Origin of the sequence: Stutzerimonas stutzeri (assembly GCF_024448955.1) — a bacterium.
GTDB classification, from domain to species: Bacteria; Pseudomonadota; Gammaproteobacteria; order Pseudomonadales; family Pseudomonadaceae; genus Stutzerimonas; species Stutzerimonas stutzeri_AQ.
Genome location: NZ_JAMOIH010000007.1, coordinates 1 through 57,671, shown reverse-complemented (window position 1 = coordinate 57,671; position 57,671 = coordinate 1). Strand labels below are relative to the sequence as shown.

Here is a 57,671-nt window from a genome sequence, read left to right as displayed (position 1 = left end):
CTCGGAAACCGTACCGGCGTCGACCATCTTCAGCTTGGTGTCGGTCAGGCCCTCGAACTTCAAGCCCTGCAGGTGCGAGTAGCTGCCCATCTCGGTGCCATAGGTCACGCTGCTTGGCTCGGCCTTGGATTTAGAGATCAGATCTTCCAGCGAGGTCAGGCCGGAGCTTTTCGAAGCGACGAAAATAGCCCCCTTGTCGACGCCTGCGATGCAACAGATGTCGAAGGCATCGAGGCTGTCTTCGCTCAATCCCGCCACTTCGTTGACGATCATCTGCCCGGTGTGGGTGAACAGAATAGTGTTGCCATCCGGATCGGCCTGCTTGACCTGTTCGGCGGCGAGGGTGCCGCCGCCACCGGCTACGTTGGTGATGACCATCGCTTCGCCGGTGATCTTGGTGAAGTACTTGGCCATGGTGCGGGCATTGAAGTCGGTATCACCGCCGGCATTGGCGATGACGACGACCTGAACCGGACGCGTGGGCCATTCGGCCTCGGCGGCGAACGCGCCGCTGACGGCAGTTGCCAGTACGGCGGACACAAGGGAGGCGCTAATTGCTTTTTTCATTGTCAAGTCTCTCCGGTCGGGGGTGCGGCGCTTCGTCTTATCGTTCTGCTTAGCTCGCGTTGGGGTCATGAACGGCCCAGGCTGGGGCGCTTGGGATCGTATTTCCAGCCTGGCGCCAGGTACTGCATGGCCATGGCGTCATCACGGGCGCCAGTGGCGACTTTGTTGTAAAGCGCGTGCGCGGCCATGATCCGGTCCATGTCCGGCTCGATACCAAGGCCCGGCTTGTCGGGCACCTGTACTTCGCCACCGATGATTTGCAGGGGCTCGCGAGTCAGGCGCTCCTGACCTTCCTGCCATATCCAGTGGGTGTCGATCGCGGTGATCTTGCCGGGCGCAGCCGCGGCGGCGTGAGTGAACATCGCCAGGGAAACATCGAAGTGATTGTTGGAGTGCGAACCCCAGGTCAGGCCGAACTGCTCGCATAGCTGAGCGAGTCGCACCGAGCCGCTCATGGTCCAGAAGTGCGGATCGGCCAGCGGAATATCGACGGCATCCAGGCGGAACGAATGCCCCATTTGCCGCCAGTCGGTGGCCACCATGTTGGTGGCGGTCGGGATACCGGTTGCGCGCTTGAATTCGGCCATGACTTCACGACCGGAGTAACCATTTTCCGGTCCGCAAGGATCTTCGGCATACGCGAGGATATGGCCCTGGCCCTTGCACAGTTCGATGGCCTCGGCCAGTGACCAGGCGCCATTAGGGTCCAGCGTGACGCGCGCGTCAGGGAAGCGCGCCTTGACGCCGGCGATCGCCTGCATTTCTTCGCTGCCGCGCATCACGCCGCCCTTGAGTTTGAAATCCTTGAAGCCGTAGCGCGCCGCAGCGGCCTCCGCCAGCCGAACGATTGATTCGGGTGTGACTGCCTCTTGATGACGGATGTGGTACCAGTCATCGGCCGAACCGGTACCGGCGAGATAGGGCAGGTCGGTGCGATCGCGATCCCCTATATAGAAGAGGTACGCCAGCATCGGCACGCTGTCACGTTGCTGTCCATTGCCGAGCAGCTCTGCCACGGGCACGTCGAGATGCTGGCCGAGCAGGTCGAGGAGGGCGGCTTCGACCGCAGTGATGACGTTGTCCAGCCGCAAATTGATCTCGTGCGGCTGCTTCAAAACGGCGGCTTCCGCCTCAGAGGTCACCTGATGCTGAGTGGTCTGCGGGCCACCCGCCGAGCCGCCGACGATGGCATGGCGCAACATATTCAGCACCCGGTTGTAGCGACCGATCTGCTGACCAATCACCAGCCCCTTGGTACGTTCGAGTGCCTGACGAATGCCTTCGCCTCCTGGCACCTCACCGATACCGGTGCGGCCGGCGCTGTCTTTGAGAATCACCAAATTGCGGGTGAAATACGGAGAATGCGCGCCGCAGAGGTTGAGTAGCATGCTGTCGTAACCGGCCACCGGAATCACCTGCATTTCAGTTACCGCCGGGGTCGCCGTCTTTGCGTCTAACATCTGCTGCATAGCTCCCTTGATTGTTGTTGTGAGCGAGGGTTGATCAGTTGTGTATCGCGAGGGTCGAGCGTCTCCGTGCCAGCTTTACAGCAGCGGGGCAGCCCGGACTGACGGTGAGGTCGATTTGATCTGTAACGTGAAAAGCGAACAGTGCAGAGCTCATCGATCCCGCAAACGGAACTCGAAGCGTAAGAGACAGCTTGATCGCTAGACGAGGGCGGGAGAGATTCATGACTCTTGAGCTCTGTTTTTTGTTATACGTTGTCGTATGACTTGATTGGTTTTTAGCAGCGCACTGGATGGATGTCAAACAATTGAAACATCCCAAACAGCATCTTTTCGGTTCATCGGTTAATCAACCTTTGTTGCGTTTGGTACTGCTTTGTCATCGAGGTATCCATCGGACATCTATCGCTCGCTCCATGTCGTTCAGAGGTGCCGCCAATGAGCCGCTCGAGAAACTTTCTATAAACGGCTAGCATTCATAATAGTTGTACGATAACGTATCTCCAAGGCTGCGGCCCCACTCATACCGATTAGTTTCATTAGGATGCTCGAACAATGAATCCACAAGAACTGAAGGCCATCCTCTCTTCTGGTCTGCTGTCCTTCCCGCTCACCGATTTCGACCAGCAGGGCGACTTCAACCGTGCCGGTTATATCAAGCGCCTGGAATGGCTGGCGCCTTATGGTGCGACGGCGCTTTTCGCTGCGGGTGGCACTGGCGAATTCTTCTCGCTGACACCTCAGGAATATCCGGACATCATCAAGACCGCTGTCGATACTTGCGCCGGGCAGGTGCCGATCCTCGCTGGTGTCGGCGGCCCGACTCGTCAGGCCATCGCCTATGCCCAGGAAGCGGAGCGTCTGGGGGCGAAAGGTCTGCTGTTGCTGCCTCACTACTTGACTGAAGCCAGCCAGGAAGGTGTCGCCAAACACGTCGAGGAGGTGTGCAAGTCGGTCAATATCGGTGTGGTGGTCTACAACCGCAACGTTTGCCGCCTGACTGCGCCGCTGCTCGAGCAACTGGCCGAACGCTGCCCCAACCTGATCGGTTACAAGGACGGCCTGGGTGATATCGAGCTGATGGTGTCCATCCGTCGTCGTCTCGGCGAGCGTCTGACCTATCTGGGTGGCCTGCCGACTGCCGAAGTCTATGCCGCGGCATACAAGGCACTCGGCGTTCCGGTCTATTCATCGGCGGTGTTCAACTTCGTTCCGAAGATGGCGATGGAGTTCTACCATGCCGTCGCCCGCGAGGATCACGAAACCGTCGGTAAGCTGATCGATGATTTCTTCCTGCCGTATCTCGACATCCGCAACCGTTGCAAGGGCTACGCGGTCAGCATCGTCAAGGCCGGCGCGCGTATATCTGGTTACGATGCCGGCCCGGTTCGCGCACCCTTGACCGAGCTGCGACCTGAAGAATACGAAGCGCTCGCCGCTTTGGTCGAAAAGCAGGGCGCTCAATAACGGTCCAGCCCGATCTATCACTCGCCCCACCCGCCGCCGGCGCCCGCCATCCATTGGCATGGCGCGGTCGGCGGACCTCACGCAGGAGAGAGCTCCGTGGCAGACGTAAAACGTTACGACAACTACATCGATGGCCAGTGGGTAACCGGCAAGAACTATCAGGCCAACATCAATCCATCCGATCTCTCGGACGTCATCGGCGAATACGCCCAGGCGGACGCTGCACAGGTCGAGGCCGCCGTCACAGCAGCACGCAAGGCGTTCCCGGCGTGGTCTACGTCGGGCATCCAGGCACGCGCTGATGCGCTTGAGAAAGTCGGTCTGGAAATCCTTGCCCGCCGCGAAGAGCTGGGCGCGCTCCTGGCCCGCGAAGAGGGCAAGACATTGCCCGAAGCCATCGGTGAAGTGGCTCGCGCCGGTAACATCTTCAAGTTCTTCGCTGGCGAATGCCTGCGTCAGGCCGGCGAAACCCTGCAGTCGGTTCGTCCGGGCGTGAGCGTCGAGGTGACCCGTGAGCCACTGGGCGTGATCGGCCTGATCACCCCCTGGAACTTCCCCATCGCCATTCCGGCCTGGAAGATCGCTCCGGCGCTGGCTTACGGCAACTGCGTGGTCATCAAGCCGGCTGATCTGGTCCCTGGCTGCGCCTGGGCCATCGCCGAAATCATTTCCCGCGCAGGCTTTCCGGCAGGCGTGTTCAATCTGGTGATGGGCAAGGGCCGTGAAGTCGGCGAAGCCATCGTCAACGACAAACGCGTCGATGGCGTCAGCTTCACCGGCTCGGTTGGTGTCGGACGTGGCATCGCCGCGACCTGTGTAGGCCGTCATGCCAAGGTTCAGCTGGAGATGGGCGGCAAGAATCCGCAGATCATCCTCGATGACGCCGACCTCAACACCGCCGTCGAGCTGGCCACCCAGAGCGCCTTCTATTCGACCGGCCAGCGCTGCACCGCGTCCAGCCGCATTATCGTCACCGAAGGCATCTACGACCGTTTCGTCGAAGCCATGATCGAGCGCATCAAGAAGATCAAGGTCGGCTCGGCCCTGGAGCAGGGCGTGGACGTCGGTCCGGTGGTTTCCGAGGCCCAGCTGGAACAAGACCTGCGGTACATCGAAATCGGCAAGGAAGAGGGCGCACGCCTGGCCTGTGGTGGAGAACGCGTCAAGTGCGGCACCGAAGGTTACTTCCTCGCGCCAACACTGTTCGTCGACAGCACCGCCGACATGCGCATCAGCCGTGAAGAGATCTTCGGACCGGTGGCCAACGTGGTCCGCGTGAAGGATTACGACGAAGCCCTGGCGATGGCCAACGACACCGAGTTCGGGCTGTCTGCCGGTATCTGCACCACCTCGCTGAAGTACGCCAATCACTTCAAGCGTCATTCCCAGGCCGGGATGGTGATGATCAACCTGCCGACTGCCGGCGTGGATTACCACGTGCCGTTCGGTGGCCGCAAAGGCTCGTCCTACGGACCGCGCGAGCAAGGGCGCTACGCCCAGGAGTTCTACACGACGGTGAAGACCACCTACATCGGCTGATCAGCCGTGCCGCTTCATGTGCTGCAACTCGCCGAGTCGTTCGAGTGACTCGCGGGCTGCGGTCCATGGCGGCAGATCGTTTCCGTACAGCGGACCATAAGAACAATAGAGAGACGCGTATGAACAATTCTGCGAATCGAGGCGCTCCGGTCGTCACCGAGCTTCAGGTGGTTCCGGTCGCCGGTCAGGACAGCATGCTGCTCAATCTGAGCGGCGCACATGGTCCGTATTTCACCCGCAACATCCTCATTCTCAAAGACAGCGCCGGCAACACCGGAGTCGGCGAAGTCCCTGGTGGCGAGGCGATTCGCCAGACCCTGGAAGATGCACGGTCCATCCTTGTGGGTCAGTCGGTCGGCAACTACAACGGCTTGCTGAACCAGGCACGCAAGGCCTTCGCCGACCGCGATGTTGGCGGTCGCGGTCTGCAGACCTTCGATCTGCGTATTGCCATCCATGCCATCACTGCTCTGGAGTCGGCACTGCTCGACTTGCTCGGCCAGCACCTCGGCGTGCCGGTCGCGGCGTTGCTCGGTGACGGCCAGCAGCGTGACGAAGTGGAGATGCTTGGCTATCTGTTCTACATCGCAGACCGCAACAAGACCGACCTCGGCTACCGCGACGAATCGGATGCCGACGACGCTTGGTTCCGCGTGCGCAACGAAGAAGCCTTGACGCCCGAAGCGGTGGTCCGGCAGGCCGAAGCCGCGTATGAGCGCTACGGTTTCAAGGATTTCAAACTCAAGGGCGGTGTGTTGTCAGGTCGCGAAGAAGTCAAGGCGATCCGTGCGCTGGCCGAGCGTTTCCCCGATGCGCGCATCACACTTGATCCAAACGGCGCCTGGTCGCTGGCCGAAGCCATCGAGCTGTGCAAGGACCTGCACGGCGTACTGGCCTACGCCGAAGACCCCTGCGGTGCCGAGAACGGCTACTCCGGTCGCGAAGTGATGGCTGAATTTCGCCGCGCCACCGGTTTGCCGACAGCCACCAACATGATCGCCACCGATTGGCGGCAGATGGGCCATACCGTGCAGCTGCAGTCAGTGGACATCCCGCTGGCCGACCCGCATTTCTGGACCATGGGTGGCTCGGTGCGCGTCGCGCAGATGTGCCATGACTGGGGCCTGACCTGGGGCTCGCATTCCAACAATCATTTCGACATTTCGTTGGCGATGTTCACCCACGTGGCCGCCGCAGCGCCGGGCAAAATCACCGCGATCGACACCCATTGGATTTGGCAGGACGGCCAATACCTGACCCGCGAGCCGTTGCAGATCGTTGGCGGCAAGGTCGCCGTGCCGGCCAAGGCGGGGCTGGGGATCGAGCTGGACATGGATGCGCTGCAGAAAGCCCATGAGCTGTATCTGGAGAAAGGACTTGGCGCACGCGACGATGCCATCGCCATGCAGTTCCTGATTCCGGATTGGACGTTCAACAACAAGCAGCCGTGCATGGTGCGTTGATTCGAGCCCATGCAGGCCGCTTCGCGAGCAAGCTCGCTCCTACAAGAACGGCACCGCAACCGTAGGAGCGAGCTTGCTCGCGAACGCCTCCGCAACGCGACCGAAAACAATAACCGGGGCCATACCGGAGACTTAAATGAACGAAACCGCCGAACTGATTCAGCATCAAGACTCGCCTCGTTATATCCGTCTGAACGAGGCGGATAACGTGGCCGTGGTGGTCAATGATGGTGGCGTACCGACCGGAGCTCGCTTCGAAGATGGGTTGGTCACGGTCGAATCGGTGCCGCAGAGTCACAAGGTCGCTTTGGTAGACATCGGCCCTGACCAGCCGGTACGTCGTTACGGCCAGATCATCGGTTACGCGCTCGAACCTATCGCCCGCGGTTCATGGGTCAAGGAAACCCAGCTGCGCATGCCCTCGGCGCCGCCGCTCGACAGCCTGCCCATGGCCGACGCCGTGCCACAGCGGCTCGAGCCGCTCGAAGGCTTCACCTTCGAGGGTTACCGTAACGCCGATGGCAGCGTCGGCACGCGCAACGTGCTCGGTATTACCACGACCGTGCAGTGCGTCACCGGCGTGCTCGATCATGCGGTCGCGCGCATTCGCAAGGAGCTGCTGCCCAAATACCCCAACGTCGACGACGTCGTCGCGCTGACGCACAGCTATGGTTGTGGCGTGGCGATCAACGCCAAGGACGCTACATCCCGATCCGCACGGTGCGCAATCTTGCACGCAATCCGAATCTTGGCGGCGAAGCCCTGGTCATCAGCCTCGGCTGCGAAAAGCTGCAGGCCGAGCAGGTGATGCACGAAGGCGACGCCTCGGTCGATCTCAGCGAGCCCTGGCTCTATCGTCTGCAGGAATCCGCCACCGGCTTTGGAGAAATGATCGAACAGATCATGGCCCTGGCCGAAACGCGGTTGCAAAAGCTGAATCGCCGCCAGCGCGAAACCGTACCGGCCTCCGAACTGATCCTCGGCATGCAGTGCGGTGGCAGCGACGCCTTTTCCGGTATCACCGCCAACCCAGCGCTGGGCTACGCCTCGGATCTGCTGATCCGCGCAGGCGCCACGGTGATGTTTTCCGAAGTGACCGAAGTGCGCGACGCCATCTACATGCTCACCTCACGCGCCGAAACGCCCGAAGTGGCCGAAGCGCTGGTGCGGGAGATGGACTGGTACGACCAGTATCTTGAGCGCGGCGCGGCGGATCGCAGCGCCAACACCACGCCTGGCAACAAGAAGGGTGGACTGTCCAACATCGTCGAGAAATCCTTGGGCTCCATCGTCAAATCTGGCAGCAGCGCCATCAACGGCGTGCTCGGCCCCGGTGAGCGCTTTAGCAGTAAAGGGCTGATCTATTGCGCGACACCGGCCAGCGATTTCGTCTGCGGAACCTTGCAGTTGGCGGCAGGCATGAACCTGCACGTGTTCACCACCGGGCGCGGTACGCCTTATGGCTTGGCCATGGCGCCGGTGGTCAAGGTCTCGACCCGCACCGAACTGGCCGAGCGCTGGCCGGACTTGATCGACGTGGACGCCGGTCGCATCGCCACCGGGCGTTCCAGCATCGAAGAGCTGGGCTGGGAGTTGTTCCATTACTACCTGGACGTCGCCAGCGGGCGGAAGAAGACCTGGGCCGAGCAGCACAGGATTCACAACGACATCACCTTGTTCAATCCGGCGCCGATCACCTGATTTCAGCGCCTGGCGCGCGGTGCCGTAGGGCCGAACTCGTTCGGCCAAGCGCTTCGCAGAGGGAGCGAGGCTCGCCGCTACAGGCAACGTTTGCACGGCCCATTTAGGGTTGAACTTGTTCAACCGACGCTTGGCGATGGATCCGGGCGAATGAATTCGCCCCTACGGAGCTGGTCTGTTGAATCCCGCATGGTGCGTTGAACTAAAGAGGTAGTCCCCTTGACCTGCATTCTCCAGCTCGGCCCCCTAACCGAACGTTTCAACCGTAGTCTGGCTGCCGAGCATGAGGTATTGCGCATCTGGGAGCAGGACGCTGATGCGTTACTCGATCGTCAGGCTCACCGTATCGAGGTCGTGGTGACCTCCGCGCGTTTCGGGTGCTCGGCGGTTCTGATCGAACGCTTGCCCAACCTGCGGGCGATCATCAGCTTCGGGGTTGGCTATGACTCCATCGACGTGGCGGCGGCGCAGGCGCGCGGCATTCCTGTGAGCAACACGCCGGACGTGCTCAACGATTGCGTGGCGGATCTGGCGTTCGGGCTGATCATCGACTGTGCACGGCAGATGTCGCGTGCCGACCGCTTTGTCCGCGCGGGCGAATGGCTTTCCGGCGGCTTACCGCTGGCGACCAGTGTCAGCGGCAAACGGCTCGGTATCGTCGGCCTTGGCCGCATCGGCGAGGCGGTAGCCAAGCGTTCGAGTGGTTTCGACATGCAGGTGCGTTACCACAACCGTCGACCGGTCGATAGCAGCGTTTACGGTTATGAGCCGAGCCTGATCGAGCTGGCGCGCTGGAGCGATTTTCTCGTGCTGACTTGCCCGGGCGGGGCGAGCAGCCGCAACCTGATCGATCGGGACGTATTGGACGCGCTTGGCCCGAACGGCATCCTGATCAACGTGTCGCGCGGTTCGGTCGTGGATGAACCTGCGCTGGTCGAGGCGCTAGTTGAGGGACGGCTCGGCGGCGCGGGGCTCGATGTTTACGCTGAAGAGCCAAAGGTGCCGCCGGCTTTGTTCGAGCTACCCAATGTCGTCCTGCTCCCGCATATCGGTAGTGCCACTGCGGAAACGCGACTGGCAATGGAAGAGCTGTTGTTCGCCAATCTACGCGCGTTTCTCGAGCGTGGAGAGGTGCTGACAGCAGTCTGAGCACACTCACAGGTACGCTGCAGACTGAGGCGACGCTAGTCGCCACGGCGCTTGGCCAAAAGCTCGGGGCCGACACCTTTAGAGTTATCCTCATGGCGCCGCCATGCCACGAGCCACAAGCGCGCTGGCGTGGAGCGCCGCTTACATTTCAACTCTCGCGGGCCTGCGCTCGCCAAGGAGAAGCACCTTAATGCCCGGCTTCCAAGCGGATCTGACGGAGATTGAACTGCGACATGACGCACTGCGACTGTCGGTCTGCCCGACATTGGGCGGAGCGATCACGCGACTGACTGTCGATGACATCGACCTGTTGCGACCATGGGACGGCTCCGATAGCGTGCGCCGCACCGGCTGCTTCGTACTGGCACCGTTTTCTAATCGGATCGGTGACGCTGCCTTCGAGCACGAAGGCCAACGTTATCCACTGCGCAGCCTGTCTGCCGAACACCCATTGCCGATTCATGGCGTTGCCTGGAAGCGGGCCTGGAGCGTGACCGAACAGGGCGCCGCCAACCTGAGCCTGCATTTCACCCATCGACCCGAGGGCGAAGCGGCGCTGGACTGGCCGTTCGCCTTCGAACTCGAACATGAGCTGCGCCTGGACGAGCAGGGCGTCGACCTACGCCTGAGCCTGCGCAACATCGATACGCGATCGATGCCCGCCGGCCTCGGCTGGCACCCGTATTTCGCCCGTCATGACGCGTGCATGCTGCAATTCTCCGCGCAGTCGGTTTGGCTGAGCGATGAGCGAAACTTGCCGGCTGAGTTAAAGGAAGTGCCGACCCAGTGGGATTTTCAGCAGCCACGGCGCCTGGAATCCCCGAACCTGGACAACTGCTTCGTCGGTTGGAATGGGCCGGCGCGGATCGGTTGGCCGGGCAAAGGTATCGAGCTGACAATGACGAGCGAGGTGAGGCATCTGGTGGTGTTTACGCCGCCCGCGGAGATGGGTTTTTTCGCGATGGAACCGGTTTCCCACGCCAACAACGCGCTCGGCATGAGCGATCCGATGGCGAACGGAATGCGCACCCTGGCACCCGGCGAAGTCATGCGAATCGGTTGCCGGATCAATATCGAGCGAGCGAACCGCATGGGGTCGTAGAAGCGCGCTGCTTATCGTCTCGGCGAAACGTAAGCCCTGCGCCATATGCAGGCCGCAAAGATTATCGGCGGGATTCAGCCGCCCGGCGCCACGCCTCAGCGAAAGGTGCAGCCGCTCCAACAAGACTTCCCACCCGTCTCTCCGTCCACCTGGACGAAAAAAGCCCGTCACAAGGACGGGCAAAGTTTCCGCAACAGGAGCGAGGAGTGTTGCGTCCAGCGTGGTGAATGATGCTTACAGGATCGAAATCGGATAGTTGAAGATCAGACGATTCTCGTCGAACTCGTTGTTGCTGAACGAGTTGTCCCGACGCATGCTGGAGTTACGCCACTTGATGTTCAGGTTCTTGAACGCACCACTTTGCACGGTGTAAGCCAGTTCGGACTCGCGGCCCCATTCCTTGCCTTCGTCACCGCTTGCGGTAGTGATGTTGTCGCCGCTGATGTAGCGGTTCATCAGGGTTAGCCCAGGAACGCCAACACCTGCGAAGTTGTAGTCATGGCGCAGCTGCCAGGAACGCTCATCGGCGGCGTCGTAGGCGGAGTTGAAGCTGTCGTTGGCCAGCGAAGCGCCACTGGTACCGTTGACGCGCATCCACTGATCACCGCTGACTTTCTGTAGGCCGACGTAGAACGTATGGGCACCGGTTTGCAGGCCGAACAGACCGGAATAGGTCTTGTTGTCCAGGTCGCCGGCCAGCGCGCTACCTTCATCCTTGCCGGTGAAGTAGCCGAGATTCGCCGTGAAGGCGAGGTTGTCACTGATAGGCTGGGTGTGCAGCAGTTGAACGTAGCTCTGCTGGTAGATGTCTTCGAGGCGGGCATGCCACAGGCCGACCTTGGTCTGGTCGGTGAAGGCGTATTCGCCACCGGCGAAGTTGAAGCGATCCGAACCGGCGCCGCCGAAGAACATGTCTTCCATGCTGGCGTCGTCACGGGTGCTGTTCTGGCGCATCTGGCCGCCGTACAGCGTCAGGTTGCTGATCTCCTTGGAAGTGATCATGCCGCCCTCGAAGGTCTGCGGCAGCGAACGCCCGTCATCCGCGCGCAGAACCGGTACGACTACCTGCCATTCACCGACACGGATTTCGGTTTCCGAGATTTTGGCTTTCGCAGCTACGGCGATGCGGCCGAAATCATCGGCGGGGTGACGATCATCGCCTGTGCCATGCGTCGGGAGCAGTGCAGTTCCGTAAGTGCCGCCACCGCCGTCCAGCTTCACCGACAGCATGGCCAGCGCATCGACGCCAAAGCCGATCGGACCGGGCGTATAACCGGATTGAACGTTGAGAATGAAGCTCTGCGTCCATTCTTCGGCCTTGTTCTGACCACCGTTATAGGCCGGATCGACGAAGTTGCGGTTGATGTAGAAATTACGTGCGTTCAAGGTGACTTTGCTGCCTTCGACAAAGCCTTCCGCTGCGTGAGCAGCAGCGGGAATGCCAAGCGCTAGTGACAGCGTGCCCGCGAAGACGGCGGCGGACAGTGGATTGCGTGGGGTCATTGTTGTTGTGCTCCCTTTTTTGATTTATCCGCCCCGCTTAGCCGTACGGCGATAGGCGAGACGGGGTGTAGCGCGACCGCACGCAGGCGGCGCATGTCTTGACGCATATCTGTTATCAGTCGTCATATGACATTTCGAATTATGGCGACAGCCGAATGCTTGTCAATGCAATCTGTAAAGAAATGTAAGGCGCGAGACTTTTGTCTAAGGGAGGTTTTTTAAGCTGCGGGGCAGGCGCAGTGCTGTCCTTGCGGTCCAGACGCGCTGTGAAGGGATCTATAATCTAAAGGGCATTAAGAAATAGCGTTCCACCAAACGGGCAGAAGTTGTCTGACGTTTGGACGTGCAAAGCGGTCATCAATTAGATGGATCACGCCCTGGTCGTCGGTAGTACGGATGACTCGGCCCGCAGCTTGTACGACCTTCTGCAAGCCGGGGTAGAGGTAGGTGTAGTCGTAGCCGGCGCCAAACAGCTCATTCATTCGAGCCTTCATCTGCTCATTCACCGGATTGATCTGCGGCAGACCTAGCGTCGCGATGAAGGCGCCAATCAACCTGTTCCCAGGCAGATCGATACCTTCGGAGAAGACGCCGCCCAGAACCGCAAAACCGATACCGCAACTCTCCTCGGTGAAGCGCCCGAGGAAGGCGCTGCGAGCCGTTTCGGGCATGCCGCGCGTCTGTTCCCAGAACGGCAGATCCGGATGCTGCGCCGCCAGCAGCCCAGTCACCTGTTGCAGGTAATCGAAACTGCTGAAGAACGCCAGGTAGTTGCCGGGGCGCTGGTGATACTGCTGCGCGAGCAGATCGACGATGGCCTGCAGCGAGGCGGCACGGTCCTGATAGCGGGTGGAGATATGGCGCGCCAGGCGCACTTCCAGCTGTTCGGCTCGAAAGGGCGATTCGACATCGATCCAGACATGATTCGGCGGCAGCCCCAGGGTGTCGGAATAGAACGGCCTCGGGTTGAGCGTGGCCGAAAACAGCACGCAGGAACGTGCCTCTCGAAAACGCGGGCCGAGAAAAGGCGCCGGTAATAGGTTGCGAATACAGAGAATCGAGCTACGACCGCCAGCGCTGCGTTGTGGCAGCAACGTGCAGTCGAAAAGCGAATGCGGCCCGAACGACTCGGCTAGACGACAGAAGTGCATCGCGTCGAAATACGCGCTTTGCAAGGCGGGATCGATGCCGGCCGGCTGTTCCCCGAGGTAATCCGTGATTGCACTGATAGCCTGTTGCAGCGCGCCGATGAGTTTTTGCGGCAGCTCCGGCTGAACCTCGTAAGTAGCGATTTGCGGGCGATGCAGGTCGCCCCAGCTGCGTAGGATTCGCTCGATCGGTTTCTTAAGCACGGCAGGCGCCGTTTTTTTCAAGCCCTTGAAGTGCCTGATATCGAGCTCTGCGGTGTACATGCTCCGGCCGCGCTCCAACAGATTGTGAGCCTCGTCCACCAGCACGCTGATGCGCCATTGATTGACCAGCGTCAGGCTGTGTAACAGGGCGCTCATGTCGAAGTAATAGTTGTAATCGCCCACCACCACATCGGCCCAGCGGGCCAGTTCCTGGCTCAGGTAATAAGGACAGACCTGATGGCGCAGCGCTGTCTCGCGCAGTGATTTCTGATCGAGCATCGGACGCGTCACCGCCTCCGCACGTGCCGCCGGGAGGCGATCATAGAATCCGCGAGCGAGCGGGCAGGATTCGCCATGACAAGCCTTGTCCGGGTGCTCGCAGGCCTTGTCGCGCGCGGTCAGTTCTAATATTCGCAAGGGCGCTGCGTCGGTCGTCAGGCTGTTCAGCGCATCCAACGCCAGTTGCCGTCCTGAAGTCTTCGCCGCAAGAAAGAACAACTTGTCCAACTGCTGACCGGGGAACGCCTTGAGTTGCGGGAACAGCGTGGCGAGGGTCTTGCCGATACCCGTCGGCGCCTGCGCCATGAGATGCGTTCCGGTGCACGCCGCCTTGTATACCGCTTCGGCCAGTTGTCGCTGGCCACGGCGAAACTCTACGTAGGGGAACTTCAGTTCGCTCAGTACCTGGTCCCGTTCATGCCGATGAGCCAGCTCCTGTTCGGCCCAAGCGATGAAGCTATGGCACTGGGCTTCGAAAAACGCCTGTAACTGTTCCGCGCTGTAGGTCTCGACCAGCAGCGTTTCCTTCTGGCTCACCACATCGAAGTACACCAGCGCTACATTCAGCGAGCTCAGCTTACGCGACGTACTCAAGAGCCAGCCGTAGATCCTGGCCTGTGCCCAGTGCAGCTGACGGTGGTTGGCTGGTTGGCGCGAGAGGTCTCCGCGGTAGGTCTTGATTTCCTCGAGCTGATTCTTCGCCGGGTCGTAACCATCGGCGCGACCCCGAACCAGCAAATCAAGAAATTGCCCTTCGAGCGCCACTTCGCGCTCATAGCCCTCTGCTCGGCGAGCGGTCACCGTGACGTGCCCGGCCATCCCTTCCAGCGCAGTGGGAGAGGGCGTGAAACGCAGGTCCAGATCGCCCGTCTTGGCGGTGAATTCACACAGCGCGCGGACTGCGATTCGATAGCTCAACGGTCGCCCTCGGCCCATTGGACATAGCAGACGGCAATCGGCATGGCGTGACGCAACGCAACGTCGATCCAGCGTTTCTGGTTGTCCTGCAGGCGATCGCCAGGGCCTTTTACTTCAATCAGCTGGTAGCGCCGCTCGCCGGGCCAGAACTGAACGAGATCCGGCAGCCCGCTGCGGTGGTTGGGCACGTCCTGCAGGATGCGCTGGAAAAAGGCGCGCAGATGCTCGGCGGGGATGCAGTCGAGCGCCACGTCCAGCAGCGTGTCGTCGAACAGCCCCCAGCTGACGAATTGCGACTGCAGGCCGAACTTCTGCTGATACATCCGGCGTATGCAGTCGCGGTATTCGTCCGTGCCGAGCTTGCTCAGGCATTCACTGAACAACTCGGCGCGGCGGGCATGAAAATCGGGCCGAGCGAGGTCTGCCGGCCCGGCGTGGAAGGGGTGAAAGAAAACCCCGGGCAAGGGCGCGAAAATCGCTTCCCAGCAGAGCAGGCCCAGCAGCGAATTGATCAGCGCGTTTTCCACGTAGTAGACGGGCGCATCGTCGTGTGTCAGGTGTTCGCGCACCGCGTGCTCGACACTCATTCCGTCTGGCCTGGGCAAGATCAGGTCTATTCGCTCCGGCTGGGCAATGCTGGCGCGGCGCGCAGCGGGTTCACCCAGGGTCCGCCGCAGGCGCGGCAGAATGCGTTGCAGTTGCTGGGCTTCGTGCTCGCTTTCAGGCGCGGCCTGAGCGGCCAGAGCCAGTTGCAACGCGGCTTCCGGCTGATCGCAGCGTTCCAGCACGCGGATCGTTCGCTCGCGTGCTCCGGGGTAACGGTTGGCGGCGTGCAGCTGTAACGCCAGGGACAAATCACCGTTGCGCTCGCATTGCCGGGCCAGGCTCAGCAGCAGCTTGCCGCGGCGGTTTTCCAGCCAGTCGTTGGCGTATGGCGTCGCCGGGATATCCAGCAGCACGGTTTCGACCGCTTCACCTGCATCGAAGCGTTCGCGGCAGCGATGCAGGTGCAAGTAGGCATCCACCTCGGCGCGCGCATGGAAGGCACGGGAAGCAGGGGAGAAGGCGACCTGCTCGTAACGGAAGATGCCCAGATCGGCAAGAACGAATTCGGACCAGTCCTGATGAATATTGCCGAAGAACATCAGCCGCAGCCGGTCGCACAGGTCGCCGATGGCCAGGCCGAACGCCGCATCACCAAGCATTTCGCACCAGCTGGCGAAGGGTTTTGCCTGCTCATGTTCAGCCAGCAAGGCCTGGAGCAGATCGCCCTTGCGCTGGCCGTTGAAGGAGCCGCCGAACACGCGAAGCAGCTCATCTTTCTTCAGCAAACCGAACAGCTGGACGAGATCCAGCACTGGGTCGACCTCGATCCAGCCGTGTTCGATCAAGACGGCCGAAGCCTGCAACGGACAACCGATCTCCTCATAGCGCAACTTGCTGGCACGAAACAGCGTGCCTTTACGCATCACCATGCGCACCAGCAGGGCCTGCGAGGCCTGAGGTATCTGTGGGAAACGATCGAGGAACGCGCGTTCGTCATCGTCCAGCAGGTCGCCGTGGCGCTCGCCGACCCAGGCGAGTACCTGGCAGAAGTTGTCGAGGTAATAGAAGGGGTTTTCCAGTGCCTGGCGCATCGAACGTCCGGTTCGGTAAGCGCGGGCAATATCGCCCGTCGAGCTGGGTATTTATACAGTTGTCGCTGGTTTTGGCAACGCCGGGACGATCAGTGGTTCGATCATGGCACGCATGGATAGCGTGGCGGTTTCGGGCGGAGCGCGCCTCCTGCGATCAGGAGGCGTCAGGTAGGACTTGTCAGACGGTACGCGAGAACCGCCCACGCTGCTCGCCACCCAGATAGGCATCGAAAGCCATGGCGACGTTGCGCATCATCAAATGGCCTTGGGGCAGCAGCACCACGGCGTCGTCACGGATTTCGACCAGGCCATCGGCGACGTGCTCGTCGAGTTTGGCCAACGAGTCGGCGAAATAGTCGCGGAAAACAATGCCGTAGCGCTTTTCCATTTCGGCGAAGTCGATGCGGCCGTGACACATCAGCGATATGATCACGTCGCGGCGCAGACGGTCGTCTTCGCTCAGTTTGTAGCCGCGATGCACCGGGAGCAGCCCCTCGTTCAAACGCGCGTAGTACTGCGACAGCTCCTTCACGTTCTGGCTGTAGCTGTCGCCGACCTTGCCAATGGAAGAAATGCCGAGGCCGATCAAATCGCAGTCGGCATGGGTCGAGTAGCCCTGGAAGTTGCGCTGCAGCGTGCCGTTGGCACGGGCGAGGGTCAGCTCGTCTTCTGGCAGAGAGAAATGATCCATGCCGATATAGACGTACCCGGCATCGGTCAGGCGCTTGATGGTGAGCTCCAGCAGCTCCAGCTTGCGTTCCGGCGGCGGCATGTCTTCGGGGCGAATCAGCTTCTGCGCGCGAACCAGATCAGGCAAATGCGCGTAGCTGTAAGCGGCAATCCGGTCGGGGCGGATGTCGATGATCTTGTTCAGGGTGATGTTGAAGCTATCCACGGTCTGCAATGGCAACCCGTAGATCAGATCCACGCTGATCGATTTGAAGTTCGCGTCTCGGGCGGCCTGGACCAGCTCGCGGGTCTGCTCTTCGGTCTGGATGCGGTTGACGGCGATCTGCACCTGTTCGTCGAAGTCCTGCACGCCGAAGCTCAGTCGATTGAAGCCCAGCGCACGTAATTGATGGATTTGCGCGGGGGTGACGGTGCGTGGATCGACTTCCAGCGAAAACTCGTGATCGTCGCTGTCGTCCATGTTGAAAGCGTCGTGCAATGTGGCCATTAGGTCCGCCAGCTGTTCGCTGGTGAGGTAAGTCGGCGTGCCACCGCCCAGATGCAGCTGGGTGAGCTTGCGCGAGCGATCGAACAGCGCGGCCTGCATCTTTATTTCACGCTTGAGGTAATCCAGATACTCGACGGCCCGATCGGTCTTGTGAGTGATGATTTTGTTGCAGGCGCAGTAGTAGCAAAGGCTCTTGCAGAACGGGATATGGATATACACCGACAGCGGCTTGCGCGTCGCAGCCTCGTTGGTTTCCGTCGCTGCGCTGCGGTAGTCGTCCATGGCGAAAGCCTGATGGAACTGCGGCGCGGTGGGGTAGGAGGTATAGCGAGGACCCGGACGGTCATACTTCTCGACCAGGGCGCGGTTAAAGCTCGGCGTTTGGTCCATATCTGGTTCACCTTGCGGTTGATAGGGGGGAAGGGCCGGATGGGGTGTCGTCGACGGCCTGCGACCTCGTGGCGGCGATTATCTCGATTCTAGTTCACGAGTCGGCTGTCCCAGATCAAGAAGGAGCTTGAATGCGGCTTCAATAAGGTGCGCGATATGGCGGCGTCGCATTCATGTCATCGAGCTGTGCGACAACTTGAACGCGAAAAGGCCGCCGTTCACCTACTTGGCAAGCGGCTCAGCACCGATCAAGCTATGTCGGTGCGCAAGTCAATAACCGCTGGTCGTTTGGTTGCAGACCTTGGGCTCGAACTGGCCCAGTAAAAACGTGCGAACCCCTCGCCGTTTCGGTGGTCGTAGCCTCTAGTCAGCCGCTGGCGGCAGGACGTGCAGGGTATGGCTGTTGACCGATCCAGGCGCAGTGCATCAACCGGAACAATCTTCTCAAGGACTCACATGATCAAGAAATGCCTTTTTCCTGCGGCCGGATATGGCACGCGCTTCCTTCCTGCGACCAAAGCCATGCCCAAGGAGATGTTGCCGGTAGTGAACAAACCCCTGATTCAGTACGGGGTAGAAGAGGCACTGGCAGCCGGGCTTAGCCAGATCGCGATCGTTACCGGCCGTGGCAAACGCTCCCTGGAAGACCACTTCGATATCAGCTACGAACTCGAGCATCAGATCCGCAACACCGACAAGGAAAAATACCTGGTCGGCATTCGTAAACTGATCGACGAATGCAGCTTCTCTTACACCCGTCAGGTGGAAATGAAGGGGCTTGGCCACGCCATTCTCAGCGGCCGCCCGCTGATCGGCGACGAGCCCTTCGCAGTGGTCCTCGCGGACGACCTGTGCATCAACCTCGATGGCGATCCGGTGCTGGCGCAGATGGTTAAGCTGTACAACCAGTTCCGCTGCTCGATCGTTGCCATTCAGGAAGTGCCGCCGGAAGAAACCAGCAAGTACGGCGTGATCGCCGGCGAGATGATCCGCGACGACATCTACCGTGTCAGCCACATGGTCGAGAAACCCAAGCCGGAAGACGCGCCGTCTAATCTGGCGATCATCGGCCGTTACATTCTGACGCCGGACATCTTCAACCTGATCGAGCAGACCGAGCCGGGCAAGGGCGGCGAAATCCAGATCACCGACGCCTTGATGCGTCAGGCTCAGGATGGCTGCGTGCTGGCATACAAGTTCAAGGGTCAGCGTTTCGATTGCGGTAGCGCCGAAGGCTATATTGCCGCGACCAACTTCTGTTACGAGAACTTCTACCTCACTGGCAAGGCGTTCTGATCTACGCCATGCCAAAAGGCCACCTTCGGGTGGCCTTTGCGTTTTACGGTGCTGGCATATCCTCGGCGCCCGGACCCAACGGCTGGCCGTAGCTGAATTCGACGTAGTTGCCAGCCGGATCACGAACACCGCAGTAATAACCGACCGGATAGGGCTCGTCACGTGGCTCCCAGATCAGGCAGCCGGCCTGCCTGGCGCATGCCGCAATCGCATCGACGTCGGCGCGACTCGCCAGTGCAAAGCCAAAATGGTTGTAATCATTTTCAGCCAGCTTACGGTTCTGGCCTCCCGGCATGATTACGAAGATGAATTCGCGCTCCTTTCCAGGCTCAGCCATCCAGACGATGCGCGACCCTTTTCCGGCGCGCTCGTGAAACACATGCATTCCGCAGAACTGCTCATAAAAAGCGATGCAGGCATCCAGATCGGGAACGTGCAGTGCGAGATGGGTCAGGGTAGGGCGCATGCGGCAGTCCTCCGGTGAATCAGGCCAACGGCCTGGGTTATGCTGTCCGATCTACAAGGGAGACAACAGTTCATGGCTTACGACTTCGATCTTTTCGTCATCGGCGCAGGGTCCGGTGGCGTCCGCGCGGCACGTTTCGCTGCCAGCTACGGTGCCCGCGTCGCGGTCGCCGAAAGCCGTTATCTGGGCGGCACCTGCGTAAATGTCGGCTGTGTACCGAAGAAATTGCTGGTCTACGGAGCCCACTATGCCGAAGACATCGGCCAGGCCCAAGGCTATGGCTGGACGATCGATGGTGCGACCTTCGACTGGAAAACCCTGATCGCCAACAAGGACCATGAAATCCAGCGACTCAATGGCATTTACAAGAACCTGCTGACCGACAGTGGCGTCACCTTGCTGCAAGCGCACGCACGCTTGATCGACGCCCATACGGTTGAAGTCGAAGGCCAGCACTACAGCGCCGAACATATCCTCGTCGCGACTGGCGGCTGGCCCTTCGTGCCGGAGATTCCAGGTCGCGAGCACGCCATCACCTCCAACGAAGCCTTCTACCTCGACGAACTGCCGCGCCGCGTGCTGGTGGTAGGCGGCGGCTACATTGCCGTCGAGTTCGCATCGATCTTCCATGGCTGTGGTGCCGATACCAAGTTGCTGTACCGGGGCGAGCTGTTCCTGCGTGGTTTCGATGGCTCGCTGCGTGATCACCTGAAGGACGAGATGATCAAGAAGGACATCGACCTGCAGTTCAACGCCGACATCGCGCGCATCGACAAACAGGCTGATGGCAGCCTGCTCGCCACGCTGAAAGATGGGCGCACTCTTGAGGCGGACTGCATCCTGTACGCCACGGGACGGCGGCCGATGCTCGAAGGACTGGGGTTGGAGAACGTCGACGTCGCCCTCGATAGTCGGGGTTTCATCGCGGTTGACGAGCAGTTCCGAACGTCCACGCCTTCGATCCTAGCGATCGGCGATGTGATCGGGCGAATCCAACTGACCCCCGTCGCGCTGGCCGAAGGCATGGCGGTGGCGCGCCAACTGTTCAAGCCCGATGAATACCGGCCAGTCGACTACAACACCATCGCCACGGCGGTCTTCAGCCTGCCGAACATGGCAACGGTCGGGCTGACAGAAGAAGAGGCCCGCGAACAGGGCCATAAGGTCGTGTTATTCGAAAGTCGCTTCCGTCCAATGAAGCTGACGATGACCGGCAGCCTCGAGCGCAGCTTGATGAAGCTGGTGGTCGATGCCAACACCGACAAGGTACTGGGCTGCCACATGGCCGGGCCGGACGCGGGCGAAATCATGCAAGGCATGGCTGTAGCGCTGAAGGCGGGCGCCACCAAGCGCATCTTTGACGATACCGTCGGCATTCACCCGACGGCAGCCGAAGAGTTCGTCACCATGCGTACGCCAACGGGTTTCTGATCGGGATGCTGCGTCGTCCGCAATCAACTTCAGCCGATTTCTAACGGACAAAGAGAAGAGGGTGGTTCTATCGACGGACGCGGCAGGACCGAAACCCGCCGCGCCGATTCGCCAAGGCTTTTTCGCCAAGGCTTTAGTGATGCATGTGCCCGTTGTCGTTCGACTCCGGGGCCTGGTGCTGAATGCTAACCTCGACGGCCACCTCACCAGCGTTTTCGAATATCAGCGTAAGAGGAAACTGCTCGCCAGCTACCAGCGGTTCGCTCAGCTTGAACAGCATGACGTGATTGCCGCCCGGCTTGAACTCAACTTCGCCGCCGGCAGGTACGTCTACCGCGTCGATACGCTCCATACGCATGACCTCGCCTTCATGGACATGGGTATGCAATTCGGCTTTCTCCGCACGGGGGGTCTGCACGCCGATGAGCCGATCCGGCTTATCGCCCGGATTGCGCAACGTGAAATACACGGCGCCAGTTGGCGCGCTCGGCGGCATGGCGCGGGACCATGCTTGCGTAACGGCAGGCGCACCGGTCATTGCATGGTGGGTGTGGGCATGGTCGTTTGCCATGGCGGGCAGGGCGGCGGTGCCGAGTACGAAAGCGGTGACCAGACGAAGCAGCATGAATCTCTCCAAGGCGGTTTTCGATGGCGCACAGTAGCATGAGAACTCGCGCCTTCGCTGTGACTGGATGTGGCTGGCACGTTGTTCAAATCACCACAATTGAACCTGCAGGGCGGTAACGTTTCTGTTTGAATGAGCCTGGTCCAAATCCCATCGGAGACACATCACTTGACGGAACGAAGTCGCTGGAGCCACCGGTTGCTATCTGGCGGAAGGGAGCCCGATCCCCGGTTCACCCTGGCAAACGAGCGAACCTTTCTCGCCTGGATCCGCACATCGCTGGCGCTACTGGCTGGCGGTGTGGCAGTCGAGGCCTTTACCGGCGACGTCTTTTCCCTTGAGATACGCAAGCTCCTGTCGATCTCGCTGTTGCTGCTGGCCATGTTCATCAGCTCAACGGCTTGTATCCGCTGGCTGAGCATCGAGCGTGCCATGCGCCACAACAGGCCGCTGCCGTTTCCGCTGCTGATTCCGATACTGTCGATTGGCGGCACGCTCGTCACGTTGACGCTGATCAGTTTCATCGCGCTTCGCGGCTGAACATGCACATATCCGTTCGTCGACGCCGGAAGCCCAAACTGCCAGGTCCGCCGCTGCACGAAGATCCCGGACTGCAGCCGGAACGCACATCGCTGGCATGGGGGCGGACCTTGCTCACCATGATCGCCGTCAGCGCGCTTTTCCTGCGCTGGATGCCCTATCACGGGGCTTTCGTCGGCATGCTGTTAGCGGTTTCGCTGATCACGGCGCTGTACATCTGGGCTACTCAGCAACGTCGCTATGCACGTAGCGCTAGCGGATTGAAGAGCGGGCGTATTCATGCCGATGCATGCTCGATCCTGTGGCTGGGCGCTTCGGTTTTTATGCTTGGCGTTCTGGGGCTTTACACCATTATCTTCTTGCCGATCACTCGCTGAGGCAGCAACCAAAAGAGGCTTAAATGACCACCGCTAATCAGCAATTCGCCAGCGACAATTATTCAGGCATTTGCCCTGAAGCCTGGGAGGCCATGGCCAGAGCGAATCAGGGACACGACCGTGCCTACGGTGATGATCAGTGGACGGCGCGTGCCGCTGATCATTTCCGCCAGCTGTTCGAAACCGATTGCGAAGTGTTCTTCGCATTCAACGGCACGGCGGCTAATTCCCTGGCGCTGTCATCCTTGTGCCAGAGCTATCACAGCGTCATCTGCGGAGATATCGCGCATATCGAAACCGATGAATGCGGCGCGCCGGAATTTTTCTCCAACGGCTCCAAATTACTGGTGGCGCGTACCGAGGAGGGCAAGCTGACCCCGGCGGCGATTCGCGAAGTCGCACTCAAGCGAAAGGACATCCATTACCCCAAGCCGCGTGTAGTCAGCATTACGCAAGCCACTGAAATCGGCACCGTCTACCGGCCCGACGAACTCCGTGCGATCAGCGATACCTGCAAAGAGCTTGGCCTGCATCTGCATATGGATGGTGCACGGTTCGCTAATGCCTGTGCGTTTCTCGGTCTGTCGCCAGCCGAGCTGAGCTGGAAATCGGGCGTAGACGTGCTCTGTTTCGGTGGCACCAAGAACGGTATGGCCGTGGGCGAAGCGATCCTGTTCTTCAACCGGGACCTAGCCGAAGACTTCGAATACCGCTGCAAGCAAGCTGGTCAGCTGGCATCCAAGATGCGCTTTCTGTCCGCACCATGGGTTGGATTGCTGGAAAGCAACGCCTGGATCAAATATGCCGAGCACGCCAATCACTGCGCGCAATTGCTAGCAAAATTGATCAGCGACGTGCCGGGCGTGGAACTGATGTTTCCCGTTGAAGCGAACGGCGTCTTCGTGAGCATTCCGCCGTTGGCGCTAGAAGCATTGAGGAGCCGCGGTTGGATGTTCTACACATTCATCGGCGTCGGCGGCGCACGTTTCATGTGCTCGTGGGACACTAGCGAAGAGCGGGTACGGCAATTGGCTGACGACATCCGTAGTGTGGTGCTGCAGAACCAATAGTCAGCTGAAAAAAAGCCGCGTTGTCGAGATAGGCCGCGCGGCGGCGGAGCAGCATGAATCAGCAAACCTCAAGGAGAGGCTTCTTTCCTGATAGTTAATTTAACATAATATAGATTATGCGAACCCTTAACATAACCCTCTATGCACGAAATCCGTAACGGATTACAAACGCACATCCATTACTACTGGCTTGTGCTCAACCATCGCGTTTGAACGCACCACGAAACTCGCTGGGCTTGAGTCCGGCCTGCTTGCGGAAGAATCGACTGAAATAAGCAGTGTCGGCAAATCCCAGGTCACGCGCGATCTGCTGGATATGCAGGCTCGTATAGGCCAGTTGCCGCTGTGCCTCGCGGACGATGCGTTCGTTGATGATCGCGCTGGGTGCAATCCCGGCCTCTTCTCGGCAAGCGCGACCGAGGGTGGCTGTGGTCATTCCCAGGGATTCGCTGTAGCGCCCCAGCGTCCAGTGGTTGCGAAAGTGCTCGTCGACCAATTCGCGAAACTGCCTCAGCACGGCGGCACGCCGATTTTTGCCGGGCCGTGGCGCGGTGTTGATGGAGACGTCCAGCCGCGCGGCATGGATCAGCAACGTCAGCAGCAACGAATGGCCCGCCGCGAGGTTTCCGCGGGCCTCGCTTCGCGCTTCCGCCTGGATCAGTTCGATCAGTGGCCAGATGGGTTCGCTGCCGTCCGCCTGCCAGGGTAACGGCACGACGCTCGGGCGCTGCAGGAAGCCCAACAGCCCCGGCGCCACGATGCGCGCCATCGATTCCAGCGGCCGTTGTGCCGCGGTGATGACAGGTCCGTCGGTGTCGCGTTGGTAGCTGAACGCATGCACGGTGCGGTTCGGCAGGACTAGGATGCAGGGGCCGGTGAACGGCAGGCGTTGGTTCTCCAGCGAAACCTCGCCGCCACCGCTGCGGATGTAGAACAACTGCAGCAGCGCATCGTGCTGATGCGGTTTGATTTCCCACTGAAATTGTTCGCTGCGCTCGTTGATCCATTCGCAGTGCAGCATGTCGCGCCAGGCGGGCTGGGCGGTCTCGCCATATAGGCCGTAATTTGGAATTCGCTTCATCGAGCCTCGACAGGCGGACCGCCTGCTTTGCGCGCCCAGGATGCTCATCAATCACGGGCACATGCTTTGGAAGATTCGAATTGTCCTGTTGGTTGTTCGATTTGTCACATCGAAACGCCGTTAAATGTAACAAATTGTGCAACATGCCGTAGTGCTCTGCTCCCCGCGATGCGGCCTCGTGAAAAAACTAAAAACCATGAATATGCCTACCTGGCGCGAATGGCTGTTTTCAGCCAAAGCGCTGACCGCTGCGTTGCTGTCGCTTTACATCGCGCTCGCCATTCCGCTGGACAATCCCTATTGGGCGATGGCCTCGGTTTACGTCGTTTCGCACCCGCTGTCGGGCGCGACGCGCTCGAAGGCGATCTACCGGGCGCTCGGAACCGTACTCGGTGCAGCGGCATCGGTTGCGATATTGCCGCTGTTCGGCCAGCAGCCGGTGATGCTGAGCCTGGTCATATCGTTGTGGCTCACCACCCTGCTCTACCTTTCGCTGATCGACCGCTCGCCACGTAGCTACATCTTCATGCTTGCGGCCTACACCGTGCCGTTGATCAGCCTCACCGAAGTCAACGACCCGCAGCATATCTTCGATGTGGCGCTGGCCCGTTCCGAGGAAATTCTGCTTGGCATCGTCTGTGCCAGCCTAGTCAATGCGCTGCTGTTTCCCAGCCGCATCGCGCTGGTGCTGAGTGCGCGTATGACGGTGCTGCTCGCCGACGCCCGCGCCGGGGCACTGCAGCTGCTCGGCGCCACGGGACTGACTGCCCTCGATCAGCGTGCGTTGCACCAATTGATGATCGACGTGATGGGGCTCGACGGCATGATCGTGCACCTTGAGTACGACGCCAGCAGCCATCTTCCGACCCGACACGCCCGGGAATTCCGTGCACGCATGGCGATGCTCGCGCCGCAGCTGATCTCCATGGGCGACGCGCTGCGTCAGCTACGCCAGGAACTGCCGGAGCCGCTGCCGGAGTTCGAAGAATATCTGCAGCACGCCGGCCAATGGTTGCAGGGCGAGGATGCGCAGCTCGATTCTGACCGCCTCGTCGAGCGCAGCTGGCAGCTGCAAACCTGGCTGAGCGATAGCCATCCGGAGCAGCACTTGGCGCTGGCCGGTGCGCTCGGGCAGATTCGCGCGCTGATCGATCTCTGGCAGGACGCCCTGGAGCTGCGCCGGTGCTTTGCCCAGGACCATCCCGAGCAGGCGCCGATGCTGCGCTATCGGGTGCGCCAGTTGATCGGCACACCTCGTCATTATGACTATCCGCTGCTGGCGTTCAGCGCCCTGTCCGCCGGAATCCTCGTACTGTTGGTCAGTCTGCTGTGGTACTGGTCGGGCTGGGCGCACGGCTACACCGGCGTGTTCCTTGCGGCCGTCGCTAGCTGTTTCTTCGCCAGCCAGGACAACCCGGCGCCTTTCATCAAGTCGATGCTGGTGGCGACGCTGATCTCCACCGTAGCCGCCGCCATCTACCTCTTTGCACTGATGCCCAACGTGCATGACTTCGGCAGCTTGGCCATTCTACTTGCCGCGCCATTGCTGCTGTTGGGCACTTTTTCCGGTCGCCCTCAATATGCCGGGACAGCGATTCTGTTGGCGGTTCAGACCATTTCTACCCTCACCATTCAGGATCGTTACACCGCCGACTTCTCGCGGTTTGCCGATGTCGCCTTGTCGTCGGCCATGGGCGTGACCTTCGCCCTGATCTGGGCCCGCCTGACCCGACCATTCGGCACGCAGTGGGCGGCGCGGCGTCTTGCTCGCAGCGGCTGGATCAGCCTTTCGCGGCTGGCGCTGGCCAAGCCGAAACAGGATCACGACGACGTCGCCTCCAAGGTCATCGACCGTACCGCTCAATTACTGCCTCGCCTCGCCCAATTGGCCGACCAAGGCCTGGCGCTGCACGACGCGACCCGTGGTTTGAGACTGTGCTTCCGCCTGCTGGAACTCAAGCGATTGCCGCTGCCGGCAGACGCTGAGCAACGGCTGCAACCGGTCCTTCTCGCGTTGCACGATTACTTCCAGGCCTGCGCTCGCGCCCGTCATCCGCAGTCCGCGCCGGATGGCCTGCGCGAGCAACTGGATGACGGCGTGCATCACCTGTGGAGCCGTGACGGCCAGGCTGCACACGACGCCTGCCTGGCGCTGCACGGCCTGCGTCTCGCGCTGTTCCCTGCGGTTTCGCCTGCCATCGCGCCGCTACCGACCACTACTAGGTACGACCCTCTCGGAGCCTCGGCATGACCGGACATTTGAATATCTATGGCGTCTACGTGCCGGTACTGCTGATGTTGATGCTTGCCGCCTATCTGCTCAAAAGCCTGCTGGGCGTCGCCCTCGCCCGGCTGGGCCTGTACCGCTGGGTCTGGCATCCGCCGCTGTTCAACCTCGCCCTCTACGTCATGATGCTGGGCGCCCTGTCCACCCTCATACCGGGAGTCGAATCGTGAAGAAATGGATACCTGCCACCGGCTCAGTGGTGCTGACCCTGCTGGCCGTCGCCATCGCCGCCCTGGTGAGCGTGCATCTGTGGGAGTACTACATGGAAGCGCCCTGGACCCGTGACGGCCATGTGCACGCCGACATCATTCAGGTGGCGCCCGACGTTTCCGGCCTGGTCACCGAACTGCGTGTGCGGGACAACCAGAAGGTCAGCCGTGGTCAGGTGCTGTTCATCATCGATCAGGCGCGCTTCGAACTCGCCCTCGAAGAAGCCGAAGCGACCGTGCTGGAGCGTCGGGCATTGCTTGCTCAGGCGCGTCGGGAAGCCAAGCGTAACCGCGTGCTGAAAGACCTGATCGCCGCCGAAACCATCGAAATCGGCGACACCCAGGTCAAACGCGCCGAAGCCGCGCTGAAGACCGCCGAAGCCGCACTTGGCGTGGCCCGGCTCGACCTGGAGCGCACCCGCGTGCTCAGTCCCGTGGACGGCTACCTCAGCGACCAGACCATGCGCGTCGGCGATTACGTCCACACTGGCAAACCGGTGCTGTCGATCGTCGATACCCGTTCGTTGCGCGTCGAGGGCTACTTCGAAGAAACCAAACTGTACGCCATCGAGATCGGCCAACCGGTGGACATCCGCCTGATGGGCGAGTCGCAGCATCTGCGTGGCCATGTCCAAAGCATTGCCGCCGGCATCGAAGACCGCGACCGCGCGCGCGGCAACTCATTGCTGCCGAACATCAATCCGAGCTTCAACTGGGTTCGACTGGCCCAGCGGATACCGGTACGCGTGGTGCTGGAGGACGGCCAGGAAACCGACATCCGACTGGTCATCGGCCGAACCGCGACTCTCTCGGTGCTGCCCTGGCAACAAGCCGGCGTGACGGAGCCGGCAGCGCTATGAGCCGCTACTCTCTGGCCGCCCTGCTGGCCCTGGTCGGCACCCTCAGCGCCTGCACCATGGTAGGCCCCGATTATCGGCTGCCGGATGATGCCGTGATTCAGCGTGCCGAAGCTGGGGCACCGTTCGATCTGGCCGGCAATGCGAAGGTGGAACAAGCCGAGCTGCCCGCCGACTGGTGGAAGCTCTACGACGATCCGCTGCTCAACCGGCTGGTGAGCGAGGCGCTGCAAAGCAATACCGATGTGCGCCTGGCCTATCACAACCTGCGACACGCCTACGAAGGCTTCCAAATGGCCCATCACGCGCAGGAGGTCGAGATTGGCGGCGCCGGCTCGCTCGCACGTGGCCAGCTATCCAGTGAATCACTGGCATTGCAGGAAAAAATCCCGGTGATGAACCTCGCCGATGCCGGGCTCTCGGTCGGCTATCAGCTCGATCTGTTCGGCAAGCTCAAGCGCGCCGCCGAATCGGCCGGAGCCAATGCCGACGCCAGCGCTGCGGCCCTCGATGCGGCCCGCATCACCGTCGTGGCTCAGGTCGTGCGCAATTACGTCGAGGCCTGCCACGCGGGCGAAGAGCTGATCATCGCTAAGCATTCATTAGATATTCAACAACGCCAGCTGGACGTGGCCACGCGGCTGTTCAGGGGCGGTCGCGGCAACGAAGTGGACGTGGCTCGCGCACGCGCTCAGGTCGAGGCGCTGCGTGCCGAGGTTTCTCCGTTCGAGACGAAAAAATCCGCAGCGCTTTATCAGATTGCCGCCCTGCTCGGCCGCACGCCTAATGACTTGTCGGAACCAGTCATTGCCTGCAGCCACGCGCCGCAGCTGAGCCAGCCGACTCCGGTTGGCGATGGTGCGGCGTTGCTCAAGCGTCGTCCGGACGTCCGCGCGGCGGAACGCAGCCTGGCTGCAGCCACCGCGGATATCGGCGTCGCCACCGCAATGATGTACCCGGAAATCAGCCTCGGCGCCTCCGCCGGCTATACCGGCATGCTCGAACACATCGCCGATCCCATTACCCGTCGCTGGGAACTCGGGCCGTCCATTTCCTGGCACATCCCGACGAAAGTCGACCGCGCTCGGGTACGCGCCATGGAAGCCGGCGCCGACGCGGCCCTTGCGCGTTTCGACGGCGTGGTACTCAACGCCCTGCGCGAAACCCAAACGCTGTTGGCGCGGTATGCCGACGACTTGCAGCGCAATCGTGCTCTGCGCGATTCCCGCGACGCCGCCAGCCGCGCCGCCGATCACACCCGTCGGCTCTACCAGGAAGGCCGTTTGGCCTATCTCGACAGTCTCGACACCGAGCGCACCCTGGCCTTGGCCGAAGCCGCGCTGGCGGAATCGGAGGCACAGCTTTCGCTGGATCAGGTCAACCTGTTCCTGGCGTTGGGTGGCGGATGGGAAGACGCCGAGCGTACGCCGCCGCCCCAGCTTGCCCATTGAGCTATCTGCACAACGCTGATCGCGCGATGCCAGGACAAATGGCGATTTCCAGACTCAGAGTGAGATGACAGAAAGGACCGGTTCATTCGTCGCACTCGGTGTCAGCAAGCGGGACTTGGCACGTGGCATAGAGGATAGGTAGCCAATGGATTTATTCCATGCGATGCGAGTATTCGTACGGGTAGCCGACGCCGGTAGCTTCACGGCGGCGGCGCTGCAGTCCGATACCTCCACCGCTCAGGTTTCCCGGCTGGTGTCGGAGCTGGAGAATCATCTGCAAGCGCGTCTGCTGCAACGCACCACGCGGCGTCTGTCACTGACCGAAGCGGGCCAGCGTTTTCTCGAGCAAAGCCGCGCGATCCTCGATCAGGTCGAGCTGGCGCGAGTCGAAGCCAGCGGCGCGCATCTGGTGCCCAGAGGGCGGCTGCGGGTGCATTCCACCATTGGCCTGGGTATCCAGTTGCTGGCATCGCTCGCAGGTCGCTACGACGAGATCTATCCGGATGTCTATCTGGACCTGATCCTTTCCCAGCGCCAACCCGATTTGCTGGAAGACAACCTCGACGTGATCATCACGTTGTCGCGAGAGTTGCCAGATTCCGAGTTGATTGCCCAGAGACTGGGCACGGTATTTCACGTCGTCTGCGCCTCGCCGAGTTACATCGAACAGTATGGCGCGCCGAAGGTGCCGGCCGATCTCGAACGGCATCGCTGCCTGCGGCTTGCCGATCCGGTGTTCGCCGACAGCTGGAGCTTCATCGGCGACGGCATCGAACAGACGATTCAACCCAGCGAAACTTTCAAGGTGAACGTGGCCGAAGCCATGAGTTCGGCCGCCGAAGCGGGAATGGGCGTGTGCCTGTTGCCCGACTACGTGGCGGTCCCGGCGCTGCAGCGCGGCACGCTGGTGCGGCTGTTGCCGCTGTTCCGTCTGCAGGAAAAAACCATCTACGCGCTCTACCCATCGCGACGGTTCCTCGATGCCAAGGTCAAGACCTGGGTCGGGTTCCTTAAAGCGGAACTGCCGCAAGCCTTCGCCGGCTATCACCAGCTCATCCAGAACCCCAAGTACTGGGCCTGAAGATTGTTACCGCAGCGGTAACGATCCCTCTCTGGAAACGCCATTTTTCCGCGGTTCGGCATTCTTTATTCTTTGCCTGGTGGCAGTACGCGGTTGATTTCGATCCCGCGCTGCATCGGTTGCACGGTCGCTCCTTTCGGTCGACCGATGCCCTGTCATCTTTGGCTGCCGTTCCTCGTTGGCAGCCAGTTTTAATTCCCCAAGCGCTCGCCGCATCTGGCGGGCGTCAAAAACGCAAAGAGGTCGTTATGAAAAATCTGCTCTGGATTGCCGGCTTGTCCGTGTTCGCTCAACTGGCCATCGCTGCTCCGCAGCCCGCTCCTTATCAATACGGCGACAAGCTGGACATCGCCGAGATCATCTCCATGGAAGTGCCGAACGGCGGCTGTGAGGTGGTCGAAGCCAAGATGACCTATCTCGACTCCAAGGGCGAAACCCAGGTGATGAGCTATCTGCGTCAGGGCGCTGACTGCAACGATCACTGATCGGCTGCCCTGGCCGATCTGGAAATCATTTCATCCCCAGCCGCTCGCGCATGTCCGCTGTAATCGTTTGATCCGTCTCGTCGATTTCGGCCCAGGGGTCGTCGTCGCCCTGCTCTTCCAGCCGTGACATGAGGTTGCGGATGGTCCAGAGATTGGCTCCCTTGAGCTCGGCGAGCTCGTCGCGGTGAATCGGCACCGACACCGAAAGGCCTTCACGCGCCCGCACCGAATAGGCGGCGACGGTGCTGGCGCCTTGGCTGTTGCGCAAATAGTCGATGAAGATTCGTCCGACGCGGTTCTTCGGTCCGCTGACCGCAGAGAAATGCTGCGGCAGCAACTTCGCCATGTACTGCGCGATCGCCTGGCTGAACGCCTTCACTTCCTTCCAGCTCAGGGTCGGCTTCAGTGGTACCAGAATGTGCAGGCCCTTGCCTCCGCTGGTCTTGAGGAAGGATTGCAGGCCGATCTCATCCAGCAGTGTCTGAGTTAGTTGGGTCGCCTCAACCATGCGCTTCCAAGGCAACGCTGGGTCGGGGTCGAGATCCAGTACGAAGCGGTCTGGATGATCGAGTACCGGAGCGACGGCGTTCCAGGTGTGCAGCTCGATGGTGCCCATCTGCGCGGCACTGACCAAGGCTTCGACGCTGTCGATGGTCATCAGCGCGGCGTGTTTGGGAAACAACGCCGTGTCCAGCTGGGTAATGTGCGGAATGCTCAGCTTCTCGGTGTGTTTCTGGAAGAACAGCTCGCCTTCGATGCCTTCCGGGGCGCGCACCAGTGCCAGCGGCCTCTGGCGAAGATGCGGCAATGCCCAAGGCGCCACCTCGGCGTAGAAGCGAGCCAATTCCATTTTGGTCGCGCCGATGGATTTGTCGATGACACGCTCGGGGTTGGAGATCTTGATCTTGCCGCCCGCGCTGCTTGCTGATTTATCAGCGGCTTTACTCTTGGCCTTGGGTGCTTTCGCCGGGCGCTCATGGGTAATAGCCTGTGCGGGCTTGTCCGAGCGCAGGCCATGGAAGACTGAATGACGAATCACGCCCTGCCGGGTCATTTCGGCAAAGGCTACCTCGCACATCAATACCGGCTTGAGCCAGTGCGCGCCGCGCACATCCGCAGCTGGCGGTGCCTTCGCCAGCGGGCTTTTGTCGATTTTCAGCGGCTTCAGCTTGGCGTGCAGGCTTTTGAGCGTGGCCTGATTGAAGCCGGTCCCTACTTTGCCCGCGTAATGCAGTTCGCCCTCATCGTTATGCAGACCCAGAAGTAAGGCGCCGAAGCCGGAGCGTGTGCCCTTTGGATCGGTGAAGCCAACGATAATGAATTCCTGGCGGTTCTTGCACTTGATCTTGACCCAGCTATTGCTGCGTTTGGAGACATAGGTGCTGCCAGCGCGCTTGCCGATCAATCCTTCGAGCTTCATCTGGCAGGCACTGTCCAGCACGCTTTCAGGCTGTTCGGTGAAGTCCGTCGAAAAACGAAGCAGCTCGTTTTCATTGGCCTCCATCAGCTGACTCAAGGCCGCCCTCCTTTCTTCCAGCGGGGCTTCGCGCAGGTCCATGCCGTTCAGATAAGGCAAATCGAACAGGTAGTAAATGATGGTGCCGCTGCGCCCGATTTCGAAGGCGTTCTGCAGCGCCTGGAAGTCCGGCGTGCCCTCCTCGTTGGGCACCACCACTTCGCCGTCGAGCCAGGCTGATTCCAGCCCGAGCGCCGCTAACGCTTCGGCCTGTTGTGGCATCTTGGCCGTCCAGTCGTGTCCGTTGCGAGTGAATAGCTGAACCTTGCCCGACTCGATGCGCGCCATGATTCGATAGCCATCGAACTTGATCTCGTAGCGCCAATCCCCATCGGGCACGGATTCGACCAGCGTCGCGAGTTGCGGTTTGAGACTGTCCGGGAGCGGCGCGGGCTTTGCGCCGGATAGCGTGGTGTGTACGGCTTTCTTACGAGTGCGCGCCGCAGGTGTTTTGACCGGTTTGGCGTCTACTTCGAGCTTCGCCTTGCCGCGTTTGCGCGGGATCAGCGTTCGGTCGCTGAGTACGCTGTCAGGCTGTTCCTCAACAATGTCGTAATCCTGCTCGGGGCGCGCCGCGTCGTCGTTCGACTTGATCAGGAACCACTGCTCCTTGCCGCCGTCCATGCGCGTGCGCACCAGGTTCCAGACGCCGGCAAGCTTTTCCCCTTCCAGCGCGAATTTGAGTTTGCCTTTGCGATACCCCTCATGCGGATCGCCTTCCGGAATCCAGATGCCCCGGTCCCAGACGATCACATCGCCCGCGCCGTAATGGCCGGCCGGAATGGTGCCTTCGAAGGTGGCATATTCCAGCGGATGGTCCTCGACGTGCACCGCCAGCCGGCGCGACTTGGGATCCAGCGATGGGCCTTTGGGCACCGCCCAGCTCTTGAGCGTGCCATCCAGTTCGAGGCGGAAGTCGTAATGCAGCCGGGACGCATCGTGCTTCTGGATGCAGTACTGAAGCGCCCCGCTTTTTTCTCGCTTGCGGCGCGCGCGGGTTTCGCCGCCCGGCTCGGGCGTCGCGGCAAAATCCCGCTTCCGGTTGTATTCGTCGAGGGCCATGGTGCCGGCTCCGTGACGCGGGTTTATTCGAGCGTGCCAGGATCGGACGCCGAATCGGTCGGCCCGCCGTGGCTGGAATGGCGCCCCGGATTGACTGAAGCGTCGTCCGCGTCCCGATCGGCCTCACCCTCGGTCGCTGGAGGCTCGCTGACAAGATCGCCGTCTTCGGTCACGGTACGGCCCTGACTGTCCTTGTGCGTATCAAGCGTTTCCTGAGGCGTCGGATTGCCCATCGGGCTGGGACGGGCTCCGCGTTCGTCTTCAGGCGTGCCTGCAGGCCACTGTGCGAACGCGGATGACGCCATAAGGCTTGCGAATACCAATGCGAATATGGATTTCATGGTGATTCCTCCTCGTCAGGTATTGGCGCTCGCAGCAAGTGGACTCGCGAGTTCCAAGACTGGTTGGTAGCGCCGAATTTCGAAGGACGGAAGCCGTCGGCAAGCGCAACGGCGCGGGTTTCGCCACTTGCTTCTGGTCTGCCGAGCGGCGGAAAAGTGATGTTTACAACGGGACAGGGCCTGCTAGCGTTGTTAGATGCCGCTGACGCAAAACCGTAGCATCCGACTGCGAGCACGCTCGCCGACTCTGGAGACTCGAAAGGAGGAAGGATCATGGCTTCACGTCTACCTCTGCTGACGATAGAGAACATCCTCCGCAACTACCTGTATCCCTTCCGCTGTGACTGCCATGCTCAAGAAGACAGTCGTGTCACCGTCCGGCTCTATGAAGAGCATGTGGACGGCGAAGAGCTCACGGTTTTCGGCATCACCGATGATCAGTGCCGCGACGCTGCGAATCTGGTGCGGTTGGCTCAGGAACTGCGCTTCGAGCTGTACGCCACACGAAGCGGCCTGATGACCGCCTCGCTTCCAGACAAAGTTGCCGAGCAGTAATCGCATGTCGCGCCGCTGCTCAGCACCTTGTCAGCGTTTCGCCTCGACGTTGGGGGTCTGTGCGCGGGTCAGATAGGCCTGGGTCAGCTCGGCAAGGTGGCTGCGCATCCACTCGGCCATCGCCACTTCCTCGGCCAGAATGCGCGTGCAGATCTCAGCGGTCTGGGTATCGCCGATGGTTTCGGCCGCCGCGATCAGAATCTCGTAGGACGCGATTTCCAGATTCTCGAAGACGTAGCCCATCTGTGCGCCTTTGACGATTTCGTCATTGACCATCATGCCGCCCATGGCTTGCCCCATGGCCATCATCTTGCCGCCTAGATCCTTGAGGCCCGAATAGGACTTGTCGTAGCGCTGTAGACAGCTTTCGATCAGCTTGGCCTGGTTCTGAGTCTCGGTAATGTGTTGCTCGATCCTCGCTTTCAGTTGGGGGTAGTGCTCGATGCGGCTGGCCTGCTTGCTCAGCATGGACTCGGCCTGAGCCTCCATCGCGTGAGCATCGCGCAGCCATTCGATCAAACGTTCGACGCGGACGTCGTTTCCGGTTTGTGCACTTTGCATGTCGCTTCTCCCATGGGTTGGATACCGATTGGGTTTACACCCTTGTAAGTGTGAGAGGAGCCGACACAGGGAGTTCCACGCATCCGACTGAATGCACGTTCATGAACTTTGGAAAACAGCCATCAGTCATCTGAAGCAGTCATTCGAACGGAGCTGGCTTATCGAAACCCTCGCCTTGCCCATGCCCTGGGAGAACTACATAGACGAGCCCGCATTGCGGATACTGCTGGCGGCCTCCTTCGTGGTGGTCGTATTGAGTGTGTTTGGCCGTGTACTGACCGCGGTGATGCTGCGCTTGGGGCGAAGCTTTTTGTTTACCAAGGCAGTGTCAGAGCAGCTGGAAAAGCCCATACGGCTGCTGCTCCCGCTGCTTGGCCTGCAGGCGGTCTTGACGGCGTCCGGCGATGAATTCGCCTTGCTGGATGTGGCTCGGCGCATAACGGCCCTGTTGATCATCAGTTGCTTCACCTGGCTCGCTTTACGGCTTTTGCGCGGCCTTGAGCAGGCCGTGCGAATGAAGAACCCGGTGGATGTCAGCGACAACCTGCGCGCACGGCAAATCCAGACGCAGTCGCGCGTGCTGCTACGGACACTGGGATTTTTCGTCCTGCTGATCGGCGCTGCCAGCATGCTGATGACCTTCCCGGCGGCGCGCCAGCTCGGTGCCAGCCTGCTCGCTTCGGCAGGTCTCGCTGGCCTTGCCGTGGGCTTCGCTGCCCGTCCGGTGCTCGCCAATCTGATTGCAGGCATTCAAATTGCGATTACGCAGCCGATTCGCCTGGATGACGTGGTGATCGTTGAAAACGAATGGGGCCGGATCGAGGAAATCACCGGGACCTACGTCATCGTTCGCATCTGGGATGACCGCCGGTTGGTAGTGCCTCTGCAGTACTTCATCGAGAAACCGTTCCAAAATTGGACGCGGCGCAACTCCAGCATCATCGGTTCGGTGTTTCTTTGGGTCGACTATTCACTGCCACTGGAACCGTTGCGCGAGGAACTGCGTCGGCTTTGCCAAGACGTTCCGCAGCTGTGGGACGGCCGCGTCATCGTGTTGCAGGTAACAGACACCAGTGAGAAATCCATTCAGCTGCGGGTGCTGGTGAGCTCCCCGGATTCGTCGCGCAATTGGGATCTGCGCTGCCATCTGCGTGAGGGCTTGATCGGCTTCGTTCAGCGGCAATACCCACAATGCCTGCCGCAACTGCGGGCAGACCTTAGCGTTGGGCACAAGCCGAACATCGACAAGTCCGTTCCAGAACATATGGAACCGGAGCGTCAACCGCCGGTTTGAACGCGGCGGATGAGACCCGCGACTCGCCCCGACTGCGGGCGCCTGGTTACCACTTCGGTGCAGCGCTTATTTCGATTCAGTCCTGCTCACTGAGTTTATCGATCAGCTGCCGGTATTTGACCGGCAACTGCTCCAGCCCGTAGCGCGCGGCCTGTTTGCGGATTTCCACCCGGTCTCCAGCGAACCGGACGGTCTCGCTGATGCTGACTTGGCGTTCGCCTTGCATCAGCGCAAAGGCGTAGCACTGAGTGCCGCTAGCGTCCTCTTCGCTGCCATCGGCGACGCCGGTATTAGCAACCGCGATATCTGCGTAGCTGGCGTTCAACGCGCCGATCGCCATCTCGGTGGCGACTTCTTCACTGGTCAAGCCAAAGGTTTCTATGGTTTCGAAACTGACGTGAAGCATGCGGTTCTTGGCTTTCGGCGAGTAGACGACGAAACCGCTGTCGAGCACTTGGCCGCACCCAGGAATGTCGCCTAGCAGCGAGGCCATCAGGCCACAGGTACAGGATTCCGCCGTGGTCAATTTCATTTCTTTGTCGCTAAAAAACCGCACGATTTCAGCAAGGTCTTGCATGGTCTTGGCTCCGACTGGCAGCGGTAAAACAACGGTGTCGCGTCAGTTTTCCGAGCCGGCCTTCGAGCGCAAAGTTCCACCTGGCAGTTTTGGTCGAAAACTGAGAACGAATTCATAGCGCTGGAGTCTTTTTCAAGGTAGGGCCTTCGCGCTTCTACGCCGCGTAACAAGCGACTCTAAAAAAAGAAGAAACCACTCTTGCCGTGCTCATGATCTGCAGCTCCAGAGGGATGCTGCTTGGAAAACAAACGTGCTTGTGATCGGCCTCATGCCAACACCGGTCACCTGGGGAAAGTGCTTATGAGTATTGCTGCAGTAAATGGCCAATCTGCCCGACCGAAAACAATCCAGCGTCCGGGCGTGCTCGTCGAGCGACCAGTGCTGCAACTTCGCAGCACGCAGATCGATAAGAAAAAGATCCTTTTCGTAACTTCGGAGCTGACCGATCTGGTCAAGACGGGCGGGCTTGCCGACGTTTCGGCCGCCCTGCCCCGCGCCCTGGGCGATATGCACGATGTCCGCGTGCTGATCCCCGGTTACACGCAGGTCATGGAATGCGGGGAACCGATCCGCATCGTTGGCAGCGTGCACGCCTACAGCGACCTGCCGCCCTGCAAAATTGGCCGCCTCGACATGCCGGACGGCCTGATCATCTACGTGCTGATCTGCCCGGAACTGTACGAGCGCGACGGCCTGCCGTATGGCGACGAACATGGCAATGACTGGCCGGATAACCCGGTGCGTTTCGCCCGCCTGTGCCTGGCCGCAGCAGACATCGCCGCGGGCACCGCCTGCATTCGCTGGGCGCCTGATCTGGTGCATGCGCACGACTGGCCGACTGGCCTGACGCCTGCGTACATGAAATGGCGCGGCTTGAGCACGCCTAGCATCTTCACCATTCACAACCTGGCGTATCAGGGCAACATCGACATGAGCCTGCGGCGCAAACTGGGCATTCCCCAGGAAGCCTGCAGTCCGGAGCGAATGGAATTCTACGGCGCGCTGTCGTTCCTCAAAGCGGGGATTGCCTACGCCAACCGGGTCACGACCGTCAGTGCGACCTATGCCGAGGAAATCACAACGCCTGAGTTCGGCTGCGGCATGGAGGGCTTTCTGGCGATGAAAGCACGCCAGGGCCTGCTGAGCGGATTGCTGAACGGCATCGACGAGAGCTGGGAACCACAGACATGCACGCATCTGATTAGCCAGTTCGGCCCGCATGAGTGGGCAGGCAAGCAGGCCAATGCGGCCCATGTACGTGACCTGTTCGGTCTGGAGCCGGGTGAAGGTCCGCTGTTCGCCGTGGTGTCCAGGCTCGTGCACCAGAAAGGCATCGACCTGACCATCGAGGTGGCCGAAACCATTGTCCAGCACGGCGGCCAGCTGGCCATTCTCGGTCGTGGTGAGCCGCATATCGAAGACGAGGTGCGCCGGCTCACCGAGCGTTTCCCCGGTCGCGTTGGCGCGCATATCGGTTTCAACGAGACCGACGCCCGACGGCTGTTCGCCGGCAGTGACTTCCTGCTCATGCCCTCGCGCTACGAGCCTTGCGGTCTGAGCCAGATGTACGCCCAGCGCTTCGCAGCGCTGCCCATCGCCCACCGCACCGGCGGGCTGGCGGACAGCATCGATGACGGGGTCACTGGCTTTCTGTTCAGCGATGCCACCACGCCAAGCTACCGCCAGGCCGTGGAACGGGCGCTGGCAGTGCATGAGAACCCGCACTTACTCAACGCGATGCGTTGCCGGGCCATGAGCGGCGGTTTCTTCTGGCGCCACGCGATCGAACCTTATGACCGGCTGTACCGACAGCTACTGGGTGAGCGGCGCGAGGCCCAGGCCATCTTTTAACGAGGTCAATCAATGCAAAACAGGCCAGCCCGTGACGGGCGACACGGACCGGTGCTACTCGACGCTTCGCGTACCCGGTTCAGGCTCTGGGCACCCGACGCGCAAAGCGTCAGCCTGGTGATAATCGGCGGCGATACGCTGCCCATGCAGGAAGGCGAAGACGGTTGGTACAGCATCGAGGCGAATGCATCCACCGGCTCGCAATACAGCTTTCTCATTGACGACGAACTGACGGTGCCAGATCCCGCCTCCCGAGCGCAGTCGGTGGACATCCACGACCCGAGCGTCGTGGTCGATCCCGATGCCTATCAATGGCGCAACCGCGACTGGCAAGGCCGCCCGTGGCACGAAACCGTGCTCTACGAATTGCACGTGTCCGCGTACGGCGGCTACGCGCAGATCGAGCAGCGCCTTCCTGTCCTTGCCGAACTGGGCGTCACCGCCATCGAACTGATGCCGCTCGCCGAATTTCCCGGTGATCGCAACTGGGGCTACGACGGCGTTCTGCTCTATGCACCCGAAGCGTCCTACGGCACGCCCGAGCAGCTCAAGCAGCTGATCGACACGGCCCACGGGCTGGGGCTGATGGTCTTCATCGACGTGGTCTACAACCACTTCGGGCCGGACGGCAATTATCTGCACCGTTACGCCAAACATTTCTTCCGCCACGACCAGCAGACGCCCTGGGGTGATGCCATCGACTTTCGCCGACGCGAGGTGCGCGATTTCTTCATCGATAACGCGCTGATGTGGCTGATGGAATACCGTTTCGATGGCCTGCGCATGGACGCCGTCCACGCCATTCCCGATCGCACCTTCCTGACCGAACTGGCCGAACGGGTGCGCGCCGAAACCGAGCCCGGCCGGCATGTACATCTGGTGCTAGAGAACGAAGACAACCGCGCCAGCCTGCTGACCCAAGGATTCACCGCCCAGTGGGACGATGACGGCCACAACGTCCTGCATACGTTGCTGACCGGGGAGAGCCAGGGTTATTACGCCGAGTACCACCAGGACGCGACCGACAAACTGGTGCGTTTTCTCGGCGAAGGTTTTATCTATCAGGGCCAGCAGAACCGCCGCGGTGAATCCCGTGGCGAACTCAGTGGGCACCTTTCGCCGACCTCGTTCGTGCTGTTCCTGCAGAACCATGACCAAACCGGCAACCGCGCATTCGGCGACCGGTTGATCAGCCTCGCCGATCCCGATGCCTTGAAGGCCGCGACCACCGTTCTGCTGCTTTCGCCGATGATTCCGCTGCTGTTCATGGGCGAGGAATGGGGTGCACGCGAGCCCTTTCTGTTTTTCACCAGCCACCACGGCGAACTGGCCGATGCCGTTCGGGAAGGCCGCCGCGGCGAATTCGCCGAGTTTTCCGAGTTCGCCGACGAGCAGACCCGCGCGCGCATTCCAGACCCGAACGCAGTAGAAACCTTCGAGGCGTCAAAACCCGACTTCAGCAAGCGGGACCAGCCGGAACATGCCGAGTGGCTGGCGTTGTATCGCCAACTGTTGAAGATCCGCCATCGCGAGATCGTGCCGCGTCTCGAAGGCTCGCAGTTCCTCGGTGCGCAGACGCTGGGAGAAGCCGCCGCCCTCGCCCGCTGGCGTCTGGGTGATGGCAGCGAGCTGCGCCTGGAACTGAACCTCAGCGCCCGCGACATTGAGTTGACTCCGCCAGCGGCCGAGGCGCGCCTGCTGCATGCCAGCCGGAGCACTGACACTTCCACCCCAGGCACGCTGCGCGCGCGCTCCGCCAGGATGTATCTGGAGACAGCAGATGAGTGATGAACGACTGAACCGACTGGCCGAGGCCGCCGGCCTATCCATCGATTGGGTAGACGCCGATGGCCGCGACCAGCGGGTAAGCCCCGAAGTACTGCGAGCCGTGCTCAACGGACTAGGACTTGCGGCCGGCAGCGACGAAGAAATCGAGAGCAGCCTGAAAAAGCTCGACGCTATCAATGGCGGCGCCAACCTGCCGCCCTTGATCACCCTGGATCAGGGGACGGCACTGGAGCTGGGCCAATACTGCGAGCCGTCCACGCGCTACCGTCTGGAATTGGAAGACGGCAGCCTTCAGGAAGGAACGCTGGACGATCAGGCCCGCCTGGTCGTGATCGACACGCCGGGTTATCACCGACTGGACATCGCCGAACAACAGCTGACGCTCGCGGTAGCCCCACATGCCTGCCCCAGTGTCGAAGACGTCGCCGGTCCCAACGCATGGGGACTCACAGCACAGCTGTACGGCCTACGCCGCCCCGGCGATGGTGGGCTCGGCGATACCCTGGCGCTGGAAACCCTGGTGCGTAACGCCGCCGCGCATGGCGCTTCAGCGCTGGGCATCAGCCCGATCCATGCCATGTTCCCGGGCAACAGTGGCCAGTACAGCCCGTATTCACCCTCCAGCCGGCTTTTCTACAACATTCTGCATAGCGCACCGGAAGCGGTGCTCGGTGAGAAGCCCGTGCGGATCGCCGTCGAGTCCTGCGGCCTCGGCGAAGAACTGCAGCGTCTGGAACAACTGGAGCTGATCGACTGGGATGCCGTATCGAAAGCCCGTCAGTGCCTGCTCCACACGCTTTACGACGATTTCTGCACAGGCGGAAATGCCCAGCAGGCCGACTTCGACAGCTTCCGCGAAGCAGGTGGCGAGGCGCTGGAGAACCACTGTCGTTTCGAGGCCTTGCACGCCGCGCTCCTCAGCCCCGATGGCCATCCGCAACACTGGCGCGATTGGCCAGAGGAATACCGCACGCCGCAAAGCGCTGGCGTCGAGCGATTCGCCCAGCAGCATGCCGACGAGGTGAGCTATTACGCCTTCTGCCAGTGGCTGATCGCGCGCGGCCTGGAGCGTGCACAGATCGCAGCGCAGAGCGCCGGGATGAAGATCGGTCTGATCAGCGATCTGGCCGTCGGCGCCGATGGCGGTGGCAGCCAGGCCTGGAGCCGGCAGGACGAAGTGTTGGCCGCACTGAGCGTCGGCGCACCGCCGGACATCATCAATCGCCAGGGTCAGAGCTGGGGCATTTCCGCGTTTTCGCCCTGGGGTCTCAAGGCCCACGGTTATCGCGCGTTCATCGAGATGGTGCGCGCTAACCTGGCGCACGCTGGCGGCATGCGCATCGATCACGTGATGGGCCTGATGCGCCTTTGGGTGATGCCCTCCGGCGCAGGGCCTGCTGAAGGCGCCTATCTGAATTACCCGTTCGACGACCTGCTGCGGCTGCTGTCGTTGGAAGCCTGGCGACGCAATGCAGTGATCCTCGGCGAAGACCTGGGCACCGTACCGGAAGGCCTTCGCGAGAAGCTGGCGGCTCGTAACCTGCTTGCGATGCGCGTGCTGTTCTTCGAGCGCGATCATCAAGGCACATTCAAACCACCAATGCAGTGGCCGCGCAGTGCGCTGGCCACCTCTACCACTCATGATTTGCCGACGATAAATGGCTGGTGGCAAGGCCACGACATCGATTGGCGCATCCAGGTTGGCCAGCACCAGGAGCATGAGCGCCCGGCACAGCTGGAAGAACGTGAGCGTGAACGAGCGGGCCTACTACGCCTGTTGCGCGAATACGCACCTGACGTTCAAGGCGATCTCAGCGACCCGCAAGTGCTGGCCGACGCTTGCGCGGCCTTCCTCGGGCGCACGCCAGCGCCACTGGTGCTGTTCCCGATCGAGGATGCGCTGTGCCTGCTGGAACAGCCGAACATGCCAGGCACCACCGACGCCCACCCCAACTGGCGTCGCCGCTACCCCGGCGACAGCACCACGCTGCTCGACGAGCCGGCATGCACGCGCCGCCTGAATACCCTTGCTGAAGCCCGTAAGCAGAACATTGGAAGCGAACATCGATGAAAGACCTGAGCGCCACCCTGCGATTGCAATTTCATCGGGACTTCACCTTGGACGATGCGACCGCTCTGGTCGATTACTTCGCCGACCTCGGCATCAGCCATCTTTACGCGTCGCCGCTGCTGACGGCGCGGCCTGGTTCGATGCACGGCTACGATGTCATCGACCCGACCCGCATCAATCCTGAACTCGGCGGCGAGCCGGCTCTGCGCCGTCTGGTCGACGCGCTACGCGCCAAAGGCATGGGGCTGATCCTCGATATCGTCTCCAACCACATGGCCGTTGGCGGCGCGGGCAATCCCTGGTGGCTGGATGTGCTCGAATGGGGTCGCCGCAGCCCTTATGCACAGTTCTTCGATATTCAATGGAATTCGCCCGATCCCTTGCTCGAAGGCCAGTTGCTGGTCCCCTTCCTGGGCTGCGACTATGGCGAGGCCCTGCAGGACGGCAAGATTCCGCTGCGGCTAGATGCGGAGAACGGCGCCTTCCATGCCGAGCACTACGAGCACCGCTTCCCTATTACGCCACCGAGCTACGGCGAGATCCTGCGGCTAACCGATAACCCGGAGCTGCGCGCCCTGGCGCAACACTTCGATGCTCTGAAAACCGAGCCGGCGCCTTATCAGACCGCACGCCAGCTACGCGCCGATCTGGCTCAGTTACTGAAAGACGGCGCACTACGGCAGACCCTCGAAGACGCGCTCAAACACTACGACTCGACCACCGAGGAAGGCTTCAAACGCCTTCACGGCCTGCTCGAACGGCAGAACTACCGCCTCGCCAGCTGGCGTACCGCTGGCGACGACATCAACTGGCGGCGCTTCTTCGATATCAACGAGCTTGGCGGCCTGCGTGTCGAGCGGCCAGTGGTGTTCGAGGAGACCCACGCAAAGATCTTCGAATTGCTCGCCGAAGGGCTGGTCGATGGTTTGCGCATCGATCACATCGACGGCCTGGCCAATCCGCGTGGTTATTGCCGCCGGCTGCGGCGCCGGGTCGATCGCCTCAATGCCGCTCGGCCTGCGTCAGCTGCCCAGGATCATGTGCCGATCTACGTCGAAAAAATCCTCGCCGAAGGTGAGCGCTTGCACGACGACTGGGGTGTGGATGGCACCACCGGCTATGAGTTCATGAATCAGGTATCGCTGCTGCAGCACGACCCCGCCGGCAAGGCAGTGCTCTGCGCGCTATGGAGCGAAACCGCCGAACGCCCGGCGGATTTCATGGAAGAGGTGCGGCAGGCGCGGCAGCTGGTATTGACCGGGCCGTTGGCAGGCGACTTCGAGGCCGTCGCCCAGGCGCTCCTGCAAGTGGCGCGCTACGACGTAATGACTCGGGATATCACGCTCGGTGCAATACGCCGGGCGCTGTTGGAGCTGATCGTGCACTTTCCGGTGTATCGGACCTATGTCGGCGCCCAAGGCCGACGCGAAGCCGATGAGCCATTCTTCCAGCAGGCGCTGGCTGGCGCCCGCACGACGCTTGGCGAGGCGGACTGGCCCTTGCTGGATCTGCTCGACCGCTGGCTCGGCGGCGAAAGCCTGCGCGCATTGCCGCCTGGACCTGCACGGCGAATCCGTCGTTACGCCTGCACGCGCTTCCAGCAACTCACCTCGCCGGCGGCTGCCAAGGCCGTGGAAGACACCGCCTGCTATCGCTCCGGTGCTTTGCTGTCGCGTAACGACGTGGGGTTCGATCCGCAAACCTTCAGCGCGCCGGTACAGGCCTTTCACGCCGCTTGCCTGGAGCGTGCCGAACATTTTCCGCGCAACCTGTTGACCACTGCGACCCACGACCACAAGCGCGGCGAAGACACCCGCGCTCGTATGACGGTGATCAGCGAGCGCGCCGAATGGTTTGCCGCCAAGGTGCGCCACTGGCGACAACTCGCTTATGGCCAGCGTCAGGAGTTGGCCGACGGGCCGGCGCCTTCGGCTGGAGACGAGATGCTGCTGTTCCAGATACTGCTCGGCTGCTGGCCGCTGGACCTGAACGTCGATGACAAGCCAGCTATGGAGGCGTTTTGCGAGCGGATCATCAAGTGGCAGGAAAAGGCCGTGCGTGAAGCCAAGTTGCGCAGCACTTGGACCGATCCTAATAGCGAATACGAAAGCGCCTGCCAGCACTATCTACGGGCTCTGCTGCTCGGCGAAGAATGTAGGACGCTGCGCAGCGAGATCGCCGAGTCAGCTCTCGAATTGGCCCCGGCCGGGGCCTTGAATAGCTTGACTCAAGCGCTGCTGCGCATGACCACACCCGGCGTACCGGACCTTTATCAAGGTGCCGATTACTGGGATTTCAGTCTGGTTGATCCGGACAACCGTCGCCCGGTCGATTTCGACCGTCGTCGCGCCACCTTCGACTTGCAGGCGCAACCGGCCGAGTTGCTGGCGAATTGGCAGGACGGTCGCATCAAACAATGGCTGATCGGACGGACCCTTGGATTGCGACGCTCGCAGCCACGGCTGTTCAGCGAGGGTAGCCACCTGCCGCTGCACGTCGAGGGTGAGCACGCCGATCGGTTGATCGCCTTCGCCCGTGAGCTCGACGGCAACTGGCTCATCGTGGTGGCGGCGCGGCTGGCCAGCAGTCTGCTCGCTGACAGTCAGACACCACAGATTCCTGCTGAGCGCTGGGGCGACACGTGGGTGCGATTGCCCAATGCGCTGAGCGGTCATGCTCTGGAGCGACTTTTTGACGGAAAGACAGTCACACCCAAACAAACGGCTCTGAGTGCGGCAGAGGTTTTGCAGCAACTGCCGGTGGCGGTTTTACAGGTAACGATCAGTTCAACAGGAGAATCAGAACGATGAACAAGAACGAGCAGCGCATCCGCGAACTCGCGTACGACATATGGGTATCGGAGGGCCGCCCGCACGGCGAGGACGAACGTCACTGGGAAATGGCCCGCAAGCTTGCCGAGGCGGAGGCCAAGCCTGGCGACAAACCCGCAAGCCGCGCGCGCAAGACCGCCACCAAACCGACCGACGCGACACCGGCGGCTAAAACCGCCAAGGCGACGAAAACGGCGAAGGATGCCAATGACCCGAAAGACGTCAAACCCGCCAAGGCAGACGCTGCCGCCAAAGGTACTGCGAGTCCGAAGGCCAAGGCCGGCACTGATGCCGCCGAAGGCACGCCGGCTGGCGTGAAGAAAACTCGCGCCCCACGTACCAAGAAAGAAGCCTGAACAGCACCGCGGTGCAGCCCGGCTCCCTCGGAGGATCGGGCGACCGTGGCGTTCAATCGTCCTGCACAGCCTCAACCAAGAGCACGAGCTGCCATCGGAGATTTCATGAGTAGAAAAAAGCCTGCGGCGCCTCAGATTTTGACCTCTTCGCGTATTCGCGAAGGCCTCCCCTTCCCGCTTGGCGCCACCTGGGACGGGCTGGGGGTCAACTTCGCGATCTTTTCCGCGAACGCCACCAAGGTTGAGCTGTGCCTGTTCGATACCGATGGCGAAACCGAGCTCGAGCGTATCGAGCTGCCCGAATACACCGACGAGATCTGGCATGGCTACCTCCCGGACGCCCATCCGGGACAAATCTATGGCTATCGCGTGCACGGCCCGTACGAGCCTGAAGCCGGTCACCGTTTCAATCCCAACAAATTGCTGATCGACCCGTATGCCAAGCAATTGGTGGGCGAGCTGAAATGGTCCGAGGCGCTGTTCGGGTACACCATCGGCCATCCCGACGCCGACTTCAGCTTCGATGAGCGAGACAGCGCGCCCTTCGTCCCAAAGTGCAAGATCATCGATCCGGCGTTCACCTGGGGCCACGACCGTCCGGTACAAGTCCCCTGGGATCGCACCATCATCTATGAGACCCACGTACGTGGCTTCACCATGCGACATCCATCGGTGGCCGAAGACATGCGCGGCACCTTTGGCGGCTTCAAGACACCCGAGGTAGTCGACTACCTGAGCAAGCTCGGCGTGTCGTCAATCGAATTCCTGCCCATTCATGCGTTCGTCCAGGACCAGCATCTGCTGGAGAAAGGCATGAGCAACTACTGGGGCTACAACAGCATCGCCTTCTTCGCGCCGCATCCGAAATACCTGGCCAGCGGCAAGATCAGCGAGTTCAAGGAAATGGTCGCGCACCTGCACAATGCCGATCTTGAGGTCATTCTCGATGTGGTCTACAACCACACCGCCGAAGGCAACGAGCTGGGCCCGACCCTGTCCATGCGCGGCATCGACAACGTCTCCTACTACCGGCTGATGCCGGACGAAAAGCGCTACTACATCAACGACTCGGGCACCGGCAACACGTTGGACATGAGTCACCCGCGTGTCGTGCAGATGGTCACCGACTCCCTGCGCTACTGGGCTGAAGAAATGCACGTCGATGGCTTCCGCTTCGATCTGGCGACCATTCTGGGCCGCGAGCACGACGGTTATGACGAGCGCCATGGCTTCCTCGTCGCCTGTCGTCAGGACCCGGTCCTGGCCAAGACCAAGCTCATCGCCGAGCCTTGGGACTGCGGGCCTGGCGGCTATCAGGTCGGAGGTTTCCCGCCCGGATGGGCCGAGTGGAACGACCAATATCGCGATACCGTGCGAGCGTTCTGGAGAGGTGATGACGGTCAGCTGGCGGACTTTGCCAGCCGCCTTACCGGCTCGGGCGATCTATTCAACCAGAGGGGCCGCCGTCCGTTCAGTTCGGTCAATTTCGTGACGGCGCACGACGGCTTCACGCTCAAGGACTTGGTGTCCTATAACCACAAGCACAACGAAGACAACGACGAAGACAACCGCGACGGCAGCGACAACAACATTTCCTGGAATCACGGCGTCGAAGGCCCGACCCATGATGCGGAAATCAACGAACTGCGCTTCCGTCAGATGCGTAACTTCTTCGCCACGCTGCTGTTCTCGCAAGGCACGCCGATGATCGTTGCCGGCGATGAGTTTGCGCGGACCCAGCACGGCAACAACAACGCCTACTGCCAGGACAGCGAAATCGGTTGGGTGAACTGGGATATCCCCGAAGATAGCCGGACCTTGCAGGCCTTCGTTCGCAAACTGATTCGCCTGCGCCAGCGCTACCCGATGCTACGTCGTGGACGTTTCCTGGTCGGTGCCTACAACGAGGAACTGGGCGTCAAGGACGTCACCTGGCTCGCGCCGCATGCCGAAGAGATGACCGTCGAGCACTGGGAAGACGGCAACAACCGCTGCATGGGCATGTTGCTCGATGGCCGCGCGCAGGCAACCGGCATTCGCAAGGCCGGTTCGGACGCAACCTTGTTGCTGATCGTCAACTCACATCACGACATCGTGAACTTCACCCTGCCGGAAGTACCGCAAGGCATTTACTGGAACCGCTTGATCGACACCAATAACCCCGTCGCACGCGCCGAGCGTTTCGAATTCAGCGATGAATACGGACTGACCGGCCGCTCGCTGCTGCTGTTCGAGTTGATCAAGGAAGAGGAATAACGCCGAACCATCGCCAACCGCGGAGCCCCGACATCGGGGCTTCGACTTATCTAAAGGCCACGCCGGCAGCTACTCAACCGTTCGATGGTTCTCGACGTGCGGTATGAACCCTCGCGAATGTCTCCAGTCCCAACCCCCAGCGCGGCACTCACGAAACTCGACGGATTTGTTCTGCCAGCCGCAGGCGGGTTGTCCCTTCCGTGACGGATCACACCTTATGGCTTCGACTCGGCTGATCGTTTCATTTGCTCTGCTGATCTTCCTTTCCATCAGCGCCCTGCCCGTTCTTGCCGGTGGCGCCATCACCAATGCGACGCTCCCGGCGGGCAAAGCCGGTAGCGTCCGGCTGTTCGTGAACCGCGTTGGCTCCGGCAAGGCGATGGACGTACGCAACGATACTGACGTGCCAGTCGAAGTGGTGCTGCGCCTGACACGGATGGTCAATGTCGCGGGCGTCGGCAACGGCGTGGTGCGCAAGACGGTTCCCGCTCGCACCCGTATGCGGATCGCCACCTTGCGCAAGCGTCAGTCCGGCTACCCCTTGATGTACCAGCAGTCGTTCAGCTATTCGCTGATCTACTCGCCGGAGCCGGGCAAGAAAGGTTCGGTGGGCGGCTACGCCTATGCGCTGCCCTGGAAAGGCGGTCCGTTTCGTATTTCACAGGGGGCCGGCGGCGATTTCAGCCACAACTCGCCCAAAGGCCGCTTTGCCGTGGATATCGCCATGCCGGTAGGCACGCCGATCGTTGCGGCACGTGCGGGTACGGTGGTGAAGGTACGCAACGACCAGCACGGACGTCGGCCGGACCCGGCGGGGAACTACGTGCGAATTCTCCACGATGACGGTACGCACAGCGCGTACCTGCATTTGAAGCGTGGTTCGGTGCAGGTGAATGCGGGTCAGCAGGTGAAGGTCGGTAGCCTCCTGGGCCAATCCGGTAACACCGGACGCAGCACGGGGCCTCATTTGCATTTCGTGGTGCAGAAAAACATCGGGGACAGCTTGGTATCTGTCCCCTTCCGTTTTACCCAGCCGGTGGATTCGCTGCCCAACTTCGCCCTTAGCGAACGCTGAAGCCGGTTACAGCATCCGCCGCATGATGTCGTCACGTTTGACGAAATGGTGGAGCAAAGCCATGCCGATATGCCCGATTACCAGCACCACCATGATCCAGGCCAGCGGCGAATGCAGGCTGCCGACGCTGGCTGCCCAATCGATCTCGGGGCCTTTGGCTACCAATTGCATGCCGAACACTTTCAGTCCATAGCCATTACCCAGCATGGTCAGCAAGCCGGTAATGGGCATCAACAGCATGCCGACGTACAACGCGAAGTGTCCTGCCTTGACTACGAATGCGGTCGCCGGATCATGCAGCGGACGTTGCTTGAGCTGGCTCGATGCCCAGAATATGCGCAAAACGATCAGCACCAACAGCAGCGCGCCGATGGAGACGTGCCAGGGCACGAGCGTCTGGCCAATCCAATGTTCACCTTCGCTGATGCGGTCGCCAAACTTAAGCAATTGCCAAATGATCAGCCCGCCCATCAGCCAGTGAAACCATTTACTGACCTTCCCGTACCGCTCTCTCGAGTCGTGAATCATCGCTTCTGCTCCTTCGCTGTTCGTTTTGAGATCACTGCCAGGTAAAGCTCAGAGCTTCGCCGGTCGCCATGCGTTCCAGATGGTCAGCGACCACCTGTTGTAGCTTTTGCAACTGCTCTGGATCTTCGGCTTCGACCTCAACCTGCAGCCCGCCTTCTGCGACTTCCATCCGGCAATTGCCGATAGGCAGCTCAATCTCGCCCTTCTGCTCATCGTGCTGTACCGGAAACTTGTGGCCCCAGTGCTTGCAGAGACGATTGATTAGCCGCGAGGGGTTTTTAGTAGCAACCGTGGCGGCCGCCTTTTCAGCTAATGCTTTCAACTATTCCTCCTTCGACGCGCAATGCCGCGTCCGTGGTTGCGCTGGGCTGTGGCGAGGCAGCATACACGCAGATATTGGCAACTTCCTCAGACTGGCGAAACGGTGCGCTTGAGCGGCCTGGATAACCGTTTCTGTATGAAGGCGCTTCCATAGCCCTTCCTCCTGCTCGTTCGGCCCTTAGTGAGTGGTCTCTCGTTTATCGAAACCAAAACCGAACGCCGAGAGCGTGGTTTCCATGATGCGATCACTGAACAGCTTGCGTCCGCCGGCATCGCTGCCTGCTCCGGCAGCAACCATCAGCGGCAACAGGTGTTCCTCGCCACGTGGCGGATGGCACAGCCGCGCCGAAGGCGCTTGTGCCCAGGCCAAAAGTGCCGCGTTACGCTGCGAAGGTTCCGATTCGACCGCCGAACTCAGCCAAGCGTCGAACTCATCGGAGATCGGCCCGAAACGGGCATCGCCATAGCCGCGCATGTTGTGAAAACTCATGCCGCTGCCGACGATCAGAACGCCTTCGTCACGCAGCCCGGCCAAGGCCTGGCCCGCATCGAGCAGCGCCTGCGGATCGAGGTCGTTGCGTAGCGACAACTGCACGACCGGGATTTGCGCGTCGGGAAACATCAGCTTCAGCGGAATGAACACGCCGTGATCGTAGCCGCGCTCGTCGTCCCGGCTCGCGGACATTCCCGCCGCGCTCAGCAGTTCGACGATCCGTGCGGCCAGCGCTGGGTGGCCCGGCGCCGGGTAGCGCAGCTCATAGGTGTGCGCCGGGAAACCGTTGTAGTCGTAGATCAGCCCTGGCTGCGCGCCGCCCGTGACACGGAACTCATCTTCCAGCCAATGCCCCGAAATCAGCACGATAGCCTTCGGCTTCGCCGGCAGGCTCGCCGCAATGCTTTTGAGGAATCGGGCCGTGGCGTCCCAGGCATGGGATGGATTCCAATCCATGAAGAAACACGGCCCCGCGCCGTGCGGCACGAACAGGGTCGGCATAGGCTTGCTGTTGGTTGAAATATTGGAGGTTTGCATAGGCATGTCCTCTTGAAGAAACGTGCGAGCAGTATGGATTACCATTCAGAGCGTTAGAACCTGCCAGGAGCAGCTAACACTTATTATCAGGAGTAGGAGCCGATATGCTCGACCGTATCACCAGCATGCGTGTGTTCGTGCGCGCCACCAGCGCCGGTAGCCTGTCCGCTGCGGCGCGTCATCTTGGTATGTCGCCAGCGATGGCGACCAAACATATCGATGCGCTGGAGGCGCGCCTGGGCGTCAAGCTGTTTCACCGCAGCACGCGGCGGCTGACGCTCACCGAAGCCGGCAATCGCTATCTCGACGCCTGCCAGCGAATTCTTCTCGATGTCGACGAAACCGAGGCAGGCATCGCGTCGCAGCGCGTCGAGGCAACCGGCCTGTTGCGATTCAACGTGCCGCTGGTGTTCGGTATCCATTACATCGCCCCGCTGCTGTTCGAGTTCAGCCACCGGCATCCTGCGGTGAAGGTGGAACTGGGGCTGTCCGACAGCCAGGTCGATCTCATCGATGGCGGCTGGGACATGGCGGTACGCATCGGCCGGCTCGGCGACAGTTCGCTTCAGGCCCGCAAGCTCGGTGACGTCCCGCTGGTGTTATGCGCTGCGCCCGCTTATCTGGACGCCCGTGGCGTGCCACGCCGAGTCGCTGATCTGGCACAACACAATTGCCTGACCTATAGCCTGTCGACATCCACCAGCGCGCATGAATGGGTATTCGGACGCAACGGCGACATGCGGGCCAAGGTCGATGGCGACCTGCTGGCCAACAATGGCGAGGCGTTGCTCGCCGCGGCCGTGCGTGGACAAGGGCTGCTCTACGGCCCGCAGTTCATCGCCGCAGATGCGGTGCGCCGGGGCGAACTGGTCGTACTGGAACTGGATCATCCGGCGCTGATCATCGACGGCATCTACATCCTCTACCCGCCCGATCGGCGCCCGCCGGCCAAGGTCCGGGTGATGATCGACTATCTCGTCGAAGCCTTCTCTGGCGCTCAGCCCTGGGCGCTATAGCGTCAGTTCTCCTACCGGGCGCAGACGACAAAAGGTGAACTGCCGCTAGCGACGCCAGTCGGAATAGATGCGAGGGGCCTGGTTGGCTCCCTATCAACTGACCTTGCCGCGGACCGCGCGCAAGGCCGGATTCACCTCTGCGGCATCGCGCCGCCGCCCCGGAGACGCTATGAAAGCAGTTGTTTATCACGGTGTGGGCGACATCCGTCTCGAAGACGTAGCCGACCCGCGCATCGAAGCCCCAACCGACGCCATCGTGCGCATTACCGCTTCGGCAATTTGCGGAACCGATCTGCACTTCGTGCGGGGCACGTTCAGCGGCATGAAGCCCGGCACCATCCTGGGTCACGAAGCCGTGGGCATCGTCGAAGAGCTCGGTGCGGACGTACGCAACCTGCAGATCGGCGACCGGGTGGTGATCCCATCGACCATCGCCTGCGGTAATTGCTCCTACTGCCGCTCGGGCTATTTCGCTCAATGCGACGTGGCCAATCCCAACGGCAAGGAGGCCGGCACGGCTTTCTATGGTGGCCCATCCGCTACCGGCCCGTTCCACGGGTTGCAGGCGGAAAAGGCGCGCATTCCGTTTGCCAACATCGGTCTGGTCAAGCTCCCACCCGAGGTCAGCGATGATCAGGCGATCCTGCTCTCCGACATCTTCCCGACCGGTTATTTCGGTGCCGAAATGGCCGAAATCAAACCCGGCGATACGGTCGCGGTGTTCGGCTGCGGCCCTGTCGGGCAGTTCGCGATCGCCAGCGCCAAGCTCTTGGGCGCCGGCCGGGTATTTGCCATCGACCAGTTCGAAGATCGCCTGCGCATGGCCCAGCATCAGGGCGCGGAGATCATCGATTTCAACCGGGAAGATCCGGTCGAGACGCTCAAGCGCCTCACGACGGGCATTGGCGTAGATCGAGTCATCGACGCGGTGGGCATCGACGCCGAGCACGGCTGCTGCGGCGGCAAGCCGGCCGATGGCGCGAAGACGGATCAAGGCGGCCAATGGCAGCCGGGCGACGCTCCTTCGCAAGCGCTGGAATGGGCCGTGCAGAGCCTGGCGAAGGCCGGCACCCTATCGATTATCGGAGTCTATCCGCCGGATGCCATGACCTTTCCCATCGGCATGGCGATGAACAAGAACATCACCATGAACATGGGCAACTGCCACCATCGCAAATACATCCCTCGGCTGATCGAAATGATCCAGGCGCGGCGCATCGACCCGGCGAAGATCCTGACTCAAATAAAGCCGATGACCGACGTCATCGCTGCGTTCGAGGCCTTCGATCGGCGTGAACGCGGCTGGATCAAGGTAGAGTTGCAGCCACAGCGCAGCAACCCCTCCGGCGCCGGATCGGAAGAAACCGTGATCGACAAGGCGGTCGCCGATACCTTCCCGGCCAGCGATCCGACCAGCATGCAGAACCCGCGATAACCATAGGAGCAGGCGATGGCAGCCATCCATATCGGAATTTCAGGCTGGCGCTACGCACCTTGGCGCGGAGATTTCTATCCCAAGGGCCTCACCCAGAAGAACGAATTGAAGTTCGCGTCGCGTGCCGTAAGCAGTATCGAAATCAATGGTTCCTTCTACTCGTTACAACGGCCAGAACTGTATGCCGGCTGGTATGACGAAACCCCGAAGGGCTTTGTCTTCAGCGTCAAGGCACCGCGTTACATCACGCACATTCTTCGATTGCGCGACGTGGAAAAGCCCATCGCCAACTTCCTCGCCTCCGGCGTACTGGCACTCAAGGACAAACTCGGACCGTTGCTCTGGCAGTTTCCGCCCTCGTTCAAGTTCGATCCCGAGCAGTTCGAGGCCTTTCTCAAACTACTACCTCACGATACCGAGGCCGCACTGGAAATGGCCAAGGGTTGCGAGGCGCGCATGGAAGGTCGCAGCTATCTGCAGATCGACCGAAAGCGCCAGTTGCGGCATGCCGTGGAGATCCGCAACGAGAGCTTTGTCGATCCCGCGTTCATCGCGCTGCTGCGCAAATACAAGGTCGCGCTGGTGGTGGCCGACACCGCCGGCAAATGGCCCTATCGCGAAGATCTGACCAGCGATTTCGTCTACATCCGCCTGCATGGCGCCGAGGAGCTTTACACCAGCGGTTACAGCGACGAGGCGCTGGATAACTGGTGCCAGCGCATCACGCGCTGGAGCGAGGGACAGCAACCCGACGACGCGCAGCTCATCTCCGCTACCAAACCCCAGCCACGCAAGGCGCGAGCGGTTTATTGCTATTTCGATAACGACGTGAAGGTCCGGGCGCCATACGACGCGCGACAGTTGTTGCGCCGGCTCGGGCTGGAGGAAGACCTGGAAACCACTCCGGGCCATCTGGAAGGAGTACTGGTGTGAATCTGGACAAGAATCATCCACTCGACAGCAGTGACCTGGACGCGCACATGTCCACGGCGGTCAATTCGGTCCGCCTGCTGACCGTCAACACCCACAAGGGCTTCACCGCACTGAATCGGCGATTCATCCTCCCGGAGCTGCGCGAAGCGGTCAGGGCCGTTTCCGCCGATATCGTGTTTCTGCAGGAAGTGTTGGGCACTCATGAGAAACACGCCCTGCGCTTTCATGACTGGCCGAAGATGTCGCAGTACGAGTTTCTCGCCGACAGCATCTGGACCGATTTCGCCTACGGGCGCAACGCCGTCTACCCGGACGGTGATCACGGCAATGCGCTGCTGTCGAAGTTTCCCATCACCAAATACGAGAATCTCGACATCTCCATCGCCGGACCGGAGCGCCGTGGCTTATTGCACAGCGTGCTGCAGGTGCCAGGCCATGACCAGTTCCATGCGATCTGCGTGCATCTGGGCTTGCGTGAGTCCCATCGCCAGCAACAACTACGGCTGCTGTGCGACCTGCTCGATTCCCTACCCGACGACGCGCCCGTGGTCGTGGCCGGAGACTTCAATGACTGGCGGCTGAAAGGCGCCCAGGTGCTGGATCGCTGCGCCGGTATGCACGAGGTGTTCGCGGTTTCCCAGGGCAAAGTCGCCAAGACCTTCCCGGCCCGCTGGCCCATGCTGCGTCTGGATCGCATCTATGTGCGTAATGCCACCAGCCATAAACCGCAAATACTTGGTAACAAACCCTGGACGCACTTGTCCGATCATCTGCCCTTGGCGGTGGAGATACATCTATGAATTTTCACTGGAGAGACGGTAACCGCCTTCAGTTGCTGGAAAACGGCGAGGAATTCTTTCCCGCCGTGTTCGAGGCCATCGCGGCCGCAAAAAAAGAAGTTCTGCTGGAAACCTTCATCTTCTTCAAGGACAAGGTCGGTCAGGAGCTGCAGAAAGTGCTGATCGCCGCCGCCGAGCGCGGTGTCAGCGTCGACGTTACCGTCGATGGCTATGGCTCGGCGGACTTGGACGGTGATTTTGCCGCGGCGATGACCCACGCCGGGGTGCGCATTCACGTGTTCGATCCCGGCAAACGACTGATGGGCTGGCGCCTCAACGTATTCCGCCGCATGCACCGCAAGATCGTCGTGGTGGATGGCGACCTCGCCTTCATCGGCGGGATCAACTTTTCCGCCGATCATCTCGGTGACTACGGGCCAGGCGCCAAGCAGGACTACGCCCTACGGGTCGAGGGTCCGATCATTCACGACATCCATCGCTTCGCCCTCAGCACCATCGCGCCAGAGCAGGCGAACCGGCGTTGGTGGCAGCGTCGGGTGCGCACGCAAAGCAATGGGTACGTCGGGGTGAGTCGGGGTGAAGCGCGTGCGCTATTCGTGACGCGTGACAATAACGAGCACCGCACCGATATCGAGCAGCATTACCTGCAAGCGATACGTGATGCACGATCGCGGCTGGTGATCGCCAATGCCTACTTCTTCCCCGGTTATCGGGTGTTGCGCGAGATCCGCAACGCAGCCCGCCGCGGTGTGCGGGTGCGGCTGATCCTGCAGGGCCAGCCGGACATGCCAATCGCCAAGTTCGGCGCACGCATTCTCTACAACTACCTGATGAGCGACGGCGTGGAGATCCATGAGTACTGCCGCCGGCCGCTGCACGGCAAGGTTGCATTGGCGGACTACGAGTGGTCGACGGTGGGCTCGAGCAACCTCGACCCGCTCAGCCTCTCGTTGAATCTCGAGGCGAACCTGATCATCCGCGATCACAATTTCAACCGGCAGCTGCACGAGAAGCTTGACCAGCTACTCCAGGACGACTGCCGGCGTATTCCGCTGGAACGCATGGTTCGTGGTTACTGGTGGCGTGCGCCGCTGGCCTTCTTCATCTTCCATTTCCTGCGCCATTTCCCACAGATGGTGGGCCTGTTCCCCGCACACCGACCCAAGCTGCAGCTTCTCGATGCCGAGCCGCTGGAGCCCGTTCAGCCCCCTTGCAGCGAGATCAGCAATGACCGAGTCCAACCCCGCTGAGCCACGCACTGGCTGGCGACGTCGCTGGCCGCTGATTAAGAAGATCCTGACCTACATCTTCTTCATTCTGGTTGCCGGCTTGCTGATCGGCCTTGCCCGCAACGTCGACTGGAATGAGGTCTACACCACCTTGCGCAACTACAGCGCCAAGACGCTGTGGATGGCTGGCGCCGCGGCCTTCGCCAGTTACGTTGTCTATTGCTTCTTCGACGTGCTCGGCAAGCGGTATGCGCAGCACAACCTGCCGGTTCGGCAAATTCTGCCAGTGACCTTCGTGTGCTACGCGTTCAACCTGAACCTGAGCGCCTGGGTCGGAGGCATCGCGTTGCGCTATCGCCTCTATTCCCGGCTTGGTTTGCGCGCGTCCCAGATCACCCGTGTTTTCACCTTGAGCGTGCTGACCAACTGGCTTGGCTACATCTGGCTGGCGGGTCTGATCTTCGCCATGGGCTGGATCACCCCACCGGACACCTGGGAAATAGGCCACACCGCATTGCGTGTGCTCGGCGTCGGGTTGCTGGTGGCCGCAGCGGTGTATCTATGGGCCTGTGGGTTCTCCAAGCGCCGTCACTGGACCATACGCAAGCATGAAATCCATCTGCCCTCGCTGCGGCTGGCCGTCGTGCAGATGCTGCTGGGCGCCGCCAACTGGTCGCTGATGGCGCTGGTGGTCTATTTCATGCTGTCGCAGAAGGCGCCCTACCCCGAGGTCCTGGGCATTCTCATGATCAGCAGCATCGCCGGTGTAGTTGCTCATATTCCGGCAGGGCTGGGTGTCATCGAAGCGGTATTCGTGGCCATGCTGGGTGGCGAACTCAGTAAAGGTGCAATCGTTGCGGGACTGATCGGTTATCGCGTCGTGTATTTCCTGGTACCGCTGTTCTTCGCCACTATTCTCTACGTCGTGCTCGAAGCGCGGGCGAAGAAGCTGCGCTCCAGCAACGAGGCGCAACCCAACGAAGAATCGCCGGGAGAATCCAACGTGGAAAAGGCCGTCAGCCGATAGGGAAACGGATACGAAAAAGCCGGAGCGATGCTCCGGCTTTTTCGTGGTACATCGCGCTTTTCAGGGACGCAAAAACTTGATGACGAGCTGGCAAGATTGTGTGTGGTGAACGAACGTTTTGCGTTCATGGCGCAATTAGCGAGTCACTTGAAAGCTTGGTTTCGCCCTGCTGGGCGAGTCCCTTTTGGCAATTGCCCCAAAAGGAACCAAAAGGTCTTGCCCGGCATACTGCCCCGGCTGCGCCGGGGTTCG

General features: G+C 61.0%; 46 protein-coding genes and 2 pseudogenes (1 of these 48 running past the window's edge). 32 read left to right on the top strand and 16 right to left on the bottom strand.

Annotation, left to right across the window (positions count from 1 at the left end; all coding sequences use genetic code 11):
• Together NA645_RS09455 and NA645_RS09450 are read right to left on the bottom strand one after the other, a co-directional pair.
• Nucleotides 1–567: the 5' portion of a Bug family tripartite tricarboxylate transporter substrate binding protein gene (locus NA645_RS09455; RefSeq protein ID WP_256048566.1), read on the bottom strand. The gene continues 402 nt to the left of window position 1, outside the view; 567 of the gene's 969 nt are visible here — the first part of the coding sequence; its start codon is at nt 565–567; the stop codon falls past the left edge of the window.
• 65 nt (nt 568–632) lie between these two features.
• Complete coding sequence (locus NA645_RS09450; RefSeq protein WP_256048565.1) at nt 633–2,027, bottom strand: enolase C-terminal domain-like protein; 1,395 nt, start codon at nt 2,025–2,027, stop codon at nt 633–635.
• A gap of 561 nt (nt 2,028–2,588) precedes the next feature.
• On the opposite strand from NA645_RS09450, the gene kdgD reads away from it, so the two are divergent.
• The 6 genes and pseudogenes from kdgD (at nt 2,589) to NA645_RS09420 (ending at nt 10,454) form a co-directional block, all read left to right on the top strand.
• Nucleotides 2,589–3,500: a 5-dehydro-4-deoxyglucarate dehydratase gene (gene kdgD, locus NA645_RS09445; protein ID WP_197444980.1), complete on the top strand. Its 912-nt coding sequence runs from the start codon at nt 2,589–2,591 to the stop codon at nt 3,498–3,500.
• Between the two features lie 96 nt (nt 3,501–3,596).
• Nucleotides 3,597–5,039: an aldehyde dehydrogenase family protein gene (locus tag NA645_RS09440; RefSeq protein WP_197444981.1), complete on the top strand. Its 1,443-nt coding sequence runs from the start codon at nt 3,597–3,599 to the stop codon at nt 5,037–5,039.
• Nucleotides 5,040–5,158: 119 nt separating this feature from the next.
• On the top strand, nt 5,159–6,502 hold the full coding sequence (gene gudD, locus NA645_RS09435) for a glucarate dehydratase (RefSeq protein WP_256048564.1): 1,344 nt from the start codon (nt 5,159–5,161) through the stop codon (nt 6,500–6,502).
• A gap of 136 nt (nt 6,503–6,638) precedes the next feature.
• Nucleotides 6,639–8,203, top strand: a pseudogene (gene garD / locus NA645_RS09430) (galactarate dehydratase).
• Between the two features lie 219 nt (nt 8,204–8,422).
• The gene (locus NA645_RS09425; protein ID WP_256048563.1) at nt 8,423–9,352 is read left to right on the top strand and encodes a 2-hydroxyacid dehydrogenase; all 930 of its coding nucleotides are present in this window, start codon (nt 8,423–8,425) and stop codon (nt 9,350–9,352) included.
• A 190-nt stretch (nt 9,353–9,542) separates the two neighbouring features.
• Nucleotides 9,543–10,454, top strand: coding sequence for an aldose 1-epimerase (locus tag NA645_RS09420; RefSeq protein WP_256048562.1), 912 nt, complete (start codon nt 9,543–9,545; stop codon nt 10,452–10,454).
• A 234-nt stretch (nt 10,455–10,688) separates the two neighbouring features.
• On the opposite strand, the gene NA645_RS09415 is transcribed toward NA645_RS09420, so the two are convergent.
• From NA645_RS09415 to hemN, 4 genes are all read right to left on the bottom strand, one after another.
• Nucleotides 10,689–11,957 carry an OprD family porin gene (locus NA645_RS09415; RefSeq protein ID WP_256048561.1) on the bottom strand — a complete coding sequence of 423 codons (1,269 nt, stop codon included), beginning with the start codon at nt 11,955–11,957 and terminating at the stop codon, nt 10,689–10,691.
• Between the two features lie 293 nt (nt 11,958–12,250).
• The gene (locus tag NA645_RS09410) at nt 12,251–14,506 is read right to left on the bottom strand and encodes an ATP-dependent DNA helicase (RefSeq protein ID WP_256048560.1); all 2,256 of its coding nucleotides are present in this window, start codon (nt 14,504–14,506) and stop codon (nt 12,251–12,253) included.
• On the bottom strand, nt 14,503–16,143 hold the full coding sequence (locus NA645_RS09405; protein ID WP_256048559.1) for a VRR-NUC domain-containing protein: 1,641 nt from the start codon (nt 16,141–16,143) through the stop codon (nt 14,503–14,505). The genes NA645_RS09410 and NA645_RS09405 overlap by 4 nt, the downstream gene beginning before the upstream one ends.
• Nucleotides 16,144–16,321: 178 nt before the next feature.
• Nucleotides 16,322–17,710, bottom strand: a complete 1,389-nt coding sequence (hemN, locus tag NA645_RS09400) for an oxygen-independent coproporphyrinogen III oxidase (protein ID WP_256048558.1) — start codon at nt 17,708–17,710, stop codon at nt 16,322–16,324.
• 456 nt (nt 17,711–18,166) lie between these two features.
• Here hemN and galU point away from each other — a divergent pair, with 456 nt between their 5' ends.
• Complete coding sequence (gene galU, locus NA645_RS09395) at nt 18,167–19,006, top strand: UTP--glucose-1-phosphate uridylyltransferase GalU (protein ID WP_256048557.1); 840 nt, start codon at nt 18,167–18,169, stop codon at nt 19,004–19,006.
• A 43-nt stretch (nt 19,007–19,049) separates the two neighbouring features.
• Here the strand turns inward: galU and NA645_RS09390 are convergent, their stop codons facing one another.
• Nucleotides 19,050–19,472 carry a VOC family protein gene (locus NA645_RS09390; protein WP_256048556.1) on the bottom strand — a complete coding sequence of 141 codons (423 nt, stop codon included), beginning with the start codon at nt 19,470–19,472 and terminating at the stop codon, nt 19,050–19,052.
• A 72-nt stretch (nt 19,473–19,544) separates the two neighbouring features.
• Here NA645_RS09390 and gorA point away from each other — a divergent pair, with 72 nt between their 5' ends.
• Complete coding sequence (gene gorA, locus NA645_RS09385) at nt 19,545–20,903, top strand: glutathione-disulfide reductase (protein ID WP_256048555.1); 1,359 nt, start codon at nt 19,545–19,547, stop codon at nt 20,901–20,903.
• A 133-nt stretch (nt 20,904–21,036) separates the two neighbouring features.
• On the opposite strand, the gene NA645_RS09380 is transcribed toward gorA, so the two are convergent.
• A complete protein-coding gene (locus tag NA645_RS09380; protein WP_256048553.1) occupies nt 21,037–21,528 on the bottom strand; it encodes a copper chaperone PCu(A)C in 492 nt (163 codons plus the stop codon).
• A 132-nt stretch (nt 21,529–21,660) separates the two neighbouring features.
• Between NA645_RS09380 and NA645_RS09375 the strand changes: the two genes are divergently transcribed.
• The 3 genes from NA645_RS09375 to NA645_RS09365 are packed head-to-tail and all read left to right on the top strand — an operon-like array spanning nt 21,661 to nt 23,515.
• Nucleotides 21,661–22,068, top strand: a complete 408-nt coding sequence (locus tag NA645_RS09375; protein ID WP_423836572.1) for a YidH family protein — start codon at nt 21,661–21,663, stop codon at nt 22,066–22,068.
• A 2-nt stretch (nt 22,069–22,070) separates the two neighbouring features.
• Nucleotides 22,071–22,445 (top strand): DUF202 domain-containing protein, encoded by a 375-nt coding sequence (locus NA645_RS09370; protein WP_256048551.1) that lies wholly within the window; start codon nt 22,071–22,073, stop codon nt 22,443–22,445.
• Nucleotides 22,446–22,468: 23 nt separating this feature from the next.
• Nucleotides 22,469–23,515: a threonine aldolase family protein gene (locus NA645_RS09365; RefSeq protein WP_256048550.1), complete on the top strand. Its 1,047-nt coding sequence runs from the start codon at nt 22,469–22,471 to the stop codon at nt 23,513–23,515.
• Nucleotides 23,516–23,711: 196 nt separating this feature from the next.
• Here the strand turns inward: NA645_RS09365 and NA645_RS09360 are convergent, their stop codons facing one another.
• Nucleotides 23,712–24,596 (bottom strand): helix-turn-helix domain-containing protein, encoded by an 885-nt coding sequence (locus NA645_RS09360; protein WP_256048549.1) that lies wholly within the window; start codon nt 24,594–24,596, stop codon nt 23,712–23,714.
• 196 nt (nt 24,597–24,792) lie between these two features.
• Between NA645_RS09360 and NA645_RS09355 the strand changes: the two genes are divergently transcribed.
• The 6 genes from NA645_RS09355 (at nt 24,793) to NA645_RS09330 (ending at nt 30,966) form a co-directional block, all read left to right on the top strand.
• Entirely contained in the window at nt 24,793–26,847 is a 2,055-nt protein-coding gene (locus NA645_RS09355; RefSeq protein ID WP_256048548.1) for an FUSC family protein, read from the top strand.
• A complete protein-coding gene (locus NA645_RS09350; protein ID WP_256048547.1) occupies nt 26,844–27,053 on the top strand; it encodes a DUF1656 domain-containing protein in 210 nt (69 codons plus the stop codon). The genes NA645_RS09355 and NA645_RS09350 overlap by 4 nt, the downstream gene beginning before the upstream one ends.
• Complete coding sequence (locus NA645_RS09345) at nt 27,050–27,952, top strand: efflux RND transporter periplasmic adaptor subunit (RefSeq protein ID WP_256048546.1); 903 nt, start codon at nt 27,050–27,052, stop codon at nt 27,950–27,952. Before NA645_RS09350 ends, NA645_RS09345 begins: the two co-directional genes overlap by 4 nt.
• Entirely contained in the window at nt 27,949–29,400 is a 1,452-nt protein-coding gene (locus NA645_RS09340) for an efflux transporter outer membrane subunit (RefSeq protein ID WP_256048545.1), read from the top strand. Before NA645_RS09345 ends, NA645_RS09340 begins: the two co-directional genes overlap by 4 nt.
• Before the next feature lie 145 nt (nt 29,401–29,545).
• Nucleotides 29,546–30,481, top strand: coding sequence for a LysR family transcriptional regulator (locus NA645_RS09335; RefSeq protein WP_256048544.1), 936 nt, complete (start codon nt 29,546–29,548; stop codon nt 30,479–30,481).
• Nucleotides 30,482–30,729: 248 nt separating this feature from the next.
• On the top strand, nt 30,730–30,966 hold the full coding sequence (locus tag NA645_RS09330; RefSeq protein ID WP_131648811.1) for a DUF2790 domain-containing protein: 237 nt from the start codon (nt 30,730–30,732) through the stop codon (nt 30,964–30,966).
• Nucleotides 30,967–30,991: 25 nt separating this feature from the next.
• On the opposite strand, the gene ligD is transcribed toward NA645_RS09330, so the two are convergent.
• On the bottom strand, nt 30,992–33,544 hold the full coding sequence (gene ligD / locus NA645_RS09325; RefSeq protein WP_256048543.1) for a DNA ligase D: 2,553 nt from the start codon (nt 33,542–33,544) through the stop codon (nt 30,992–30,994).
• A gap of 23 nt (nt 33,545–33,567) precedes the next feature.
• Nucleotides 33,568–33,885 (bottom strand): hypothetical protein, encoded by a 318-nt coding sequence (locus NA645_RS09320; RefSeq protein ID WP_131648813.1) that lies wholly within the window; start codon nt 33,883–33,885, stop codon nt 33,568–33,570.
• Between the two features lie 273 nt (nt 33,886–34,158).
• On the opposite strand from NA645_RS09320, the gene NA645_RS09315 reads away from it, so the two are divergent.
• Nucleotides 34,159–34,440, top strand: coding sequence for a DUF1652 domain-containing protein (locus tag NA645_RS09315; RefSeq protein WP_256048542.1), 282 nt, complete (start codon nt 34,159–34,161; stop codon nt 34,438–34,440).
• 30 nt (nt 34,441–34,470) lie between these two features.
• Here NA645_RS09315 and NA645_RS09310 read toward each other — a convergent pair whose 3' ends face one another.
• The gene (locus NA645_RS09310) at nt 34,471–35,001 is read right to left on the bottom strand and encodes a ferritin-like domain-containing protein (protein ID WP_131648815.1); all 531 of its coding nucleotides are present in this window, start codon (nt 34,999–35,001) and stop codon (nt 34,471–34,473) included.
• Between the two features lie 181 nt (nt 35,002–35,182).
• On the opposite strand from NA645_RS09310, the gene NA645_RS09305 reads away from it, so the two are divergent.
• The gene (locus tag NA645_RS09305) at nt 35,183–36,295 is read left to right on the top strand and encodes a mechanosensitive ion channel family protein (RefSeq protein ID WP_256048682.1); all 1,113 of its coding nucleotides are present in this window, start codon (nt 35,183–35,185) and stop codon (nt 36,293–36,295) included.
• 76 nt (nt 36,296–36,371) lie between these two features.
• Here NA645_RS09305 and NA645_RS09300 read toward each other — a convergent pair whose 3' ends face one another.
• Entirely contained in the window at nt 36,372–36,872 is a 501-nt protein-coding gene (locus NA645_RS09300) for a CinA family protein (RefSeq protein WP_256048541.1), read from the bottom strand.
• A 300-nt stretch (nt 36,873–37,172) separates the two neighbouring features.
• Between NA645_RS09300 and glgA the strand changes: the two genes are divergently transcribed.
• From glgA to NA645_RS09265, 7 genes are all read left to right on the top strand, one after another.
• Nucleotides 37,173–38,723, top strand: a complete 1,551-nt coding sequence (gene glgA / locus NA645_RS09295; RefSeq protein ID WP_256048540.1) for a glycogen synthase GlgA — start codon at nt 37,173–37,175, stop codon at nt 38,721–38,723.
• 12 nt (nt 38,724–38,735) lie between these two features.
• Nucleotides 38,736–40,511, top strand: coding sequence for a malto-oligosyltrehalose trehalohydrolase (treZ, locus tag NA645_RS09290; RefSeq protein ID WP_256048539.1), 1,776 nt, complete (start codon nt 38,736–38,738; stop codon nt 40,509–40,511).
• The gene (gene malQ, locus NA645_RS09285) at nt 40,504–42,582 is read left to right on the top strand and encodes a 4-alpha-glucanotransferase (RefSeq protein ID WP_256048538.1); all 2,079 of its coding nucleotides are present in this window, start codon (nt 40,504–40,506) and stop codon (nt 42,580–42,582) included. The genes treZ and malQ overlap by 8 nt, the downstream gene beginning before the upstream one ends.
• Nucleotides 42,579–45,392, top strand: coding sequence for a malto-oligosyltrehalose synthase (locus NA645_RS09280; RefSeq protein WP_256048537.1), 2,814 nt, complete (start codon nt 42,579–42,581; stop codon nt 45,390–45,392). Before malQ ends, NA645_RS09280 begins: the two co-directional genes overlap by 4 nt.
• Complete coding sequence (locus NA645_RS09275; RefSeq protein WP_256048536.1) at nt 45,389–45,769, top strand: DUF2934 domain-containing protein; 381 nt, start codon at nt 45,389–45,391, stop codon at nt 45,767–45,769. The genes NA645_RS09280 and NA645_RS09275 overlap by 4 nt, the downstream gene beginning before the upstream one ends.
• Before the next feature lie 105 nt (nt 45,770–45,874).
• Nucleotides 45,875–48,025, top strand: a complete 2,151-nt coding sequence (gene glgX, locus NA645_RS09270; RefSeq protein WP_256048535.1) for a glycogen debranching protein GlgX — start codon at nt 45,875–45,877, stop codon at nt 48,023–48,025.
• Nucleotides 48,026–48,242: 217 nt separating this feature from the next.
• Nucleotides 48,243–49,100 carry a M23 family metallopeptidase gene (locus NA645_RS09265; RefSeq protein WP_256048534.1) on the top strand — a complete coding sequence of 286 codons (858 nt, stop codon included), beginning with the start codon at nt 48,243–48,245 and terminating at the stop codon, nt 49,098–49,100.
• A gap of 6 nt (nt 49,101–49,106) precedes the next feature.
• On the opposite strand, the gene NA645_RS09260 is transcribed toward NA645_RS09265, so the two are convergent.
• The 3 genes from NA645_RS09260 to NA645_RS09250 form a co-directional block, all read right to left on the bottom strand.
• The gene (locus tag NA645_RS09260) at nt 49,107–49,628 is read right to left on the bottom strand and encodes a cytochrome b (protein WP_256048533.1); all 522 of its coding nucleotides are present in this window, start codon (nt 49,626–49,628) and stop codon (nt 49,107–49,109) included.
• A 31-nt stretch (nt 49,629–49,659) separates the two neighbouring features.
• Complete coding sequence (locus tag NA645_RS09255) at nt 49,660–49,950, bottom strand: DUF2218 domain-containing protein (RefSeq protein WP_256048532.1); 291 nt, start codon at nt 49,948–49,950, stop codon at nt 49,660–49,662.
• Between the two features lie 177 nt (nt 49,951–50,127).
• On the bottom strand, nt 50,128–50,979 hold the full coding sequence (locus tag NA645_RS09250; RefSeq protein WP_256048531.1) for a DODA-type extradiol aromatic ring-opening family dioxygenase: 852 nt from the start codon (nt 50,977–50,979) through the stop codon (nt 50,128–50,130).
• 104 nt (nt 50,980–51,083) lie between these two features.
• Here NA645_RS09250 and NA645_RS09245 point away from each other — a divergent pair, with 104 nt between their 5' ends.
• The 6 genes and pseudogenes from NA645_RS09245 (at nt 51,084) to NA645_RS09220 (ending at nt 57,419) form a co-directional block, all read left to right on the top strand.
• Entirely contained in the window at nt 51,084–51,995 is a 912-nt protein-coding gene (locus tag NA645_RS09245) for a LysR family transcriptional regulator (RefSeq protein WP_256048530.1), read from the top strand.
• Nucleotides 51,996–52,164: 169 nt separating this feature from the next.
• Nucleotides 52,165–53,430 carry a zinc-dependent alcohol dehydrogenase gene (locus NA645_RS09240; protein WP_256048529.1) on the top strand — a complete coding sequence of 422 codons (1,266 nt, stop codon included), beginning with the start codon at nt 52,165–52,167 and terminating at the stop codon, nt 53,428–53,430.
• Between the two features lie 15 nt (nt 53,431–53,445).
• Complete coding sequence (locus NA645_RS09235) at nt 53,446–54,363, top strand: DUF72 domain-containing protein (RefSeq protein WP_256048527.1); 918 nt, start codon at nt 53,446–53,448, stop codon at nt 54,361–54,363.
• Nucleotides 54,360–55,163 (top strand): endonuclease/exonuclease/phosphatase family protein, encoded by an 804-nt coding sequence (locus tag NA645_RS09230; protein WP_256048526.1) that lies wholly within the window; start codon nt 54,360–54,362, stop codon nt 55,161–55,163. The genes NA645_RS09235 and NA645_RS09230 overlap by 4 nt, the downstream gene beginning before the upstream one ends.
• Nucleotides 55,160–56,394, top strand: a pseudogene (gene clsB, locus NA645_RS09225) (cardiolipin synthase ClsB). Before NA645_RS09230 ends, clsB begins: the two are co-directional and overlap by 4 nt.
• Nucleotides 56,391–57,419 (top strand): lysylphosphatidylglycerol synthase domain-containing protein, encoded by a 1,029-nt coding sequence (locus NA645_RS09220; protein WP_256048524.1) that lies wholly within the window; start codon nt 56,391–56,393, stop codon nt 57,417–57,419. Before clsB ends, NA645_RS09220 begins: the two are co-directional and overlap by 4 nt.
• The last annotated feature ends 252 nt before the right edge of the window (nt 57,420–57,671 follow it).

Excerpts from the sequence above, each read along its gene's own strand:
- NA645_RS09305 (WP_256048682.1), top strand. The coding sequence starts at position 35,183 with ATGCCCTGGGAGAACTACATAGACGAGCCCGCATTGCGGATACTGCTG.
- kdgD (WP_197444980.1), top strand. The coding sequence starts at position 2,589 with ATGAATCCACAAGAACTGAAGGCCATCCTCTCTTCTGGTCTGCTGTCC.
- NA645_RS09350 (WP_256048547.1), top strand. The coding sequence starts at position 26,844 with ATGACCGGACATTTGAATATCTATGGCGTCTACGTGCCGGTACTGCTG.
- NA645_RS09280 (WP_256048537.1), top strand. The coding sequence starts at position 42,579 with ATGAAAGACCTGAGCGCCACCCTGCGATTGCAATTTCATCGGGACTTC.
- NA645_RS09250 (WP_256048531.1), bottom strand. The coding sequence starts at position 50,979 with ATGCAAACCTCCAATATTTCAACCAACAGCAAGCCTATGCCGACCCTG.
- ligD (WP_256048543.1), bottom strand. The coding sequence starts at position 33,544 with ATGGCCCTCGACGAATACAACCGGAAGCGGGATTTTGCCGCGACGCCC.
- gudD (WP_256048564.1), top strand. The coding sequence starts at position 5,159 with ATGAACAATTCTGCGAATCGAGGCGCTCCGGTCGTCACCGAGCTTCAG.
- NA645_RS09340 (WP_256048545.1), top strand. The coding sequence starts at position 27,949 with ATGAGCCGCTACTCTCTGGCCGCCCTGCTGGCCCTGGTCGGCACCCTC.
- NA645_RS09220 (WP_256048524.1), top strand. The coding sequence starts at position 56,391 with ATGACCGAGTCCAACCCCGCTGAGCCACGCACTGGCTGGCGACGTCGC.
- NA645_RS09360 (WP_256048549.1), bottom strand. The coding sequence starts at position 24,596 with ATGAAGCGAATTCCAAATTACGGCCTATATGGCGAGACCGCCCAGCCC.
- NA645_RS09450 (WP_256048565.1), bottom strand. The coding sequence starts at position 2,027 with ATGTTAGACGCAAAGACGGCGACCCCGGCGGTAACTGAAATGCAGGTG.
- NA645_RS09380 (WP_256048553.1), bottom strand. The coding sequence starts at position 21,528 with ATGCTGCTTCGTCTGGTCACCGCTTTCGTACTCGGCACCGCCGCCCTG.
- NA645_RS09330 (WP_131648811.1), top strand. The coding sequence starts at position 30,730 with ATGAAAAATCTGCTCTGGATTGCCGGCTTGTCCGTGTTCGCTCAACTG.
- NA645_RS09370 (WP_256048551.1), top strand. The coding sequence starts at position 22,071 with ATGCACATATCCGTTCGTCGACGCCGGAAGCCCAAACTGCCAGGTCCG.
- galU (WP_256048557.1), top strand. The coding sequence starts at position 18,167 with ATGATCAAGAAATGCCTTTTTCCTGCGGCCGGATATGGCACGCGCTTC.
- NA645_RS09320 (WP_131648813.1), bottom strand. The coding sequence starts at position 33,885 with ATGAAATCCATATTCGCATTGGTATTCGCAAGCCTTATGGCGTCATCC.
- NA645_RS09315 (WP_256048542.1), top strand. The coding sequence starts at position 34,159 with ATGGCTTCACGTCTACCTCTGCTGACGATAGAGAACATCCTCCGCAAC.
- malQ (WP_256048538.1), top strand. The coding sequence starts at position 40,504 with ATGAGTGATGAACGACTGAACCGACTGGCCGAGGCCGCCGGCCTATCC.
- NA645_RS09235 (WP_256048527.1), top strand. The coding sequence starts at position 53,446 with ATGGCAGCCATCCATATCGGAATTTCAGGCTGGCGCTACGCACCTTGG.
- NA645_RS09365 (WP_256048550.1), top strand. The coding sequence starts at position 22,469 with ATGACCACCGCTAATCAGCAATTCGCCAGCGACAATTATTCAGGCATT.
- hemN (WP_256048558.1), bottom strand. The coding sequence starts at position 17,710 with ATGGACCAAACGCCGAGCTTTAACCGCGCCCTGGTCGAGAAGTATGAC.
- NA645_RS09390 (WP_256048556.1), bottom strand. The coding sequence starts at position 19,472 with ATGCGCCCTACCCTGACCCATCTCGCACTGCACGTTCCCGATCTGGAT.
- glgX (WP_256048535.1), top strand. The coding sequence starts at position 45,875 with ATGAGTAGAAAAAAGCCTGCGGCGCCTCAGATTTTGACCTCTTCGCGT.
- NA645_RS09420 (WP_256048562.1), top strand. The coding sequence starts at position 9,543 with ATGCCCGGCTTCCAAGCGGATCTGACGGAGATTGAACTGCGACATGAC.
- NA645_RS09335 (WP_256048544.1), top strand. The coding sequence starts at position 29,546 with ATGGATTTATTCCATGCGATGCGAGTATTCGTACGGGTAGCCGACGCC.
- NA645_RS09405 (WP_256048559.1), bottom strand. The coding sequence starts at position 16,143 with ATGCGCCAGGCACTGGAAAACCCCTTCTATTACCTCGACAACTTCTGC.
- NA645_RS09245 (WP_256048530.1), top strand. The coding sequence starts at position 51,084 with ATGCTCGACCGTATCACCAGCATGCGTGTGTTCGTGCGCGCCACCAGC.
- NA645_RS09415 (WP_256048561.1), bottom strand. The coding sequence starts at position 11,957 with ATGACCCCACGCAATCCACTGTCCGCCGCCGTCTTCGCGGGCACGCTG.
- glgA (WP_256048540.1), top strand. The coding sequence starts at position 37,173 with ATGAGTATTGCTGCAGTAAATGGCCAATCTGCCCGACCGAAAACAATC.
- gorA (WP_256048555.1), top strand. The coding sequence starts at position 19,545 with ATGGCTTACGACTTCGATCTTTTCGTCATCGGCGCAGGGTCCGGTGGC.
- NA645_RS09310 (WP_131648815.1), bottom strand. The coding sequence starts at position 35,001 with ATGCAAAGTGCACAAACCGGAAACGACGTCCGCGTCGAACGTTTGATC.
- NA645_RS09260 (WP_256048533.1), bottom strand. The coding sequence starts at position 49,628 with ATGATTCACGACTCGAGAGAGCGGTACGGGAAGGTCAGTAAATGGTTT.
- NA645_RS09240 (WP_256048529.1), top strand. The coding sequence starts at position 52,165 with ATGAAAGCAGTTGTTTATCACGGTGTGGGCGACATCCGTCTCGAAGAC.
- NA645_RS09300 (WP_256048541.1), bottom strand. The coding sequence starts at position 36,872 with ATGCAAGACCTTGCTGAAATCGTGCGGTTTTTTAGCGACAAAGAAATG.
- NA645_RS09275 (WP_256048536.1), top strand. The coding sequence starts at position 45,389 with ATGAACAAGAACGAGCAGCGCATCCGCGAACTCGCGTACGACATATGG.
- NA645_RS09375 (WP_423836572.1), top strand. The coding sequence starts at position 21,661 with ATGAGCCTGGTCCAAATCCCATCGGAGACACATCACTTGACGGAACGA.
- treZ (WP_256048539.1), top strand. The coding sequence starts at position 38,736 with ATGCAAAACAGGCCAGCCCGTGACGGGCGACACGGACCGGTGCTACTC.
- NA645_RS09355 (WP_256048548.1), top strand. The coding sequence starts at position 24,793 with ATGAATATGCCTACCTGGCGCGAATGGCTGTTTTCAGCCAAAGCGCTG.
- NA645_RS09265 (WP_256048534.1), top strand. The coding sequence starts at position 48,243 with ATGGCTTCGACTCGGCTGATCGTTTCATTTGCTCTGCTGATCTTCCTT.